We start from the raw sequence: 57,671 nt of genomic DNA on the forward strand, positions 1-57,671 counted from the left end.
AGCCGGATCCGGAACACAGCACCGAAGGTTTCCTTGACGCCTGGTTTTCACGCGAAAAGCACTGCCTGCCTGAAATCGTTACTCAGATCTGGCACGGGCGCGAAGAAGCAAAACGCCGCGGCAATAAGCCACTCTCGCAGGCGTTGAAAATCATCATGAACGCATTTTACGGCGTGCTGGGCACCACCGCCTGTCGCTTTTTCGACCCGAGACTGGCCTCGTCCATTACCATGCGCGGCCATGCGATCATGCGCCAGACCAAAGCGTTAATTGAGGCTCAGGGTTACGATGTCATTTATGGCGATACCGATTCCACCTTTGTCTGGCTGAAAAAGGCGCACTCAGAAGACGATGCAGCCCGAATTGGTCGGGAACTGGTGAGCTATGTCAACACCTGGTGGGCGCAATCGCTGAAGCAACAAAATCTGACCAGCGCGCTGGAGCTGGAATTTGAAACCCATTTTTGTCGCTTTCTGATGCCGACCATTCGCGGTGCAGATACCGGCAGTAAAAAACGCTATGCAGGGATGATTCAGGACGGTGCTGAGCAACGTATGGTGTTTAAGGGACTGGAAACGGTACGAACCGACTGGACGCCGCTGGCCCAACAATTTCAGCAGGAGCTATACCTGCGAATTTTTCGTAACGAACCTTATCAGGAGTTTGTTCGCGAGACTATTGCCCGTCTGATGGCCGGTGAAATGGATGAACAACTTGTGTACCGCAAGCGCCTGCGCCGCCCGTTAAGCGAATACCAGCGAAATGTTCCACCACACGTTCGTGCCGCGCGACTCGCCGATGAGCAGAATGTAAAGCTGGGGCGTCCACCGCAGTATCAGAATCGCGGAACCATAAAATATGTCTGGACGGTCAATGGCCCAGAACCTGTTGATTATCAGCTATCTGCGCTCGATTACGAGCATTATCTGACCCGCCAGATCCAACCTGTTGCTGAGGGAATTCTTCCCTTTATTGACGATAATTTTGCTACACTACTCACAGGACAACTGGGGTTATTTTGACGCGTGACGAAACCGCCGCCATCCAGTACCATAGCGCCCTTTCCATTCCTGGACCCATTTAACACCACTACCACTGATTTATTAGCCTGGTAGCGGGGTCGTATGCTCTCAATAACGGGGATTAGCCCGGAAAATGACGAGTATTGCCTGCAATTAAAGATATAGAGCCGAACATATATGCCTTTTACACTTGGTCAACGCTGGATCAGCGATACAGAAAGCGAATTGGGACTTGGTACTGTTGTCGCCATGGATGCGCGAACCGTCACTTTACTTTTCTCATCGACGGGCGAAAACCGTCTGTATGCGCGCAGTGATTCCCCCGTGACCCGCGTGATGTTCAATCCTGGCGATACGATAACAAGCCATGAAGGCTGGCAACTGCATGTCGATGAAGTAAAAGAAGAAAACGGCCTGCTTGCCTATATCGGAACCCGCCTGGATACCGAAGAAACCGGTGTCATGCTGCGTGAAGTACTGCTCGACAGCAAACTGGTATTCAGCAAACCACAAGATCGCCTGTTTGCTGGCCAGATTGACCGCATGGATCGCTTTGCTCTGCGCTATCGCGCACGTAAATTTCAGAGCGAACAATACCGTATGCCGTGGAGTGGGTTGCGTGGTCAACGTACCAGCCTGATTCCTCACCAGCTGAACATTGCCCATGATGTTGGCCGTCGTCATGCCCCTCGCGTTTTACTGGCAGATGAAGTGGGTTTAGGTAAAACCATTGAAGCCGGGATGATCCTGCATCAACAACTGCTGTCCGGCGCCGCAGAGCGCGTGCTGATCATCGTCCCGGAGACATTACAGCACCAGTGGCTGGTCGAAATGCTGCGCCGCTTCAACCTGCGTTTTGCGCTGTTTGATGATGAGCGTTATGCAGAAGCGCAGCACGACGCCTACAACCCGTTTGAAACCGAACAACTGGTCATCTGCTCGCTGGACTTTGCCCGTCGTAATAAACAACGTCTGGAGCACCTGTGTGACGCCGAGTGGGATCTGCTGATTGTCGATGAAGCCCATCACCTTGTGTGGAGCGAAGACGCGCCCAGCCGCGAATATATGGCCATTGAACAACTGGCAGAACGTGTGCCGGGCATCCTGCTGCTAACCGCTACACCGGAGCAGCTGGGCATGGAAAGTCACTTTGCACGCCTGCGCCTGCTGGACCCGAGCCGTTTCCACGATTTCGCCCAGTTTGTTGAAGAGCAAAAAAATTATCGTCCGGTCGCCGACGCCGTCGCCATGCTACTGGCAGGCAACAAGCTGAGTAACAATGAGCTGAACATGTTAGGCGACATGATTGGCGAGCAGGACATTGAGCCGCTATTGCAGGCGGCAAACAGCGACAGCGAAGACGCCCAGAGCGCGCGTCAGGAACTGGTTTCGATGCTGATGGACCGCCATGGCACCAGCCGTGTGCTGTTCCGTAACACCCGTAACGGTGTGAAAGGCTTCCCGAAACGCGAGCTGCATACCATCAAGCTGCCGCTGCCGACCCAATACCAGACGGCGATTAAAGTCTCCGGCATTATGGGCGCGCGTAAAAGTGCAGAAGACCGGGCGCGCGACATGCTCTACCCGGAACAGATTTATCAGGAATTCGAAGGCGACACCGGCACCTGGTGGAACTTTGACCCGCGCGTGGAATGGCTGATGGGCTACCTGACCAGCCACCGCTCGCAAAAAGTATTAGTTATCTGTGCAAAAGCCACCACCGCGCTTCAGCTGGAGCAGGTTCTGCGCGAACGCGAAGGTATCCGCGCTGCCGTATTCCATGAAGGGATGTCGATCATTGAGCGTGACCGCGCCGCAGCATGGTTTAGCGAAGAAGATAGCGGCGCCCAGGTAATGCTGTGCTCTGAAATCGGCTCCGAAGGGCGTAACTTCCAGTTCGCCAGCAATCTGGTGATGTTTGACCTGCCGTTCAACCCGGATCTGCTGGAACAGCGTATTGGCCGTCTGGACCGTATTGGTCAGGCGCATGATATTCAGATTCACGTTCCGTACCTGGAAAAAACCGCGCAATCTGTGCTGGTGCGCTGGTACCACGAAGGTCTGGATGCGTTCGAACACACCTGTCCGACCGGCCGTACTATCTATGACACGGTCTATAACAATCTGATCGGCTACCTGGCTGAACCAGAAAATACCGAGGGCTTTGACGATCTGATCAAAACCTGCCGCGAACAGCATGACGCGCTGAAAGCACAGCTAGAGCAAGGTCGCGATCGCCTGCTGGAGATCCACTCTAACGGCGGCGAAAAAGCACTGGCGTTGGCTGAGAGTATTGAAGAACAGGACGACGATACCAGCCTGATCGCCTTCGCCATGAACCTGTTTGATATCGTCGGTATTAATCAGGATGACCGTGGCGACAATTTAATCGTGCTGACGCCGTCCGATCATATGCTGGTGCCGGATTTCCCTGGGCTGCCGGAAGATGGCTGCACCATTACGTTCGAGCGCGATGTCGCCCTGTCGCGTGAAGATGCCCAGTTTATTACCTGGGAGCATCCGCTGATCCGCAATGGTCTGGATCTGATCCTCTCCGGCGACACCGGAAGCAGCACTATTTCGTTGTTAAAAAACAAAGCATTACCTGTTGGTACACTGCTGGTTGAGCTGGTCTATGTTGTTGAAGCGCAAGCGCCGAAACAACTGCAGCTAAACCGCTTCCTGCCACCAACGCCGGTACGCATGCTGCTGGATAAAAACGGCAATAACCTTGCTGCACAGGTTGAGTTCGAAACCTTTAACCGTCAGCTCAGCGCCGTTAACCGCCACACCGGCAGCAAACTGGTCAACGCCGTGCAGCAGGATGTTCATGCCATTCTGCAACTCGGTGAAGCGCAGGTGGAAAAATCAGCCCGTGCGCTGATCGACGCAGCGCGTAAAGAAGCTGACGAGAAGCTGACGGCAGAACTTTCCCGTCTCGAAGCGCTGCGTGCCGTTAACCCGAACATCCGTGATGACGAACTTAGCGCAATTGAAAGCAACCGTCAGCAGGTGATGGAAAGCCTGGATCAGGCGGGCTGGCGTCTCGATGCCCTGCGCCTGATCGTCGTGACGCATCAGTAACGGAGCCATACATGGGGATGGAAAACTACAATCCGCCGCAGGAACCCTGGCTGGTCATCCTGTATCAGGATGAACACATTATGGTGGTCAACAAGCCGAGCGGCTTGTTGTCTGTGCCAGGTCGTCTGGATGAGCACAAAGACAGCGTGATGACGCGTATTCAGCGCGATTATCCGCAGGCTGAATCCGTGCATCGTCTGGATATGGCAACCAGCGGCGTGATTGTAGTCGCGCTAACCAAAGCGGCAGAGCGCGAGCTAAAACGCCAGTTTCGCGAGCGCGAACCGAAAAAACAGTATGTCGCACGCGTCTGGGGGCATCCTGCTCCGGCCGAGGGTCTGGTTGATTTACCGCTGATTTGCGACTGGCCAAACAGGCCAAAGCAAAAAGTATGTTATGAGACCGGGAAATCGGCGCAGACCGAGTATGAAGTTGTGGAGTTCGCGGCGGATAACACCGCCCGGGTCGTGCTCAAACCCATTACCGGACGCTCCCACCAGCTGCGTGTGCATATGCTGGCTTTAGGGCATCCTATCCTGGGCGACCGCTTCTATGCTCCGCCGGAAGCTCTGGCGTTAGCGCCGCGCCTGTTGCTGCATGCAGAGATGTTAACCATCACGCATCCCGAATACGGTAACAGTATGACGTTTAAAGTCCCGGCAGATTTTTAAATTCTGAGCCAATTTATGCCGGGGGCGCTTCGCTTGCCCGGCCTACATTCATTAACGTAGGCCGGATAAGGCGCTAGCCGCATCCGGCAATTCAATTACTTGAATCCTTTTTGATCCTTAATCAGCTCGTAAGCCTTTTGGATTTCCTGCGCTTTTTGTTTCGCCATTTCCATCATCTCTGGCGGCAGACCTTTCGCGACCAGTTTGTCCGGATGGTGCTCGCTCATCAGCTTACGGTAAGCCCGCTTGATGGTGGTCGCATCGTCGGTCGTTTTCACACCCAGCACATTACAGGCGTCTTCCAGCGTCGGGCCGCGTTGCGCCTGCTGCCAACCACCGCCGCCAGACTGCTGCTGATATCCGCCGCCAAACTGTGCGCCGCCCTGCATCATGCGCAGGAACTGATCAAATTGGGTGCGTGAGATCCCCAACTCTTCAGCAATCACATACAGCACTTCACGTTCGTTAGGATGCAACGACCCATCGGCAAATGCCGCCTGGATCTGAATCTCCAGAAACATGCGGATCAGATCGAATCGACCAAAACAGACGCTGCGAAACTGACGCATCTTTTCACGTAATGGGTAATTATCCGATTTTCCTACCCGGAAGGCATGTTGTGCAGCCGTTCGCGAGTCACCGTGCAAATTCATCCGATCCATCAACTGGCTGGCGATATGTATATCGGCTTCCGTGACGCGACCTTTGGATTTGGTCAGATGCCCCATCACCTCAAAAGTGGTGGCAAAAAACAGCGCCTGGCGTTCACGTTGGTTGGCAAACCACGCCATTTTGCGCATGCGGGCTTTGTCGAACATGTGGCCAACTAACAGCCCCAGAACCACACCCCAGAAGCCGCCGCCCATCATTAAGGCCACGGCTACACCAATTATCTTTCCCCAATACTGCATAGACTCCCCAAATCTTTCCGCTCTCAGCCAGGCTATGTCCCACAATATAAGGTGCTTTTACCGATTTACGGCTGCGGTCAATTGTGGGACATCGCCTATAATTTGCATTATCATACCTGTCATTCAATGCCGTGCCTAACACCACAAACGCTATACCCGTTGGATTTCGAGTTGCAGCAAGGCGGCAACGTAGTGAGTCCCCTGGAGCTTACCCATGTAAGTGACTGGGGTGAACGAGGAAGACAACGAAGATGCAGCTTGAAAGGTGGCGGGTATAAAATGGGCAGGATTAATACTAGCGAAGTGAAGATGAGATAAGTTAGGCTGTGACCGTTTGTCACGCGCGACGCTACTGATGATGGAACAATAAATACAACGTATGAAAAAACGTATTCCCACTCTTCTGGCCACCATGATTGCCAGCGCCCTCTATAGCCATCAGGGCCTGGCAGCCGATCTCGCCTCACAGTGTATGCTGGGCGTGCCGAGCTATGACCGTCCTCTGGTACAGGGCGAGACTAATGAGTTACCCGTCACCATCAATGCCGACAACGCAAAAGGGAATTATCCCGATGACGCGGTGTTTACCGGCAACGTGGATATCGCACAGGGTAACAGCCGCCTGCAGGCCGACGAAGTACAGCTTCATCAGAAGCAGGCTGAAGGCCAGCCGGAGCCAGTACGTACCGTCGATGCGTTGGGCAATGTCCATTATGACGACAATCAGGTTATTCTGAAGGGACCGAAGGGCTGGTCCAATCTGAATACCAAAGATACCAACATCTGGGAAGGTGATTACCAGATGGTGGGCCGTCAGGGGCGCGGGAAAGCCGACCTGATGAAACAGCGTGGGGAAAACCGTTATACCATTCTGGAAAACGGTAGCTTTACCTCCTGTCTGCCAGGTTCCGATACCTGGAGCGTCGTCGGTAGCGAAGTTATCCACGACCGTGAAGAACAGGTCGCGGAGATCTGGAACGCCCGTTTTAAACTGGGTCCGGTTCCGGTCTTTTATAGTCCTTATTTACAGTTACCCGTCGGCGATAAACGCCGTTCCGGTTTCCTGATCCCGAACGCAAAATATTCCACCAATAACTATTTTGAGTTCTACCTCCCGTATTACTGGAACATTGCGCCCAATATGGACGCCACCATCACGCCACATTATATGCACCGTCGTGGCGGGATCATGTGGGAGAACGAATTCCGCTACCTCACCCAGGCGGGTGCGGGCTTGATGGAGTTTGACTATCTGAATTCCGATAAAGTGTACGAGGACGAACATCCGAAGGATGACAATTCACGTCGCTGGCTGTTCTACTGGCAGCACGCCGGTGTACTGGACCAGGTGTGGCGTTTCAACGTCGACTACACCAAGGTCAGCGACACCAGCTACTTTAACGATTTCGATAATAAATACGGTTCCAGTACCGACGGCTACGCCACGCAGAAATTCAGCGTCGGCTACGCGGTACAAAACTTTGACGCTACGGTATCGACCAAGCAGTTCCAGGTCTTCGACGCACAAAACAGTAACAGTTACTCTGCCCAGCCGCAGTTAGACGTCAACTATTACCAGAATGACGTTGGTCCGTTTGATACCCGTATTTATGGCCAGGCGGTCCATTTCGTCAATACCAATGACAACATGCCGGAAGCAACGCGTGTTCACCTGGAACCGACGATCAATCTACCGTTGTCGAATAACTGGGGCAGTATCAATACCGAAGCGAAGCTGCTAGCGACACACTATCAGCAGACCAATCTGGATTGGTACAACAACAACCCGAGTAACGTTAACAAGCTCGACGAGTCAGCCAACCGCGTCATGCCGCAGTTTAAAGTTGACGGCAAAATGGTATTCGAGCGCGACATGCAAATGCTGGCACCGGGCTATACCCAGACGCTGGAGCCGCGCGCGCAGTACCTGTACGTACCGTATCGCGACCAAAGTCATATCTATAACTATGACTCATCCTTGCTGCAATCTGACTACAGCGGCCTGTTCCGTGACCGTACTTATGGCGGTCTGGACCGTATTGCTTCTGCCAACCAGGTGACGACCGGGGTCACATCTCGCGTTTATGATGGCGCTGCCGTTGAACGTTTTAATATTTCTGTGGGTCAAATCTACTATTTCACCGAGTCTCGCACCGGCGATGACAACATTAAATGGGAGAATGACGACAAAACGGGTTCACTGGTATGGGCGGGCGACACCTACTGGCGTATCTCCGATCGCTGGGGTTTACGCAGTGGGATCCAGTACGACACGCGTCTGGATAGTATCGCCAACAGCAGCAGCAGTATCGAATACCGTCGCGATGAAAACCGGATGCTGCAGTTGAATTACCGTTACGCCAGCCCGGAATATATCCAGGCGACTCTACCGTCTTACTACTCTACGGCAGATCAGTATAAAAACGGGATTTCGCAGGTGGGCGCGGTGGCAAGCTTCCCAATTGCTGAGCGTTGGTCGATTGTTGGTGCTTACTACTTCGATACCAACGTGAACAAAGAAGCAGATTCAATGCTGGGCTTACAGTACAACTCCTGCTGTTACGCCATTCGCTTTGGCTACGAACGTAAGCTGAACGGTTGGGATAATACCCAGCAACACGCGATTTATGACAACACGATCGGCTTTAATATCGAACTGCGCGGTCTGAGCTCCAACTACGGTCTCGGCACCAACCAAATGCTGCGTTCGAACATTTTGCCGTATCAAAGCTCTTTATGATCTGATTGATTTACAACGTAATCCGCATTGCGGTTAATTGAAATGGAAAAAGTATGAAGAACTGGAAAACGCTGCTTCTCGGTATCGCCATGATCGCGAATACCAGTTTCGCTGCCCCACAGGTAGTCGATAAAGTTGCAGCCGTCGTCAATAACGGCGTCGTTCTGGAAAGCGACGTCGATGGCTTAATGCAGTCAGTAAAACTGAATGCAGGTCAGGCAGGTCAGCAATTACCGGATGACGCTACGCTGCGTCATCAGATCCTGGAACGTTTGATCATGGATCAAATCCTCCTGCAAATGGGTCAGAAGATGGGGGTGAAAATCTCTGACGAGCAGTTGGATCAGGCTATTGCCAACATCGCCAAGCAGAACAACATGACGCTGGATCAGATGCGCAGCCGCCTGGCACAGGATGGCTTAAGCTATTCAACCTATCGTAGCCAGATCCGCAAAGAGATGACCATCTCTGAAGTGCGTAACAACGAAGTTCGCCGTCGCATCACCATCCTGCCTCAGGAAGTAGATGCCCTGGCGCAACAGGTGGGCAACCAAAACGATGCCAGCACCGAGCTGAACCTGAGCCACATTCTGATCCCATTACCGGAAAACCCAACGTCCGACCAGGTTAACGCGGCTGAAAGCCAGGCGCGCTCTGTTGTTGATGAAGCGCGTAACGGTAGTGATTTCGGCAAACTGGCTATTACTTATTCCGCTGACCAGCAGGCGCTGAAAGGCGGCCAGATGGGGTGGGGACGTATTCAGGAGCTGCCGGGTATCTTTGCCCAGGCGTTAAGCACTGCGAAAAAAGGCGATATCATTGGCCCAATTCGTTCCGGTGTCGGCTTCCACATCCTGAAAGTCAACGATATGCGTGGCCAAAGCCAGAGCATCTCCGTGACTGAAGTTCATGCTCGCCACATTCTGCTTAAGCCGTCGCCGATCATGACCGATCAGCAGGCGCGTCTGAAGCTGGAACAAATCGCGGCAGATATTAAGAGCGGTAAAACTACCTTCGCGGCAGCCGCTAAAGAGTTTTCTCAGGATCCAGGCTCTGCCAACCAGGGCGGCGATCTGGGCTGGGCTGCAGCGGATATTTTCGACCCTGCTTTCCGCGATGCACTGACCAAACTTAACAAAGGCCAGATGAGCGCCCCGGTGCACTCCTCTTTCGGTTGGCATCTGATCGAACTGCTGGATACGCGTAACGTTGATAAAACTGACGCAGCGCAGAAAGACAGAGCTTACCGTATGCTGATGAACCGTAAATTCTCGGAAGAAGCAGCAACCTGGATGCAGGAACAGCGCGCCAGCGCTTACGTTAAAGTTCTGAGCAACTAATGACTCGTGCTCAACGCGTTGTTATCACTCCCGGCGAACCCGCCGGGATTGGCCCGGACCTGGTGGTTCAGCTCGCCCAGCGCGATTGGCCTGTAGAACTTGTTGTCTGTGCGGATGCAGCACTCCTCATTGACCGGGCAGCGATGCTCGGTTTACCGCTTTCACTCCTCCCCTACTCTCCAGATACCCCAGCCAGACCGCAATCAGCAGGCACATTGACGCTGTTACCGATTGCGCTGCGGGCACCTGTTGTCGCGGGTCAGTTGGCGGTAGAAAACGGGCAATATGTGGTGGATACGCTGGCTCGCGCCTGCGATGGCTGTCTGCAAGGTGAGTTTGCGGCGCTGATCACCGGTCCGGTTCACAAGGGCGTTATCAATGACGCTGGCGTCCCGTTTACCGGACATACCGAGTTTTTTGAAGAGCGCTCACAGGCAAAGAAAGTTGTTATGATGCTGGCGACCGAAGAGCTGCGCGTTGCCCTGGCAACCACGCATTTGCCGCTCAGAGCCGTTGCCGACGCCATTACGCCCGCCCTGCTTCAGGAAGTGATCGGCATTTTGCATCATGATTTACGCACCAAATTCGGCATTGCCGATCCGCATATTCTGGTGTGCGGTCTAAACCCGCATGCTGGTGAAGGCGGACATATGGGAACGGAAGAGATAGACACCATCATTCCGGTACTCGATGAACTGCGTGCGCAGGGAATGAAATTAAACGGTCCGCTGCCCGCAGATACGCTGTTTCAGCCCAAATATCTCGACCACGCGGATGCCGTGCTGGCAATGTACCACGATCAGGGTCTCCCCGTGCTAAAATACCAGGGATTTGGTCGCGGTGTGAATATCACGCTGGGCCTGCCCTTTATTCGCACATCCGTCGATCACGGCACCGCACTTGAACTCGCGGGCCGTGGACAAGCAGATGTCGGCAGTTTTATTACGGCGCTTAATCTCGCCATCAAAATGATTGTTAATACCAATGAATAATCGAGTCCATCAGGGCCATTTAGCCCGTAAACGTTTCGGGCAGAACTTCCTCAACGATCAGTTTGTGATCGAAAGTATTGTCTCTGCTATCAACCCGCAGAAAGGTCAGGCTATGGTCGAAATCGGCCCGGGCCTGGCGGCATTGACCGAACCAGTAGGCGAACGTCTGGACAAGCTCACGGTCATTGAACTCGACCGCGATCTGGCAGCACGCCTACAGACACACCCGTTTTTAGGGCCTAAGCTGACGATTTATCAGCAAGATGCCATGACCATGAACTTCGGCGAACTGGCGCAAACGATGGGACAGCCGCTGCGCGTATTCGGCAACCTGCCGTACAACATCTCCACGCCGCTCATGTTCCATCTTTTTTCCTATACTGATGCCATTGCCGACATGCATTTCATGTTGCAAAAAGAGGTGGTGAATCGTCTGGTTGCAGGGCCAAACAGTAAAGCGTATGGTCGATTAAGCGTCATGGCGCAGTATTACTGCAATGTGATCCCGGTACTTGAAGTACCGCCTTCCGCATTTACGCCAGCGCCTAAAGTTGATTCAGCCGTTGTGCGTCTGGTCCCTCATACGACGATGCCGTACCCGGTTAAAGATGTTCGTGTGCTGAGCCGTATTACCACCGAAGCGTTTAATCAGCGCCGTAAAACGGTACGTAACAGTCTCGGCAACCTGTTTAGCGTTGAAGTACTGACAGAGCTGGGCATTGATCCGGCGATGCGAGCGGAAAATATCTCTGTTGCGCAATACTGCCGGATGGCTAACTATCTGTCAGAAAACGCGCCATCGAAGGAGAGTTAAACATGATCAATTCGCCCCGAGTGTGCATTCAGGTACAAAGCGTCTACATTGAGGCGCAATCCTCACCTGATGATGAACGTTACGTTTTTGCTTACACCGTAACTATCCGCAATTTGGGGCGAGCGCCTGTGCAGCTGTTGGGGCGTTATTGGTTGATCACTAATGGTCATGGCCGCGAAACCGAAGTTCAGGGTGAAGGCGTGGTTGGCGTCCAGCCCCACATCGAACCCGGCGAAGAGTACCAGTACACCAGCGGTGCGGTGATTGAAACACCGCTGGGCACCATGCAGGGTCATTACGAAATGATCGATGAACAAGGCATCGCCTTTACCATCGATATTCCCGTATTCCGACTCGCCGTTCCAACACTCATTCATTAAAACAATAACTATGGCGACATACCTTATTGGCGACGTTCACGGTTGTTACGATGAACTGGTAGCCTTGCTGCATCAGGTAGACTTTAATTCCGAAAAAGACACCCTATGGCTCACCGGCGATCTGGTCGCTCGTGGACCGGGCTCGCTGGACGTTTTGCGCTACGTGAAATCACTGGGCGACAGCGTGCGGTTAGTATTGGGTAATCACGATTTACACCTGCTGGCCGTATTTGCTGGTATCAGTCGTAATAAACCTAAAGACAGGGTCACATCGCTGCTCGAAGCACCGGATGCCGACGAATTACTTAACTGGCTCCGCCGTCAACCGCTGTTGCAGGTAGACGAAGAGAAGAAGCTGGTGATGGCGCATGCCGGTATCACCCCACAGTGGGACCTGCAGACAGCAAAAGACTGTGCTCGCGATGTTGAAGCCGTGTTGTCGAGCGACTCGTATCCCTTCTTCCTTGATGCGATGTACGGCGACATGCCCAATAACTGGACCCCGGAACTGACCGGGCTGGCGCGCCTGCGTTTTATTACCAACGCCTTTACCCGCATGCGTTACTGCTTCCCTAACGGTCAGTTGGATATGTACAGCAAAGAGTCACCAGAAGACGCACCTGCCCCGCTGAAGCCGTGGTTTGCCATTCCTGGACCTGTCAGTGAAGCATACAGCATTGCATTCGGGCACTGGGCATCGCTGGAGGGTAAAGGCACGCCAGAAGGCATTTACGCGCTGGATACGGGGTGTTGCTGGGGAGGCGATCTCACCTGTCTGCGCTGGGAAGACAAACAGTACTTCGTGCAGCCGTCAAATCGCCATCTGAATCTGGATCCTGGCGAAGCGGTCAACGCCTGATAGTCGTTTGCCGGATGCGGTGCTCGCACCTTATCCGGCCTACATTAGCTGGATGATAAGGCGTTTCGCCGCCATCCGGCACTTACAGTATTAACGACGTTCCAGAATCTCGAAGCAGTAGCTGTGAGAGTTTTGCGCGTCGGCATCGTGGAATTCACTGAACACCGACTCCCAGTCATCCGGTTCGTAGTCCGGGAAATGCGTATCCCCTTCCACTTCCGCATCAATGTGCGTCAGATACAGTTTCTGTGCTTTTGGCAGGAACTGCTCATACACACGCCCACCGCCAATTACCATAATTTCAGGTTCATCGCCGCAGGCCGCAATTGCTTCATCCACAGACTTCACCCACTGCACGCGATCGTCGGTGCCAGGCTTACTGCTGATGACGATATTTTTACGCCCAGGTAACGGTCGCCCGATGGATTCCCAGGTGTGGCGTCCCATGACAACCGGCTTGTTTAAGGTATTACGTTTAAACCAGGCGAGATCGGCAGGGAGGTTCCACGGCATGGCGTTCTCCATACCGATGACGCGATCTACCGCTAACGCCGCAATCAGACTGATCATTGAATATTTCCCGGATACAAAAAAATTGTCGCCACTATACGGAAAGCGCAATCTTTCGTCGACTGGCGGAAAGAGGATGAACAGGAAAATTTTCCGTTCTGCTGGCGAACCGACCTATTTAAGGTGGTACGCCAGCATTACAGTAGTTCAAAAACAGCCAATTAGCAGTAAAGTTTGCAGAACATCACATTTTTTACCCTATGCTGACGGTTTCACTTCCGGCTCATTGGCGACGTCGCCCGTATGCTTACCTTCATCCGTGCCTTGCCAGCCATGGCGTTGAATTAACGATAAGTGCTGACGATCTTCCGCAATAATTTCACTCAGCATTGCGCTGGTGCGTTTATAAACGGCCGCGCGGGAAGTCGCGTCATTTTCCCCTTTCACCATCTCCTCTACCATCATGGTATTGAATCGGCGGAATACGTCAGCCCGCTCACGTGCCTCATAGCGCCCAAGCCCGAGACCTTCCAGCGCCAGACGTCCGGTCTTCAGTGCACCTTCAAAGGTTTCACGTTCCGGCATATCCACGCCCGCCTGGCGCAGGCGGATGTAATGATCCACGTCGCGCGCACGAGCAATAATTTGCAGATGCGGGAAATGCTCTTTCACCATTTCGGTTAACTGCAGGCTGGTTTGCGGATCGTCAATGGCATTAATAATAACTTCAGCTTTCGCCGCCCCGGCAGACTCCAGCAGATCCATCCGGGTCGCGTCGCCATAGAAAACCTTCATCCCGAATTTACGCAGCGTTTCGATATGATCCGGATCATGATCAAGAACCACCATTTTGACCCCGCTCGACAACAGCAAACGACCGGTTATCTGGCCAAATCGCCCAAACCCGGCGATGATCACCCGCGGTTGCTCCTCATCGATTTCATCGGCTTCGCGCTCTTCCTCAGTCGCCGATTTTTCCAGACGCGTCAAAATCACCAGCAAAATCGGTGTAGCCGCCATCGACAACGCCACCGCCAGCGTCAGCGATTTCGCCCAGTCAGGATCGAGCACATTTGCCATTTGCGCCGCGCCAAACACCACAAAGGCAAACTCACTGCCCTGCCCTAATAATACGGCAAACCAGCGACGCTGCTTGTTCGGCACCTGCAACGGTTTCGCTATCAACCACAACATGACGGTTTTGATAACCAGGAAACCGACCAGTAGAATGATAATGCGCAAGGGATTATCAATCAGCGTACCAAAGTCGATAGACATCCCTACACCGATGAAAAACAGCCCCAGCAGCAGTCCTTTAAATGGTTCAATGTCGCTTTCCAACGCGTGACGATACTCAGAGCTTGCCAGCAGCACCCCGGCCAGGAATGCCCCCATCGCCATCGACAATCCAACCTCTTCCAACAGCAGACCGAAGCCAAACACGAGGAACAGCGCAACGGCACTGAACACTTCCCGCAGGCCCGAACGGGCGACAAAACGCAAGGCAGGACGTGTGACATAACGACCTAACAGCACCACCAGCACCAGTGCGCCCGCTACCTTAAGGGCAGACAATGCAAACGCCCCAAGCGTTGTTGATGCGCCACTCGCTGCCAGTAATGGGATCATCGCCACCAGTGGAATAGCAGCGATATCCTGGAACAGCAGCACGGCAAACGCGCTGCGGCCCATTTGCGAAACCATCAGGTTGCGTTCATTCATTGCCTGCATAGCGATAGCCGTAGAGGAAAGCGCCAGCGTCATGCCGATCAGCTCCGCTACCTGCCAGCGCAGGCCGAGGAACATACAGAACACACCAATCAGGCCTCCGCAGACTACCATTTGCAATGCGCCGCCGCCGAACACCGAGGCTCGCAGTTTCCACAAACGTTGCGGATCCAGCTCCAGACCAATGACAAACAGCATCAGCACCACACCGATCTCCGCAAAATGCAGGATGGATTCGGCGTCCGTCACCAGCCTCAGGCCCCATGGGCCGATAATGCACCCGGCGATGAGATACCCCAGTACCGACCCGAGTCCCAGCCGTACGGCGATGGGGACAATCAGTGCCGCCGATCCGAGATAAATCAGCGCCTGTATCAGCGTATGGCTATCCATGGTGTGCCTCCTGCCATTCCATCAGACGCTGTTTGTAGTGACGAGCCTGCGCTTGCAGGGTTTCATCATCACAGATAAACGTACAGTGCATCGCAAACGGCGGTAGCCATTTGAGGCCACAATAAAGTGCCGTCGCCTGTAAGGGTTGAGAAAGCACATCAAATCCGGGATGGGAGCCAATATCGAAGTGGTTTTCACCGCCGCCGGTCGTCACCGCCCACAGCAGATGTTTACCGTGCAGCGCAGTACCGCCATGACCATACGCCCAGCCGTGCGAAAGGACTTTATCCATCCACAGCTTGAGTAATGGAGGTGTGCTGTACCACTGCATCGGATGCTGCCAGATGATCAAATCAGCGCGTGCCAGCGCATCCTGTTCAGCGGCAATATCGATATTGAAGTCGGGGTAGAGCTGGTAGAGCGAGCGGATCTCCACGCCCTCCAGCGTCCTTGCCTGTTCAAGCATCCGCTTATTCGCATGCGAGTGCTGCGGATAGGGGTGCGCATAAATGATGAGGATCATGATTAGCCTGTTTCACTGCATTATTGTAATAACAGTGAGTTTAGTCACTTAATCCACAGGCTAACAGTCAATATTATTGAGTGGCTGAATGGAGAAAACTGAACTAGTTATCCAGCTCACTCATATCTTTAACCTGATCGCGGTTAATCTGTTCCGTCTTACCCGTTTGCGCATTTTTATACGACACCAGGCCAGTATCATCATCGACTTGCGGTTTGCCGTCAGTGACGATTGTTTTGCCATCGGTGGTTTTAACCGCCTGGTTTGAGGAACAACCGGCCACGGTAAACAGTGCTGCTGCGGTAAAAATTGAGGTGATCAGGATATGTTTTTGCATGGTGTTCTCCCTGCTTTTCAGTTGTTTTTAGTGATATACCCAGTTAACTGTAGGCTAACTGACTGAGTTGCAGGGAAAATACAGAACACTCCTAATAACTCGCCCTGGTCACGGGCTTACTGCGAATCGTCATTTGACTGGTTTGCGCCAGCGTCAGACCTCGCGTTTCCGGGGCGAAAGCGATGGACACCAGCAGGCCAATCAGCGAAATTCCTGCGCCCATCAGCATGACATTGCTGATCCCGTATTTGGTAATGAACACCGGCAGCGCCCATGTTGAAACAATGGTGCCGATGCGGCTTAAGGACATAATCACCCCGACAGCAGATGCGCGAATGTCGGTAGGGAACAGTTCATTTGGGTACAGCCACTGAAGATTTCCCGGTCCCCCCGAGAAAAAGGCGTACACGGCAAACGCCAGCACCACCAGCCACGCTCCCATATCAGGAATTAACCCCAGCACGGCCAGCGCCAGCGTCATCATAATAAAGCTGCCAATTAACAATGGCCGACGGCCCGCGCTATTGAGCCAGAACATGGGTGGAATGCACCCCAGCATAAAGCACAGGCTTATCACCACATTGCCCAACGCCGCGCTTTTCCCGGCACCAAGCCCCAACAGTCCAACAATCTGCGGACCAAAGGTATAAATGGCGAACATCGGGATCACCTGACAGGTCCAGATAGCGGCGACAAACAGGACAAACGGGAAATGACGGCGGTTAAACAGCTGTAGGAAGCGCGTCTCCTGCGGCGCCTCTTCGTCGAACACCACCGGTTCGCCGAACAGTTTGATCATCATCGCTTCACACTCTTTCACCCGACCTTTACGCAGCAGCCAGCGCGGCGATTCAGGAAGATCGAAGCGCCCAATCAGGATCAAAATACAAGGGATCACCGCGCTGCCCAGCATCCAGCGCCATCCTCCTTCAACATCATACAGCCAGTAACCGACCAGATCGGCACAGGTGGCGCCGACATACCACATCGCGGCGATAAAACCGATGGAGAAAGCGCGCTGGCGGGTATTGGAGAACTCGGTAATCATCGAGGTAGCAATCGGATAATCGGCACCAATCACAATGCCGATCAGCACACGCATTACCAACAGCTCAATGGGTGAGGAAACAAACATGGTTGCCGCCGATATCACACCAATGGCGATAATATCGATGATGAACATTTTGCGCCGCCCGACCTTATCGGAAATGTAGCCAAACAGCGACGTCCCCACAAACAGACCGGCGAGCGTGCCGGCCCCCAGCAGACCAATCCACTGTGCGTCCAGTTTCAATGCTGGCGTGAGCTGTTCCAGCGCCACGCCAATCATCACCAGCACATAACCATCCAGAAATGGCCCACCGCTTCCCCACAGCATTATCCGGCGGTGAATAGAGGTAAATTTGATGTCATCAAAGTTCCTGGGCTGCTGCATAGCGACTTCCTGTTTCAACACGGGCAAAGCGTCATCTGTAGGCCGGATAAGGCGTTTAGGCCGCCATCCGGCATTGGCGCCACATGATTGCCGGATGGCGACGCTACCACGTCTTATCCGACCTACGGGTGCACAACCTCGTACTTATTAGCCGTAGCGAAACTCCACGCCAAATGTCCCGCGCGGGTATTCCCATTTTTCCAACGCTGTATCAAGTCCGAGAATGCGGCACGTTCCGCACTCCAGGCATCCGGCGTAATCAAAACGGACGCTGCCGTCGTCCTGTTTTTTATACAGTCCGGCCGGACAGGCCTTAATCAGTACTTCCAGCGCCTGTTTATCAGGATCGGTTTTGAGAATGATGTGCGGGCTGTCTTCATCCACATTGAACTTATTGACGCCCAGTTTGACGTCCACATTGACGGGAGATGTCATAATACGGTCACTCCTTTCAGGCCATCTTTCATCAGGTTGATGAAGCCCACTTCCTTCGCATGACGCAGGATTTTTTTGCGCATTGGCACCGGAGCAGAGCCATCTACGGTGAACAGGTCGCGCGCGATGCTGACCGCCATTTCGGGATAGGCGGTAAACATGCGTGGGTTATCAAGGAAAGCGGGAAGCTTCTGATACATGCGCATATCGCGCATTGGACCATCATCGAGATGCTGACGGTATTCGCCCAGCGACTGCTTGCTGAAGTCGTCGCGCTTCATCGCGGAAAGCACCGTTTTCGCGGCCGCTTCGCCTGCGGATATGGCGAGATCCATACCGCGGATGGTAAAGCCGAGGTTCATACACATTCCGGCAGCATCACCGGCAATCAGCACACCGTCACCCACCAGTTCAGGCTGCATATTCATACCGGCCTCCGGTACGACGTGCGCGGCATATTCCACCAGCTTGCCACCGGCGATCAGTGGGGCAACCGCCGGATGCTGTTTGAAATCTTCCAGCATTTGTGGGACCGATTTTTTAGCATCTTTCAGATGATGAAGACCGCAGACCAGCCCCAGAGAAAGGGTCGTTTCATTAGTATAGAGGAAGCCCCCGCCCATCAACCCATCAGTTGGAGAACCGGCAAACAGGCAAGCTGCACCTTCGTTCCCCTGTAACTGGAAACGATCTTCAATCACCGATTTTGGCAATTCGATCAGCTCTTTTACGCCAACGGCAACATGCGATGCCTCAACGCGCTTTGCCATGCCCAGTTTTTCTGCCAACAAAGAATTCACCCCGTCAGCGAGGATCACCACTTTGGCTTCCAGAATATCGCCGTCGGCTTCCACGCCCACGACTTTGCCTTCGCGCTGCACAACGTTATCCACCCGAATACCGGTGATAAGCTGGGCTCCCGCCTCCTCGGCCTGCTCCATCAGCCAGGCGTCAAATTTGCTGCGTAAGACGGAATAAGAAACCTGCGACGATGCAGCCTCTTCACCATTGCAATAGTCGATGGTCATCGCCCCTTTATCGGTCATAAAGGCGAGTTTTTCGTGGGTGATTATGCGTTCAATGGGGGCCTGCTCAGCAAAGCCGGGAATGATGCGTTCCAGGCTATGGGCATACATGCGCCCACCGGTGACATTCTTCGCGCCAGCAGAATTGCCGCGCTCGATGACCAGCACCTGTGCACCTTCCCGAGCCAGCACCAGCGCCGCAACCGAACCGGCCAGACCTGCACCCACGATGATGGCATCAAAGATATCTTCGGACATACGTACTCCTGTCAGTGGCAGGATACTTTCGCACCCTGCCCGAATAGTTTAACGCGCCAGAGCAGCCGTCAGCGCAGGCAGGATCTTCAGCGCATCGCCAACGATGCCAAAATCTGCGTACTGGAAGATCGGCGCATTTTTATCTTTGTTGATGGCGAAAATCGTCTGCGCGCCGTTGGCGCCGACCATATGTTGGATCTGCCCGGAGATCCCCACGGCCAGGTACAGTTCTGGTTTGAGCATCAGGTTGGAAATGCCGACGTAGCGTTCGTGCTCCATCCACTTCTCGTTTTCCGCCACTGGACGGGAACAGGCCAGCTCAGCGCCAATCGCCTGGCACAGCGCTTCGGCCAGCGAGATATTTTCTTTGCTACCAATACCGCGTCCCACGCTGACCACCAGACGGGCTTTGTCGAGATCGACACTGTTGCTCTGACGCGCCTGCGTTGCCGTACGGGTCACGGCGATAGTCGGAGCCTGCCACTGGACGGTGTGCACCTCGCCGCTGCGGGCGGTATCCGGTTGCTGCGCGTCAAACGTTCCGCTGCTGAGAGTGATCACGGCAAACGGTGAAGCGATTGTTTCTGCTCCCATCGCCAGGCCGCCGTAGACCATATGTTTGACCGCCGCTTTTCCGTCCTGCACCGCGACTGCGCTGGCGTCGTTTGAGACTGCAGCCGACAAGCGAAAGCCCAGCTTTGCCGCTAACAGCTTGCCCCGACGCGTATTCGGCAGCAGCACCGCGCCGCCCTCGCTGTGCTGACGAATGGTTTCGGCCATCGCATCGGCGTAGTCTTCAACCATACGGTCTTCTGGTTTGCCGCTGAGCAGCCAGACATGATCCGCACCTAAATGGCATGCCGCCGCGCTGTCCTCATCGCTGAGCACAAACGTGTTAACGTTTTCACCTAAAGCCTGCGCACCATTCATCAGTTCCGGCAGACGAGAAGGGGTATCGCTGAATACCCAGACACTGGAAAATTTGTTCATAACATCCCCTGATAATTAAATGATTTTGCGAAGATTCTCGACAAACGCGGCAATCTGTTCTTCACCGTCACCTTCAATCACAACGCGCTGACGCTCGCGCTGCTTCGGTGCGGCAACCTGTTGTTCGGAATACGCTTGCGCGCCGTTCAGCCCAATGTCCGCAGACGACCAGACCTGGACCGGTTTTTTCGCTGCACCAAGAATGGCTTTCATGGAAGGGATTTGAGGGGTGTTGATGTCGGTAGAGACCGCGATCACCGCCGGAAGCGGGATACTCAGGGTTTCAACTTCATCTTCCAGTTCACGCTCTACCGTCAGCGTGCTGTCGGTAAGAGAGAGGATTTTACTCACGCCGTTAATCGCCGGCACGTTCAGCATTTCGCCCACCAGCAGACCAACCTGCTGTGCATAAAGATCGGAAGAACCGTCGCCGCAAATAAGCAGATCAAAACCTGATTTTTGTGCGGCGGCAGCCAGCGCAGTGGCGGTTTGTTGCGGCAGCGCCTGTTCAAATTGATCGTCAATGACAACAATCAGTTCATCAGGGCCACGGGAGAGCACATCTTTGCGCCCTTTTGCATTGGTCAGCGCTTTGCCGCCGACGCTCATGGCCACAACCTGAGCCTCTCCCACCTGCTGTTTAAACTGGCAAGCCGCTTCGATCGCATTCAGATCATATTGGCTGATTTTGCCATCCGCTTTGCTGAAATCGAGTGTTCCATCAGCATTATTAATCGCAATATCCTGCTCATCAGGTACGCATTTGTAGCAAGTAATTATCTTCATTGCATCTCCAGAAATCATGAAGGAAACGTATTTATATCGGCGGTGTTAAATACAGATATCACGCTCTTTAATTCGGAAATAAAACATTAATCACCAATATTGAAAATGTCACACATTGATATTCGTAACTTTCAATAGTGTTATGCACCTCACCAATATTGAAAGAAACATGTCAAATACGAAAATTTTCAATATTGTTTGCTGGTTCAACAATATTGAACGCCAGTCACTTAAAAAAGTTAAAAAAGCAACATCAACATTATGATTAATAAGAGAATTATTTGTATTTTCAGACAAAATAACCAGCATAAGAAAGTGTGACGCAGATAACAGAATAGCCGGAAATGAATACCCATTATGAGTTACTCACTGAGGCGCCCAGAGGTTAAAAGGTTATCAACAAATCATTAATAATAAATAAACAAACGATCACATACGGGCACGCTAAATAAATTTCGCTTTCACACTGGAATTCACTTATGAAAAATGAAAAGAGAAAGTCGGGAATTGAACCGAAGGTTTTTTTTCCACCATTAATAATTGTTGGGATACTTTGTTGGTTAACAGTAAGAGATCTTGATGCCGCTAACGTCGTTATTAATGCGGTATTCAGTTATGTCACCAACGTCTGGGGTTGGGCATTCGAATGGTATATGGTCGTCATGCTCTTCGGCTGGTTCTGGTTGGTCTTTGGCCCGTATTCGAAAAAGAAATTAGGCGACGAAAAACCTGAGTTTAGTACCGCCAGCTGGATTTTTATGATGTTCGCTTCCTGTACATCCGCCGCGGTGCTGTTCTGGGGTTCCATCGAGATCTACTACTATATCTCTACCCCGCCGTTTGCTCTCGCCCCCAACTCCGTTGGCGCAAAAGAGATAGCTCTGGCGTACAGCTTGTTCCACTGGGGACCGCTGCCGTGGGCGACCTACAGCTTCCTTTCAGTCGCGTTCGCCTACTTCTTCTTTGTACGCAAAATGGACGTTATCCGCCCCAGTTCCACGCTGGTACCGTTAGTTGGCGAGAAGCATGCTAAGGGCTTGTTCGGCACCATCGTCGATAACTTCTATCTGGTGGCGCTGATCTTCGCGATGGGCACCAGCCTCGGTCTCGCTACCCCGCTGGTAACCGAGTGTATGCAATGGCTGTTCGGTATTCCGCATACGCTGCAACTCGACGCCATCATCATTACCTGCTGGATCATATTGAACGCCATTTGCGTGGCCTGCGGCCTGCAAAAAGGGGTCAAGATCGCCAGCGACGTACGTAGTTATCTGAGCTTCCTGATGCTCGGCTGGGTGTTTATCGTCAGTGGCGCCAGCTTCATCATGAACTACTTCACCGACTCGGTCGGCATGCTGCTGATGCATCTGCCGCGCATGCTGTTCTATACCGATGCCATCGGCAAAGGCGGCTTCCCGCAGGGCTGGACTGTTTTCTACTGGGCGTGGTGGGTTATTTACGCTATCCAGATGAGTATCTTCCTGGCACGTATTTCTCGGGGTCGTACCGTACGTGAACTGTGTTTCGGGATGGTACTGGGCCTGACCGCTTCCACCTGGATCCTGTGGACCGTCCTTGGCAGCAACACGCTGCTGCTGATGGATAAAAACATTCTCAACATCCCACAACTGATTGAACAACACGGCGTGGCGCGCGCCATTATCGAAACCTGGGCTGCTTTACCGCTCAGCACCGCCACCATGTGGGGATTCTTTATCCTCTGCTTTATTGCCACCGTCACGCTGATTAACGCCTGCTCCTACACCCTGGCGATGTCCACCTGTCGCGAAGTTCGTGATGGTGAAGAACCGCCGCTGTTGGTGCGTATCGGTTGGTCCGTTCTGGTCGGCGTCATCGGCATCGTTCTGCTGGCGCTGGGTGGGCTGAAGCCTATTCAGACCGCAATTATCGCCGGGGGATGTCCGCTGTTCTTCGTCAACATCATGGTGACGCTGTCCTTTATTAAAGACGCCAAAGTGCACTGGAAAGACAAGTAATTCTTATTAACCCAATTGATCAAGAGGCTGAAAGATGGATTTCAACTTAAATGACGAGCAGGAACTGTTTGTCGCCGGTATTCGTGAACTGATGGCCAGTGAGAACTGGGAAGCTTATTTTGCCGAGTGCGATCGCGACAGCGTCTACCCTGAGCGTTTTGTAAAAGCGCTGGCGGATATGGGCATCGATAGCCTGTTGATCCCGGAAGAACACGGCGGGCTGGAAGCCGGTTTTGTCACCGTTGCCGCCGTCTGGATGGAACTCGGACGTCTTGGCGCACCGACTTACGTGTTGTACCAATTACCAGGCGGTTTTAACACTTTTCTGCGTGAAGGTACCCAAGAGCAAATTGATAAAATCATGGCGTTCCAGGGGACCGGTAAGCAGATGTGGAACTCGGCGATCACCGAACCGGGAGCGGGATCGGATGTTGGCAGTCTGAAAACCACTTATACACGCAAAAATGGTAAGGTTTATCTTAATGGCAGTAAGTGCTTTATCACCAGTAGCGCCTATACCCCGTACATCGTAGTGATGGCGAGAGATGGTGCATCACCGGATAAACCTGTTTATACCGAGTGGTTTGTTGACATGAGCAAAGCGGGTATCAAGGTCAACAAACTGGAGAAACTCGGTCTGCGCATGGATAGCTGCTGTGAAATCACCTTTGATGACGTTGAACTGGACGAGAAAGACATGTTCGGTCGGGAAGGTAATGGCTTCAACCGTGTGAAAGAAGAGTTTGACCATGAACGCTTCCTCGTCGCGCTGACCAACTACGGTACGGCAATGTGCGCTTTTGAAGACGCCGCGCGCTACGCCAACCAACGCGTACAGTTTGGCGAAACGATCGGCCGTTTCCAACTGATCCAGGAGAAGTTCGCGCACATGGCGATCAAACTGAACTCCATGAAAAACATGCTGTTGGAAGCCGCATGGAAAGCGGATAACGGCACCATTACTTCTGGTGACGCGGCAATGTGTAAATACTTCTGCGCCAACGCCGCGTTTGAAGTGGTAGACACCGCCATGCAGGTACTGGGAGGTGTTGGTATCGCGGGCAACCACCGCATCACGCGTTTCTGGCGTGACCTGCGCGTTGACCGTGTTTCTGGTGGTTCTGACGAAATGCAGATCCTGACGTTGGGTCGTGCGGTACTCAAGCAATACCGATAGAACGACGCAACCTGTAGGCCTGATAAGACGCCTTAACGTCGCCATCAGGCAATCAATGCCGGATGGCGGCGCGAGCGCCTTATCCGGCCTACATGGACACCCATAAATGCCAGGAGAAAAATGATGAATCATTTACCAATGCCAGCCTTCGGCCCGCTTTCCGGGGTACGCGTTGTCTTTTCAGGGATCGAAATTGCCGGTCCGTTCGCCGGACAGATGTTCGCCGAATGGGGCGCCGAGGTTATCTGGATTGAAAACGTCGCATGGGCTGATACCATCCGCGTACAGCCTAACTATCCGCAGCTCTCACGCCGTAACCTGCACGCCCTGTCGCTGAATATTTTCAAAGATGAAGGCCGGGAAGCGTTTCTGAAGCTGATGGAAACCACCGATATTTTCATTGAAGCCAGTAAAGGCCCGGCCTTTGCCCGCCGCGGTATTACCGATGAAGTGCTGTGGGAACATAACCCGAAGCTGGTTATCGCCCACCTTTCCGGCTTCGGCCAGTTTGGTACCGAGGAGTACACCAATCTTCCGGCGTATAACACCATCGCACAGGCGTTCAGCGGCTATCTGATCCAAAACGGCGACGTGGATCAGCCAATGCCCGCCTTCCCGTACACCGCCGATTACTTCTCCGGGATGACCGCAACGACAGCAGCGCTGGCGGCCCTGCACAAAGTGCGCGAAACGGGTAAAGGTGAAAGCATCGATATCGCTATGTACGAAGTGATGCTGCGCATGGGTCAGTATTTCATGATGGATTACTTCAACGGCGGCGAAATTTGCCCACGCATGACCAAAGGCAAAGACCCGTATTACGCTGGCTGCGGCCTGTATAAATGCGCCGATGGCTATATCGTTATGGAGCTGGTCGGCATCACGCAAATCAACGAATGCTTCAAGGATATTGGCCTCGCCCACATTCTTGGCACACCGGAAGTCCCGGAAGGCACCCAGCTTATCCATCGTGTGGAATGCCCTTACGGCCCGCTTGTGGAAGAGAAACTGGACGCCTGGCTGGCAACGCACACCATCGCCGAAGTCCAGGCGCGCTTTGCTGAGCTGAACATCGCCTGCGCGAAGGTGCTGACTATTCCTGAACTGGAAGGCAACCCGCAGTACGTTGCCCGTGAATCTATTACGCAGTGGCAAACAATGGATGGCCGCACCTGCAAAGGGCCAAACATCATGCCGAAATTTAAAAACAACCCGGGGAAAATCTGGCGTGGCATGCCGTCACATGGCATGGATACTGCCGCCATTCTGAAAAATATTGGTTATAGCGAAGCAGACATAAATGAGCTGGTCGGCAAAGGCCTGGCCAGAGTTGAGGAATAAACGCGACGCGCTGACCCCTCGATGGTTAGCGCTCACGCCTGATTTCAGTGGATAAAGCAATATGGATATCGTTGGCGGACAAAACTTACGTCAGATGTGGGACGACCTGGCCGGGGTGTACGGAGATAAAACGGCATTAATTTTCGAATCCTGCGAAGGAGTCGTTCGGCAGTTTAGCTATGCCTCGCTCAATGAAGAGATTAACCGCACGGCAAACCTGTTCCATTCCTTAGGGATCCGCAAGGGCGATAAGGTCGCATTGCATCTGGATAACTGTCCGGAATTCATTTTTTGCTGGTTTGGGCTGGCAAAAATTGGCGCCATCATGGTACCGATTAATGCCCGCTTGCTGGGTGAAGAAAGTGCCTGGATCCTGCAAAACAGCCAGGTAAGTCTGCTGGTCACCAGCGCCCAGTTTTATCCTATGTACCGCCAGATACGGCTGGAAAATAGTACCCCGCTTAATCATATCTGTCTGATTGGCGAACAGCTTCCGGCTGACGACGGCGTGAGTCACTTTACCCAACTGCAATCCCGCCAGTCCGCCACGCTGTGCTATACGCCCGCGTTATCCACTGACGATACGGCGGAAATTCTGTTTACCTCAGGCACCACCTCGCGGCCTAAAGGGGTGGTAATTACCCACTACAACCTGCGGTTTGCAGGCTACTACTCTGCCTGGCAAATCGCCCTGCGCGATGATGACGTCTACATGACGGTGATGCCCGCGTTTCATATCGATTGTCAGTGTACCGCCGCAATGCCCGCATTCTCCGCTGGCAGCACCTTTGTGCTGCTAGAGAAGTACAGTGCCAGGGCGTTCTGGAATCAGGTGCATAGATATAAGGCGACGGTTACCGAATGCATTCCGATGATGATCAGAACGCTAATGGTGCAGCCCGCTGCACCAACCGACAGACAGCATCACCTGCGCGAAGTGATGTTCTACCTCAATTTATCCGAGCAGGAAAAAGACGATTTTACCGAACGCTTTGGCGTCAGGCTGCTGACCTCCTACGGTATGACTGAAACCATCGTCGGTATTATCGGCGACCGTCCCGGTGACAAACGACGCTGGCCCTCCATTGGCCGCGTGGGATTTAGCTATGAAGCCGAAATCCGTGACGATCACAACCGTCCCCTGCCCGCCGGAGAAATTGGCGAAATCTGTATTAAAGGCGTGCCGGGCAAAACAATCTTCAAAGAGTACTACGCGCAGCCGGAGGCTACCGCCAAAGCGCTGGAACCTGAGGGCTGGTTACATACCGGTGATTCGGGCTATCAGGATGAGGATGGCTATTTTTATTTCGTCGACAGGCGCTGCAACATGATTAAACGCGGCGGGGAAAATGTCTCCTGCGTCGAGCTGGAAAATATTATTTCTGCGCATCCCAAAATTCAGGACATTGTGGTTGTCGGTATTAAAGATTCGATCCGTGATGAAGCCATTAAAGCGTTTATCGTCCTTAATGAAGGTGAAACATTAAGCGAAACCGAGTTCTTCAGCTTCTGCGAAAACAATATGGCGAAATTCAAGGTTCCCTCTTTTATGGAGATAAGAACCGACCTGCCGCGCAATTGTTCAGGAAAAATAATCAAAAAAAATCTGAAATAACCCTTCCGACAGGAACTCCTCCTGCCGGGAAATCTATTTATCTGGAGATGAACTATGAGTGATTCATTACATCTGACCCGTAACGGCCCGATCCTGGAAATTACCCTCGACCGGCCTAAAGCCAATGCCATTGACGCCAAAACCAGCTTTGCCATGGGTGAAGCGTTTCTTAATTTTCGTGACGACCCGGAATTACGCGTAGCGATTATCACCGGCGGTGGTGAGAAATTCTTTTCTGCGGGCTGGGACTTAAAAGCAGCAGCTGAAGGTGAAGCGCCAGATGCCGATTTTGGCCCAGGCGGCTTCGCCGGTTTAACCGAAATTTTCGATCTCGATAAGCCGGTCATCGCTGCGGTAAACGGCTATGCGTTTGGCGGTGGTTTTGAGCTGGCGCTGGCGGCGGATTTTATCGTCTGCGCGGAAAACGCCAGCTTCGCACTGCCGGAAGCCAAGCTCGGGATCGTACCTGACAGCGGCGGCGTACTGCGTCTGCCTAAACTGTTGCCACCGGCTATTGTCAACGAAATGGTGATGATCGGCAGACGAATGAGCGCCGAAGAAGCGCTGCGTTGGGGCATCGTCAACCGCGTTGTCAGTCAGGGCGAACTGATGGATAGCGCGCGCGAACTAGCGCAGCAGTTGGTCAATAGCGCCCCGCTGGCTATCGCCGCACTGAAAGAGATCTATCGCACCACCAGCGAAATGCCGGTGGAAGAAGGCTACCGCTACATCCGCAGCGGCGTGCTGAAGCACTATCCATCTGTACTGCATTCGGAAGATGCGCTTGAAGGACCGCAGGCGTTTGCCGAAAAACGCGACCCGGTGTGGAAAGGTCGTTAATAAGCCGATGCCGGATAGCGATTCGCTTATCCGGCAATAAAACCGAGATAAAACGATGAGCTACTACGCCTTTGAGGGCCTGATTCCGGTGGTGCATCCGGATGCCTTTGTCCATCCCAGCGCCGTGCTGATTGGCGATGTCATAGTGGGTGCCGGAGTTTATATTGGCCCGCACGCGTCATTGCGCGGTGACTATGGTCGCTTGATCCTGGAGGCAGGTTCTAATTTGCAGGATGGCTGCATCATGCACGGCTACTGCGACACCGACACCATCGTGCATGAGAACGGACACATCGGCCATGGCGCAATCCTGCACGGTTGCGTGGTGGGCAGAGATGCGCTGATCGGTATGAACAGCGTCATTATGGACGGCGCAGTAATTGGCGAAGAGAGCATTGTCGCCGCCATGAGCTTTGTCAAAGCCGGATTTCAGGGAGAGGCAAGGCAGATGCTGGTTGGCTCACCCGCTCGCGTATTGCGTGAAGTCACGGACCAGGAACTGCACTGGAAACGGCTAAACACCAAAGAGTATCAGGATCTTGCAACTCGCTGCCACACAGGTCTACACGAAACACTGCCCTTAACGCGGGTCGAAGAAAACCGGCCACGCCTGAAAGGCACAACGGACGTAAAACCCAAATCAGCACAGTAATTGATGCCGGATGCGCTCACGCTTATCCGGCCTACGCGTCAATCACCGTTTATGCCGCCATCAGGCAAACTGATTATTAGCGACGCATACTCTTGGAGAGCATCATCTGCCATTTCTGCTCACGGTTGAGCTCTGTTGGAGGAACGGCAGACAGGCGTGGCGTTTTCGCCATGCTCACCTTTTTCTCCTGCAAATTGTGATTCAGTCGGCTGTAGAGATGAGAGTCAATACTCACGACTTTCACCAGACGCTGGCACTGACAACCCCGACCGGCAATCTGATTAGGGATCATCTTAACTTCACAAACAATTTCTCCCACTTCCGACAGAATATAAGAGAGCGTATTAATTGCTTTGCAGTGCTCGATATCAAAATGGCGGGAAATTTCCTTTGCGGTGATCCAACGATCCTCGGCCATCATCCAGTCAGCAATTAACAAATAAAGCGGTCTTTCAACATATTTTTCACACATAAGCACACCATTTTCACAAATTAAAAATCTGGCTACGGCCTGTCCAAATTAATAAAAACTAAGCCATATTAAAATTGTGGATATAAAGGATAGTATGCGACTTGAATGTTGATTAGTGTGAGCAATATCGTGCTTATTACATTGAAAATGTGGTTACGGAAACGGACTTGTCCAGGAATGACCTTACGCAAGACAAAAAAAGGGTTTCTTTACAGAAACCCTTTCAAAATTATATTACAGATCCGGTTAGAGCAATATTCACCGGACCTTTTGTTTATTACTTTTTGATCTGCGCGTGCATTTCCTGCACCGAGGTTACCTTCTCGGTGGCATCGGCATTCAACGCCATCGCTGTGGCGAAACCGCCGTTCAGCGTAGTGTCATAATGCACTTTGTACTGCAGCGCGCTGCGGCGAATAAGCTTGGAGTCTTCAATCGCCTGACGACCTTCGGTGGTGTTGATGATATAGGTGTACTCGCCATTCTTGATACGGTCCTGAATGTGCGGACGACCTTCATGCACCTTGTTCACCAGACGTGGATTGATACCCGCTTCACCCAGCACAATCGCGGTCCCGTGCGTCGCATCCAGCTCGAAGCCAAACTTCAGCAGTTTCGCTGCCAGGTCAACCACGCGCTCTTTATCGCCTTCGCGAACGGAGAGCAGTGCACGACCCTGTTTTTTCATGGTGGAGCTACTGCCCAGCTGTGCCTTGGCGAACGCTTCCGCGAAGGTACGGCCCACGCCCATCACTTCCCCGGTAGAGCGCATTTCTGGCCCTAACAGCGGGTCAACGCCCGGGAACTTGTTGAACGGCAGCACCACTTCTTTTACCGAGTAGTACGGCGGGATAACTTCTTTGGTTACGCCCTGCTGTGCCAGCGTTTTCCCGGCCATCACGCGCGCCGCGACTTTCGCCAGCGGTACACCAGTTGCCTTGGAGACGAACGGAACGGTACGTGCCGCACGCGGGTTCACTTCAATCAGGTAAACTTCGTTATTCTTCACTGCAAACTGGACGTTCATCAGACCGCGAACCTGCAGTTCAAAGGCCAGTTTCTGCACCTGTTGGCGCATCACATCCTGAATTTCCTGACTCAGGGTGTAAGCAGGCAGAGAACATGCGGAGTCACCGGAGTGCACGCCCGCCTGTTCGATATGCTCCATGATGCCGCCAATCAGCACCATTTCACCGTCGCAGATAGCGTCCACGTCCACTTCAACCGCGTCATCAAGGAAACGGTCCAGCAGTACCGGCGCATCGTTAGAAACGCTGACTGCGGTCTGGAAGTAGCGACGCAGGTCGGCTTCGTCGTAGACGATTTCCATCGCGCGACCACCGAGAACATACGACGGACGCACTACCAGCGGGTAGCCAATCTCTTTCGCCTTCTCAACAGCCTGTTCGATAGCCGTTACGGTAGCATTCGCCGGTTGTTTCAGCTTCAGACGGTCAACCGCCTGCTGGAAACGCTCGCGGTCTTCCGCGCGGTCGATGGCATCCGGGCTGGTACCGATAACCGGTACACCTGCCGCTTCCAGCGCACGCGCCAGCTTCAGCGGGGTCTGTCCACCGTACTGTACGATGACGCCTTTCGGCTTCTCGATACGAACGATTTCCAGTACGTCTTCCAGCGTGACCGGTTCGAAGTACAGGCGGTCAGAGGTGTCGTAATCAGTTGAAACGGTTTCCGGGTTACAGTTGACCATGATGGTCTCGTAACCGTCTTCGCGCAGCGCCAGCGAGGCGTGTACGCAGCAGTAGTCAAATTCAATACCCTGACCGATACGGTTTGGACCACCGCCCAGCACCATGATTTTATCGCGGTCAACGGACGGGTTCGCTTCGCACTCATCTTCATAGGTGGAGTACATGTAAGCGGTGTCGGTGGCAAATTCTGCCGCACAGGTATCCACGCGTTTGTAGACCGGGTGCAGATTGTACTGGTCGCGCAGTTTGCGGATTTCCGCTTCGCGAACGCCGGCCAGTTTCGCCAGACGCGCATCGGCGAAGCCTTTGCGCTTCAGTACGCGCAGGAAGTCAGCGTCGAGGCCGTTGATGCCAAGGTCGGTGACTTTTTCTTCCAGACGTACCAGCTCTTCAATCTGCACCAGGAACCAGCGGTCGATGTTAGTCAGGTTGAACACGCCATCGACGGACAGGCCAGCACGGAAGGCATCGGCGATGTACCAGATACGCTCAGCGCCAGCGTCTTTCAGCTCGCGACGGATTTTAGTCAGTGCTTCCGGGTCGTCCAGGCTTACTTTCGGGTCGAAGCCGGTCGCGCCCACTTCCAGACCGCGCAGCGCTTTCTGCAACGATTCCTGCTGGGTACGACCAATCGCCATCACTTCACCGACAGATTTCATCTGCGTGGTCAGGCGGTCGTTAGCACCAACGAATTTCTCGAAGTTGAAGCGTGGTATTTTCGTCACAACATAGTCGATGGACGGTTCAAACGAAGCCGGAGTACGGCCACCGGTGATGTCGTTCATCAGTTCGTCGAGGGTGTAACCTACGGCCAGCTTGGCGGCAACTTTTGCAATCGGGAAGCCAGTAGCTTTGGACGCCAGCGCCGAGGAGCGGGATACGCGCGGGTTCATCTCGATGACAATCAGGCGACCGTTTTTCGGGTTTACCGCAAACTGGACGTTAGAGCCGCCGGTTTCTACGCCGATTTCACGCAGTACCGCCATCGAGGCGTTACGCATGATTTGATATTCTTTGTCGGTCAGCGTCTGGGCAGGTGCTACGGTGATGGAGTCACCGGTATGGATGCCCATCGCGTCGAAGTTTTCGATGGAGCAGACGATGATGCAGTTGTCGTTTTTATCACGCACCACTTCCATCTCGTACTCTTTCCAGCCAATCAGTGATTCATCAATCAGCAGCTCGTTGGTTGGGGAAAGATCCAGACCGCGTTCGCAGATTTCTTCGAACTCTTCGCGGTTATAGGCGATACCGCCACCGGTGCCGCCCATGGTGAAGCTAGGGCGGATAATGCACGGGAAGCCAACGTCAGCGGCAACCGCCAGCGCTTCTTCCATGGTGTGAGCGATGCCTGAACGTGCGGTGTCGAGACCAATCTTTTTCATCGCGATATCGAAGCGACGACGGTCTTCCGCTTTATCAATGGCATCCGCCGTTGCGCCAATCATAGTCACGCCGAACTCAGCCAGTACGCCCTGGCGTTCCAGTTCCAGCGCACAGTTCAGCGCTGTCTGACCGCCCATGGTTGGCAGCACTGCATCCGGGCGTTCTTTCTCAATAATTTTGCGTACCACTTCCCAGTGAATCGGCTCGATGTAAGTGGCATCGGCCATTTCCGGGTCGGTCATGATGGTTGCCGGGTTGGAGTTCACCAGAATAACGCGGTAACCCTCTTCACGCAGGGCTTTACACGCCTGCGCGCCGGAATAGTCAAACTCACACGCCTGACCGATAACAATCGGACCCGCGCCCAGAATCAGGATACTTTTTATGTCTGTACGTTTTGGCATGGCTCTTTTACTCCTGATTATTTCGCGGACTGACGGTATTGCTCAATTAACTCGATAAAGTGGTCGAACAACGGTGCAGCGTCGTGCGGACCCGGACTCGCTTCAGGGTGCCCCTGGAAGCTAAACGCCGGTTTATCGGTACGATGAATCCCCTGCAAGGTGCCGTCGAACAGTGACTTGTGGGTCACGCGCAGGTTGGCAGGCATGGAGGCTTCATCTACAGCAAAACCGTGGTTCTGTGCGGTGATCATCACGGTATTGTTATCAATATCTTTTACCGGATGGTTACCGCCGTGGTGGCCAAACTTCATCTTAATGGTCTTCGCACCGCTCGCCAGCGCCAGCAGCTGATGGCCGAGGCAGATGCCAAATACCGGAATATCGGTTTCGAGGAATTTCTGAATCGCGGTAATTGCGTAGTCGCACGGTGCCGGGTCGCCAGGGCCGTTGGACAGGAAAATACCGTCCGGATTCATCTTCAGAACGTCTTCTGCTGAGGTTTTCGCCGGTACAACCGTCAGGCGGCAGCCGCGGTCCGCTAACATACGCAGAATGTTACGTTTGGCGCCGAAATCGTAAGCCACAACGTGGAACGGCATTTCATCGGCAGATTTCGCTTCCGGCAGGTCACCGGCTAGCGTCCAGCTCCCCTGCGTCCAACTATAAGGCTCCGCGGTGGTCACTTCTTTCGCCAGATCCATACCGTTCAGGCCTGGGAAAGCTTTTGCTTTTTCCAGTGCCAGCGCCGCATCCGGGTTATCGCCCGCGATGATGCAGCCGTTCTGTGCGCCCTTTTCACGCAGCAAACGCGTCAGCTTACGGGTATCGATATCAGCAATCGCCACAATGTTATGGCGCTTGAGGTAAGAAGAGAGGTCTTCAGTATCGCGGAAGTTGCTGGCAATCAGCGGCAGGTCGCGGATGACCAGGCCTTGCGCATGTACCTGAGAAGATTCTGCATCGGCTTCATTGGTGCCGACATTACCGATATGAGGATAAGTAAGAGTGACGATTTGGCGGGAATAGGAAGGATCAGTGAGGATTTCTTGATAACCGGTCATTGAAGTATTGAAAACGACTTCCCCAACCGCCGAACCTGTTGCCCCTATGGCCCGACCGTGAAACTGGGTTCCGTCTTCCAGAACCAATAGCGCTGACTTAATCAAAACACCCTCCAGAGAATATTCACTCACTTTATTTGCATATTAATTCATTAACACCTCATGAATCAATGCAAATTTGCTTACCTATGGATTTCTGGCAAACGGCGGCATTCTAGAGATAGCTCACACAAAAGTCTACCCAAAAGGGCTTTTTTTATTATTATTTTGCGCCACTGGGATAAAACACACGATTTAACAGGCAAAAAGATCAGCTAACTCAGGGTAGAAAACGCTTGCGGTAGGCAAAGAGTGTAAAAACAGAATGCGGGAGAGAAAAAAGTGGACCACTTGGTCAAAATTTACATTGAGATAACAGAATTACCCAATAAAACATAGACAAATAACCAATTAAAAGAAAAAACACATTCATAAGCCAAAAATAAAAGGGCAATAAAATATTGCCCTATGTAATCAAATAATTATGATTACAATAACCACATCACGAAGGGTAATGAAAGCTATAAACTGCGTAAATCAAGCACATCTTTCATGTCAAAAAGACCATTTGACTTTGATTTCAGCCAAATCGCCGATCGCACTGCGCCATTGGCAAAGGTCATACGGCTGGACGCTTTATGCGTGATCTCTATACGCTCGCCAATATCGGCAAACATCGCGGTATGCTCACCGACGATATCCCCCGCCCGCACCGTGGCAAAACCGATCGTGCCCGGTACGCGCTCGCCGGTGTAACCTTCACGCGAATAGACCGCGCATTCTTTTAAATCTTTATCCAGCGCCCCGGCAATCGCCTCGCCCATCGCCAGCGCAGTGCCTGACGGCGCATCAACTTTATGGCGGTGGTGAGCTTCAATAATCTCAATATCGGTGTAATCACCCATCACTTTCGCCGCCTTCTCCAGCAGCTTAAGCATGACATTGACGCCAACGCTAAAGTTCGCGGCGAAAACAATCGCAATCTCCTGCGCGGCATCACGAATAGCCTGTTTGCCGGCATCGTCAAAGCCGGTGGTGCCAATCACCATCCCTTTACCGTGCTGGCGGCAAAACGCCAGATGCGCCAGCGTGCCTTCCGGGCGGGTAAAATCGATGAAAACATCGAAATCATCTTTCACCGCGTCAAGGCTGCTTTGCACGGTAACGCCCGTTTTTCCGGCCCCCGCTAATTCTCCGGCATCGCTTCCCAGTAAGGACGAGCCTTCGCGCTCTAACGCGGCACCCAATTGAACACCTTCCATCGCCATGGCGGCCTGGATTAACTGCCGTCCCATGCGGCCACCGGCGCCGGCAATGGCGACACGGATTTGTGCTTCATGCATAGCTATTCTCTTTTATAAAAATTGCGTAAACCGTTTTCAGAGTAACCAGCGCGCCCGGAGGCCGCTAGCTGAAAACACCCATAATTAGAATTTAATGATAAACAGAGGGGAATATCAGTAAAAGACATGATTCATCCCGCAGGATGAATCATTGCTGGAGTACAGGAAAGAAGTCAAACTTACTCAGTATGGCGCAAAATGATGGGAAAACGACGGAAATACGAGCAGAAACCAGCCAGTCTGCGTAGATATTTTCGCGAGTGTGGTTTTATGGCACGAGTGTATAGTTGACGATCATTTGCCCTTTTTTCATCTTCACCTGAGTAATCGTCACCGGTCCAATCTCAGAGAGATGGGCAACATGCGTCCCTCCGCAGGGATAAGCGAGGAGATGACCAAATCCAACCTGCCGCAACCCGTCGGTGAACGTCACTTGTCTGGAGAGATTGTCTGCCTGCCAGGCGTTGATTTTCTCCTGCAGCGATAGCGTATCCGGTAACGTACCGTTTTCACCGGCGGCGAAAGTAATGCGCCCCTCATTGGGCCAATGGTGTGCTTTCACCGGGAGCCAGCCGAACGCTGTACCCGCCAGGCCGATAAGATGTCCTGCCGAGTGCAGGCGGGCGTGCAGTTGACGCAGCGCGGCATCCACACGCAGGTTCACGATGCCGGGGAGGAGCGGTTTTGCCAGGATGTGCACCACATCGTCACCGCGCGCGAGGACTGTTTCAACCCGCTCACCATCAATCCAGCCCGCATCCGCAGGCTGCCCGCCTCCCTGCGGGTGAAAAAGGGTTCTATCCAGTACCACCGCGTACCGTCCATCCGGCTCAGCCGAGCAACTCAGTAAGTTAGCCTGGCCTTCAGTGTTATCGCTGGTGTAATAAAGACGTTCAGTCATGATTGCTCTCCTATTGATGGGAAGAGTATATTCACTTTACTGACGGCGATAATCCTGCGCTGGTTCAATGCTTCTTTGCCTGGTACGCACAAATGAACCCTAATCTTCTTCCCGACCTTGCCACCTTTGTGTTGATTATCGACCAGGGGAGCTTCTCCGCCGCCGCCAAAGCCTCGGGTGCTACGCCTTCCGCTATTAGCCGCAGCGCTTCACGCCTCGAGAAGGCGTTGGGCAGTAAGCTGCTGCACCGTACGACGCGCAAGCTGGCGCTCAGCGAAACGGGCAAAATTGTGTATGCACACGCGCAGGAAATGCTGCATGCGGCACAAATGGCCGTCGACTCAGGCAGCAGTCGACAAACCATCGCGCAAGGGCAACTGACCCTCAGCGTGCCGAAAGCGGTGGGGCGATTTGTCATTCATCCACTGATGGCCGAATTCTTTACGCGCTACCCGCAAGTGGACGTCTGCCTTCGGCTGGAAGACCGGTATATGGATTTAATCGACGACGGCGTCGACCTTGCACTGCGCATCAGTCAGTCGCCCTCCCCGGGCCTGTACGGGAAACCGCTGATGCCGGTCAGCCATGTGATATGCGCAACCCCCGAATACTTACGCAAGCACGGTACGCCCGAGCACCCGCAGGCACTGCGCGAGCATAGCTGTATCAGTCTTGGCGAGACACCTGCGGATTCACGTTGGAAGTTTCGACGCGGTGAGCGCATGGAGACTATTCAGACTCATGGCCGCTACGCCGCCAACCACACCGGTGTACGCCTGGACGCGGTAAAAAAGGATCTGGGAATCGGCAGCCTGCCACTGTTCACCGCCAGCGAGGCACTCGCCAATGGCGAGATTGTCCAGGTACTGCCAGAATGGGAATTCATCAGCGACTACAGCGGGGAACTGTGGCTGCTATGGACGCGCAATCAACATATGCCCGCCAGAATGCGGGCGATGATTGATTATCTCAGCGAGAAGGTGCCGTTGCACAACACCTGATTACAGCGCGCGGGCAAATACCTCTGCCACCCACTGCTGGAAACCTTCAACGTTCAGGCCCAGCGCAACCTGCGCATTTGCCGGATGCCCCAAGCGTCCTTCAATGTCCACTACCGTCGTACCCGAGGTATATTCGCCCTGGGTTTCAACCGCCACGAAACACGGCTGCAGGGTAAACAGTTCCGGGCGCACCAGCCAGGCAATGGCGCACAGATCGTGCATTCGCAGCCCCGTATTCATACTGCCGCTACGGTAATGGCTAAACAGCGCATGCAGCATTTTCCCCGTCTGGTTAAGCTGGGGGAGCGTTGCCAGATAGTCCGGGGCAAGCATAGCCTGATTAGTGACATCCAGCCCACACATCACAATCTCCAGCCCACTCTGGAAGACTTTCGCTGCGGCCTCGGGATCGATAGCAATATTAAACTCGGCGTTGGGTGTGAAGTTCCCGCGCCCGGCAGAGCCGCCCATAATCACCAGACGCTGAATGTTGAATACGCATTCAGGATAATGGGTCAGCAGCAGCGCAATGTTGGTCAGCGGGCCAATCGCCACCAGCGTCACGGGCTGCGGGGCATGCATCAGCGCATCGCGAATCGCCTGGAAGGCGGGTTTTGCCATCGCCTGGCGGTCGTGTTCGACAAATTCATACCCTTCCATACCGGACTCGCCGTGCACGGAAGCGGCATCACGCAGCGGCCGCACCAGCGGCATTGATGCTCCCTGCGCTAGCGGAACATCCGCATTCCAGAAGTGCAGCAGTTGCAACGCATTGCGAGTGGTTTTTTCCACCGACACATTGCCTGCTACCGTGGTCATCAGTTGCAGATCCAGCTCAGGGGCAAACAGCGCAGCAGCAATGGCGGCGGCATCATCAATGCCGGGATCGGTATCAAGAATGATCGGTAAGCGCATGGTTTCTCCATAAAAAAATGCCAGACGTTAAGTCTGGCATCTTCTCATAATCGTAACCGGAATGACTTACTCTACTTCACGAACATCCACACGCAGCTCTTTCGGCACTTCGAAAACGATGTTCTCTTCGCGGCCTTCCAGCGGAATAGCTTCCCCACCGCCAAGCTCCTGCAGGCGAGCAATCACGTTTTGCACCAGGATATCCGGCGCCGAGGCTCCGGCCGTCACGCCTACGCACTTCGCCTCTTTCACCCACGCTTCCTGGATGTCGGTCGCATCGTCAATCAAATACGCCGCTTTCCCCATTCGCTGGGCCAGTTCAGCCAGACGGTTTGAGTTAGAGGAGTTCTTCGAGCCAACCACCAGCACAACATCAGCCTGTTCCGCCAGCGCGCGAACCGCTTCCTGACGGTTGGTGGTGGCATAACAGATATCGTCTTTGCGCGGCCCGACAATTTTCGGGAAGCGTTGGCGCAGAGCATCAATAACGTCAGAAGTGTCGTCAACGGAAAGCGTTGTCTGCGTCATGAAGGATAATTTGCCTTCATTTTTCACATTCAGTTTCAGCACATCATCCGGTGATTCAACCAGATACATTCCCCCTTGCGGGTTGCTGTACTGGCCCATCGTGCCTTCGACCTCCGGGTGCCCGGCGTGACCAATCAGAATGGATTCTTCGCCACGACGACTGGCGCGGGCAACTTCCATATGCACTTTCGTTACCAGCGGGCAGGTCGCATCAAAAACCGTGAGGTCACGGCCTTTGGCTTCGTTACGCACCGCCTGAGATACGCCATGAGCGGAGAAAATCAGGATCGCGCCATCCGGCACTTCGCTGATTTGCTCGATAAAAATAGCGCCGCGCTCGCGCAGGCTATCCACCACATAGCGGTTATGCACCACCTCGTGACGGACATAAATCGGCGCGCCATAAATAGCCAGCGCGTTTTCCACAATGCTGATAGCGCGGTCTACGCCAGCGCAAAAACCGCGCGGGTTGGCCAACAGGATCTGCATTTTACGCCTCCAGTGCCGGTTCGACTTCCAGCACTTCAATATCAAAATGAACGGTATGCCCGGCCAGCGGATGGTTGAAATCAACCGTGATCGAATCACCGTTGATTTCGCGGATCACGCCAGGCATCTCACTGCCGTCCATTGCGGTAAAGAGCATGATAGCGCCAATTTCTGGCTCGCCCGCGTCCATAAACTCCCGACGCGAGAAATACTGAATTAAGTCCGGACTTGACACGCCAAAGGCGGCATCCGGTTCCAGAGCAAAAGTGGTTTTATCACCTTCTTTTAGCCCCAGCAGGTGTTGTTCCAGTCCTTCAGACAGAGAACCGTCGCCCAGGCGAAACAGCGCAGGCTTGCCGTTATTGCGGGTTGACTCTGCGGTTGAGCCATCGTCGAGCTTAAGGGTGAAGTGCACCAGCACCGCACTGTTACTCTGTACTGATTTAGACATGCAGGTTGCTCTTTAAAATTGCTGCCGCCTGTTTGCCCGGTGGCGATACGCTTACCGGGCCAACAAGGATCGCAGTATATTGTAGGCCGGATTAGCATAGCGCCATCCGGCATTTTTTTATGCGGCTTTTTTCTCTTTCGACGGCAGGAAGCCTTCGAGAACAATCAATGCCGCGCCGATACAGATAGCAGTATCGGCCAGATTGAAGGTCGCGAAATGCCAGTCGCCGACGTAAAAGTCAATCATATCAACCACGAATCCGTGCCACAGGCGGTCGAACAAGTTGCCCAGTGCACCGCCAATGATTAACGCATACGCGATGTTGTTCAGCTTCTGGGTCGCCTTCGAGCGATACATCATCACCATCAGGATGACGCAAATACCGATGGCGATGCCGGCAAAGAACCAACGTTGCCAGCCGCCGCTGTCGGCTAAGAAGCTAAACGCCGCACCATAGTTACGCGCGTAGTGCAGATTAAGCGACGGAAACAGCGACACCGTATCCCCCAGAGCAAAGTTCTGGAGGATCAGGTATTTGCTGCCTAAATCGATAATCAGCACGACTACCACCAGCCACAGCCAGCGTAGTCCTGTTGAACAAAGAGGCTTACTCATCAGGCAAACTTACGTTGTTCGCCATCACCGGCGATGTTGCTGACACAGCGTCCGCAGATATCTGCATGTTCCGCCACCTGGCCGACGTCGGTAGTGTAATGCCAGCAGCGCGGGCATTTCTCACCTTCGGCTTTGCTCAGTACGATTTTCAGACCTTTGAGCAGTTCGCTCTGCTGAGCATCAGCAGGAGCAGCCGCATAATCCGCAACCGTCGCACCAGAGGTCAGCAGTACAAAACGCAACTCTTCGCCCAGCGCGGTCAGTTTCGCCGCCAGCTCAGGTTCAGCGTACAGGGTCACTGCAGCCTCCAGAGAACCACCGACTTTCTTATCCGCACGCGCCTGTTCGATGACTTTGTTCACTTCACCACGCACTTTCAGCAGCTCGTCCCAGAAGGCATCGTTCATCGCTTCGGTTTCGCCTAAGCCAAACAGACCTTCGTACCATTCACCGGTAAAGACATACTTCTCACGATCGCCCGGCAGGTAGCCCCAGATTTCATCGGCGGTGAAGGACATGATCGGCGCCATCCAACGAACCAGCGCTTCAGCGATATGGAACAGCGCTGTCTGGCAGCTACGACGCGCCACGCTATCCGCTTTCGCGGTGTACTGACGGTCTTTGATGATGTCGAGGTAGAACGAACCCATTTCGACGGAGCAGAAGCGCATCAGGCGCTGTACCACTTCGTGGAAGTCATAGGCTTCATAGGCTTTCAGGATTTCGTCCTGCGCCGCTTGCGCACAACCTACCGCCCACCTGTCCAGCACCACCATCTCTTCCGGTTTCACCATGTCTTTAACCGGATCGAACCCATTCAGGTTCGCCAGCAGGAAGCGCGCGGTGTTACGGATACGACGATAGCTGTCGGCAGCACGTTTCAGAATTTCGTCAGAAACGGCCATTTCACCGGTATAGTCGGTTGAAGCCACCCACAGACGCAGAATATCCGCGCCCAGTTTGTTCATCACATCCTGCGGAGAAACGGTGTTACCGATAGACTTGGACATCTTACGGCCCTGACCATCAACGGTGAAACCGTGAGTCAGTACCTGGCGATAAGGTGCTTTGCCTTTCATGGCGGTGGAGATCATCAGAGATGACATGAACCAGCCACGGTGCTGGTCAGAGCCTTCCAGATACATATCTGCCGCATGGCCTGCAAACTCAGGACGTACGTCCACGACGGAGGAGTGGGTTGAACCAGAGTCGAACCACACGTCCAGCGTATCCGGGACTTTGACATACTGGTCAGCTTCGTCACCGAGGATATCTTTCGGATCGAGATCCCACCACGCCTGGATGCCGTCAACTTCAACGCGTTTAGCCACTTCTTCCATCAGTTCGATAGCGCGCGGATGCAGCTCTTCGGTGTCTTTGTGAACAAACAGAGACATCGGCACACCCCACGTACGCTGACGGGAGATACACCAGTCAGGACGGTTAGCAACCATCGATTCAATACGCGCCTGGCCCCAGTCCGGGATCCACTGCACGCCTTTGATCTCTTTCAGCGACTGTGCGCGCAGGCCTTTTTGATCCATGCTGACGAACCACTGTGGGGTTGCGCGGAAGATGATCGGTGACTTGTGACGCCAGCAGCATGGGTAGCTGTGCTGCATCTTCTCAACGTGCAGCAGCGCACCTTTTTCGCTCAGCAGCGCAACGATTTTGTCGTTGGCTTTAAAGACGTTCACGCCGTCCAGATCCGGATAGGTACCCGCCAGGTATGCGCCGTCCGGGCCAACCGGGTTAGCGATTTCCAGACCGTATTTCTGGCTGATGACGTAGTCATCCGGACCGTGACCGCCAGCGGTATGAACCGCACCGGTACCCGCATCCAGCGTAACGTGATCGCCAAGGATAGCCGGCACATCAAAGCCCATAAACGGATGGGTAAAGCGCAGCAGTTCCAGCTCAGCGCCTTTAACGGTGCCGAGAATGGTGTATTCAGCCGCGCCAATACGCTGCATAACACTTTCAACCAGATCTTTCGCCAGAATCACAGCCTGGCCGTCAATCTGCACCAGCGCATAGTCAAAATCAGGTGCCAGAGAGATTGCGCGGTTCGCCGGTAACGTCCACGGGGTAGTGGTCCAGATAACCAGAGAGATCGGGCCGTTGACGTCAGAAACGCCAAATTTCGCTTTCACCGCATCCTGATCGGCGGCGTGGAACGCCACGTCGATGGACGGGGAGGTTTTGTCATAATACTCAACTTCCGCTTCCGCCAGCGCGGAACGGCAGTCAACGCACCAGTGCACCGGCTTCGCACCTTTGTGCAGGTGACCGTTACCGATGATTTTACCCAGCGCACGAATGATGTTGGCTTCGGTTTTGAAGTCCATGGTCAGGTACGGATGCGACCAGTCGCCCAGTACGCCAAGACGGATAAAGTCTTTACGCTGACCGTCAACCTGGGTCGCTGCGTATTCGCGACACTTGGCACGGAACTCAGCGGCGGTAAACTTCTCGCCCGGTTTGCCGTATTCCTGCTCTACTTTCAGCTCGATCGGCAGACCGTGGCAGTCCCAGCCCGGAACGTAAGGCGAGTCATAACCCGTGAGTCCTTTGGACTTCACGATAATGTCTTTCAGAATCTTGTTAACCGAGTGACCAATATGAATGCTGCCATTCGCATAAGGAGGGCCATCATGCAGAATGAAGGTTTTTTTGCCTTTTTTGGCCGCACGAATGATGCCGTACAGGTCATCATCAGTCCAACGCGCCAGCATTCCCGGTTCGCGCTTGGCGAGATCGCCGCGCATCGGGAACCCTGTTTCCGGCAAATTCAGGGTTGATTTATAGTCACTCATCAGATTCTCGGTTCCGTATTTAAAACTCGTATAGGCATTAAGCCGGTTTTGTTAGCCCAAAAAATTCACGGGCAGTCAACTCATCACGCGCAATCTGCGCTTTTAGCTCATCCAGCGAGGCAAATCGCTGTTCGCTGCGTATTTTTTTACGCAGTACTACATCTATATGGCGACCATACAGGTCCATTACAACGTCCAATAGATGCACTTCCAACTGTTGGCGTACGCCTGCTACCGTCGGGCGGGTGCCGATATTGGCGACGCCGGGCAACGGTTTATCGCCCAGTCCCATCACTTCAACCGCATAAACCCCTTTCACCGGAGAAACCTGGCGACGCAGCGGTAAGTTTGCCGTCGGAAAACCGATGGTGCGCCCTAATTCATCACCGTGAACGACACGTCCTGAGATAGTAAAAGGATGCCCAAGCAGGCTTTCGGCCAGTTGCAGGTTATCTTCTGCCAGTGCCTGACGTACCGCGGTGCTGCTAATGCGCACACCGCCTTCGCAGAAGGTTTGGGTGCTGGTGATATCAAAACCATACTCAGCGCCCGCTTCCTGTAATAACAAGAAATCGCCCGCACGGCTAGCGCCAAAGCGGAAATCATCACCAACGGCAAGAAATTGTACACCAAGGCGCTTAACCAGCAGATCGCTGATGAAGGTCTGCGCCGTTAATGCCGCAAAGCGCCTGTCAAAACGCACGCACAGCACGTAGTCCACGCCGCATTCCGCCAGATAACGCAGTTTTTCGCGCAGGCGAGTGAGGCGCGCAGGTGACTTGTCGGTCGCAAACAGCTCCAGCGGCTGCGGCTCGAAAATCATCACCATCACCGGTAAATTGCGTTTGCGCCCTTCTTCCCGTAAACCCTGCAGCAACGCACGGTGGCCACGGTGCACGCCGTCGAAATTACCAATAGTCAGCACACACCCATGCGGGGCCTGACTGAGATTATGTATGCCTCGTATCAGCTTCATGTCTGGCTCAAAACAGTGAAAATCGTGAAAGTATACCCTGTACCGCGGTCAACGTTAACCGGCGATTGTTTCTACGAAACAGAAAGAGGATTGTTTTCATTGTTATGAAACAAATTGCAGACCTTCACGGGCACGCCAATGCAATTTTTCTCGTGGAAAAGCTGTATTCACGCCACGCAAGCTGGTAGAATCCTGCGCCATCACTACGCAACGAGTGCTGCAATTTAAACGGCGCTTATTTGCACAAATCCATTGACAAAAGAAGGCTAAAAGGGCATATTCCTCGGCCTTTGAATTGTCCATATAGAACACATTTGGGAGTTGGACCTTGGCTAATATCAAATCAGCTAAGAAGCGCGCCGTTCAGTCTGAAAAGGCCCGCAAGCACAACGCTAGCCGTCGCTCTATGATGCGTACTTTCATCAAGAAAGTATACGCAGCTATCGAAGCTGGCGACAAAGCTACTGCACTGAAAGCATTTAACGAAATGCAACCAATCGTGGACCGTCAGGCTGCTAAAGGTCTGATCCACAAAAACAAAGCTGCACGTCATAAAGCAAACCTGACTGCACAGATCAACAAACTGGCTTAATCGCCTGCTTGTTGTCGCTTTGTGAAAAACCCGCGCAAGCGGGTTTTTTTATGCCTGCTATCTGACGTTTTTCTCTTTAGCCACTGATGTTGTTCTCGCCCGTTCACACTCTTCCTGACCAGCCTGTTTTTTCAGCTATCCCTTCCTCAGTCGAGTCGCGTAATACGTGAAAGTTATTTTCTTTCACTGTTTTCCTTTTTTTATTTCATTATTAAAAAAACTGTGACCACCTTAGCAAATAGAAACATCGTTCATTCAAAAACGAATAAACGCAATCCTGATGTAAGATTTGATAATTGATTGCTGCGGTAGGGTTAACTACTTTTCATGTACACCTTACTCACTCATTTTAATCTGAGGTTAAATTCAGTAACGACATAAAAAATAATATTTAAAACTTGCTTGGAAAGTAGAAGCTGTTTTTCTGGGCGTATCGTTCCAGTATCGGAGTTATTATTATGAGTTCTGTTATTGAGGATACCCAGTCATGCGGGTCAACATCATTATCTTTACTACAGCGTATTAGCTACGGCTCTTTGGATGTGGCGGGTAATCTGCTGTATTGTTTCGGTTCAACTTACATTTTATATTTCTACACAGACGTTGCAGGTATTAGCCTCGCCGTAGCAGGCGTCATCCTGCTGCTGGCGCGTATTGTCGATGGCATAGACGCCCCCATATGGGGGATCATCATCGATAAAACGCGTTCGCGTTACGGTAAATGCCGCCCCTGGTTTTTATGGTTGCCATTACCTTTTGCCGTATTCAGCGCCCTGTCATTTTGGTCTCCTGATATCAGTATGACCGGAAAAGCTATCTATGCAGCAATATCTTATATGATTGCCAGCATTCTATTTACCGGACTTAATACACCGCTCAGTGCAATATTACCCCTGATGACCTTATCTCCTAAGGAAAGACTGGTTTTAAATTCCTGGCGAATGACCGGTGGGCAAATTGGGGTTTTATTAATGAATGCGACCGCACTGCCGTTAGTTGCTTTTTTAGGTAACGGAAATGATCATGCGGGTTTTATTTATACGGCGATTATATTTGCCGTAATATCCTGTTCGTTAACGCTTTTCGCCTTTAAAAATATCCGAGAAATGAATACGGATAAAATTCAACAAGAACCTAAATTGCCGATGAAAAAGAGTTTTGCGGCAATGAAAGGCAACTGGCCATGGATCCTGATGGTGCTGGCAAACCTGATCTTCTGGATTGCCCTACAACAACGCTCCACAACGATTGTCTACTATCTTACCTACAACCTCGACCGCAAAGATCTGGTTCCGCTGATTAACAGCCTGGCGACAATTCAGATCCTGTTTATCATCGCTATCCCCTTCTTTAGCAAATACCTGGCTAAAACGTGGATATGGGTAGGCGGTCTGCTGGTCGCCACGCTTGGCGGCATCATGATGTGGCTGGCAGCGGACAACATTCCTTTTCTCATCGCCGCCTGGGTACTCGGCAATATCGGCAGCGGTATCGCCTGCTCAATGCCGTTTGCCATGCTGGGCTTCGCAGTCGACTTCGGCGCATGGAAGACGGGTATTAAGGCTACCGGCATTCTTATCGCCTTCGGCAGCACCTTCTGCATCAAGATGGGTAGTGGCCTCGGTACCGCTTTCGCTGCCTGGATCATGAACAGTTTTGGCTATGTCCCCAACCATGCCCAGAGTGCTGCGGGTCTGGAGGGAATTACCTGGGCCTTTATCTGGGCACCCGCCCTACTCTTCGCGCTCGCAGCGATCCCACTACTTTTCTTTCGTAAATACGAAGCGATGGAAGAGAAGATTCGCCACGATCTGGAAACCATCAACTAAAAACGATCTTTACCTTCACCCTCGAAATATGGGAGGCACCACCATGCCATTTATGCAACATGACCCGCGTCGCCTGGTCTGGCAGCAAAACGATCGCTATTTATGGATTGAACCCTGGGGCGAGAACAGCCTGCGCGTACGCAGTGGCCGTCATCTGCCGGTAATGAGAAATGAAGACTGGGCATTGACTGAGCCGGTCGCAGAAAGCCACTGCCACATTGATTATGAGCAACACCAGGCGACGCTGACCAACGGCAAAATTATCGCTATCGTCAATCAAAAAGGACAAGTGACCTTTTACCGTCATCCACACAAACCTCTGTTGCAGGAGTTCTGGCGCTTGCGGGGCGAAATTGGCGAGGATGAATCTTCTCACGGCCAGTACGTCAGCGCACTCAACCTTGAAGGGCGCGAATTCCGACCTATTCAGGGTGGGAAATATTCACTTAAAGCCCGCTTCGAAGCCAGCGAAGGGGAAAAAATTTATGGTATGGGGCAGTATCAACAGGCTAACCTGGATCTCAAAGGATGCGTTCTTGAGCTGGCGCAACGTAACTCCCAGGCCTCAGTACCGTTTATGCTCTCCAGTCTGGGCTACGGATTTTTATGGAACAACCCGGCAGTCGGGCGCGTAACCTTTGCCCACAACGTTACCGAATGGGAAGCACAGGTCAGCGAACAGCTGGACTACTGGATCACGGCTGGCGATACCCCGGCAGAAATTAGCCGGGCTTACGCGCTGGCTACCGGCACACCGCCGATGATGCCGGACTACGCCATGGGCTTCTGGCAGTGCAAACTCCGCTATCGGACGCAGGAAGAGCTGCTGGAGGTTGCCCGCGAATATAAGCGCCGCAATCTGCCTATCTCGGTGATCGTTATCGACTTCTTTCACTGGCCGAATCAGGGTGACTGGATGTTCGATGCGCGCGACTGGCCCGACCCTGATGCCATGATTGCCGAGCTGAAATCGCTGGGAATTGAGTTGATGGTCTCCGTCTGGCCGACGGTGGATAACCGCACTGAAAGCTATCGGGAGATGCGCGAAAACGGCTGGCTGGTACAGACGGAACGTGGCTTGCCGATCAATATGGATTTCCTCGGCAACACCACTTTCTTTGATGCTACCCATCCGGGTGCGCGGGACTACGTCTGGGGCAAAGCCAAACGCAACTATTATGATAAGGGCGTGAAGCTATTCTGGTTAGACGAAGCCGAACCTGAGTTCAGCGTTTATGACTATGACAACTATCGCTACCATGCCGGGCCGGTACTGGAAGTGGGCAATATCTACCCGCGAATGTACGCCAAAACCTTTTTTGATGGTATGAAAGCCGATGGTGAAGACAAGGTTATCAACCTGCTACGCTGCGCCTGGGCCGGCAGTCAAAAGTACGGCGCACTGGTCTGGTCAGGTGATATTCACTCCTCGTTTAGATCGCTACGCAACCAGTTTGCCGCCGGACTCAATATGGGAATCGCGGGGATACCGTGGTGGACGACGGATATCGGTGGTTTTCATGGCGGTAATATTCACGACCCACATTTCCATGAACTGCTGATCCGCTGGTTCCAGTGGGGCGTATTTAGCCCGGTGATGCGTCTGCACGGCAACCGCGATCCGCAGATTTTACCGGAACAACCGTACCGGGATGGTATCGCCCAGTGTCCTACCGGTGCACCGAACGAAGTCTGGAGCTACGGTGAGGACGTGTGCGACGTACTGACGGGTTGCCTGGCGTTGCGAGAGAAACTGAAGCCCTATATCAAAGCGCTGATGGAGGAAACCCATAAGCACAATACGCCAGTGATGCGCCCCCTGTTTTTTGATTTCCCCGAACAGGAAACAAGTTGGGCAATCACCGACCAGTACTGTTTTGGTCCTGACCTGCTGATCGCCCCCGTAATGCATGAAGGTATGCGCGAACGTGATATCTGGCTACCGGAAGGGGAAACATGGACGGATCTTACGACCGGCGAGAGTTATTCGGGAGGGCAAACGTTGCACTATGCCGCGCCATTGAACAGAATTCCGGTATTTATCCGCGAAGGTGGGCAGTATCGTAGCTTATTGAGGCTATAGCATGAAACCGGCTGCGGGTGAGTACCGCAGCCGGAAGTAATACGGTAAGTATGTCTACTGTGGCTTGAACAATGCCGAGTAGTCCGCATTGCAAATACGCTGCACCGCCGGATGCTGGATCATTCTTTCCGCAAATATGGCGTGATACTCTTCCATCACATTTTCTACGCGTCCAATTTCAACAATAGAATCATCAGCATAGAAATTGTGCGAATACAGAGTTGGTGCAACAAAAATAGCATTATGCGTTGCCCCAAACGCTTTCATCAGCGCAGCGTCATCAAACTCACCGAGGATTTCGACATTCAATCCTTGTGAGTTGATCCAGTTCAGCAGCTTACGTCCGAGCATCGAACGACGTCCAGGGATCAGCAACCGACGCTCCTCAAGGCAGGCCGGGAATGGCTTTTCAGGCAGCGGTTTGGTGCACCAAAAACTTACGCTGCATTCGCCTATCCGCACTGAGAACAACCCTTCCTGCTGCGTAGAATCGATTGGGCAGTCGGAGATGATCATATCCAGCTTATGTTGGCTGAGTTGATCCAACAGCATCTCGTGCGTTGACTCAAAACAACGCAGATGGATTTGTTCATCTTCAACCACAGCGGCATCCAGTACGCTGCTGACCAACTGCTTCGATAGCGCATCCGCCACGCCGACATCGAACAGCAAATTAGACTCTTTGCGGTAGTTCACGATATCCAGCATTTCCTGGCTTAAGGTGAACATCTTATCCGCGTAACGAAAAACCAATTCGCCTAACTCACTGGGCTCCAGCCCACGTCCCTTCCGCTTAAACAATTTTCCCTGTAAGCGTTCCTCAAGCGCTTTAATCTGCCCGGTAATGGTCTGCGGTGTCAGATAAAGCGCTTCTGCTGCCCCAACCACTGACCCTTCTTTATAGACATGCCAAAAGTAGTACAGATGGTTGTAATTTATATGAGACATACTCTCTCCCTGAAAATTGTCACGAAAGGGTTATCCCGTCAGGCTGATGCGTTCAACCGGGCACGTAACCAGCAGTAACCTATCACTGCCGACAACAAGGAGCCGATCAGGATCCCCAGTTTTGCCCAGTTAATCAGCTCAGGATCGACGTTGCCAAACGCCAGGCTGGCAATAAAAATCGACATCGTAAAGCCAATGCCGCAAAGAATACCGACCGCCATAATCTGCTGGAAATTCGTTCCTTCCGGCAATTGCGCCACCTTGAGGCGTAACGCCAGCCAGCAAAACAGACTGATACCCAACGGTTTGCCGATCAACAGGCCGGCAATGATCCCCAGCGGTAATATCGAGGTCAGTCCATCAATAGTGACGCCCTGCAGTGAAACGCCTGCGTTGGCGAAGGCAAACAGTGGCAGGATCAGGTATGCCACCCATGGATGCAGAACATGCTCCAGTCGCTTCGCCGGTGAACGCCCGTGTTTTTCCTTCAATGGAATGAAGAAGCCCACGATCACGCCCGCCAGCGTTGCATGCACGCCAGACTTCAGTACGGCAGTCCACAGCACCACGCCGACCAGAATATAAATACCGGTGCGTCTCACTCCGCACAGATTCAATCCTGCCAAAACAAGGATTGCGCACGCGGCAACGCCCAGCGACAGCAGCGAGAGGTCGCTGGTATAGAACAGTGCGATGATTACGATAGCGCCGAGGTCATCAATAATCGCCAGCGCCATCAGGAAGATTTTCAACGCCAGTGGTACACGACTGCCCAACAACGCCAGCACACCTAACGCAAAAGCGATATCCGTTGCCGCCGGGATCGCCCACCCTTCACGGGTGATGGGATCGGCATAGTTGAATGCCAGGTACAGCAGCGCCGGGACAATCATGCCCCCGATAGCAGCAATGATCGGGAACGCCGCCTGACGCAGACTGGCCAGCGAACCTTGCATTAACTCGCGCTTTACTTCCAGACCAATCAACAGGAAGAACACCGCCATCAACGCGTCGTTGATCCACAGCAGCATATTTTTGTTGATCTCAAGCGCGCCAACCCGCAGTTGAACGGGCGTTTCCAAAAAGGCGTGGTACCATCCACTGGTAACCCCGATATTTGCCATCAGCATAGCGACCACGGCTGCGATGATCAGAATGATGCCCCCCGAGGCGTCACTACTAAAAAAACGATGCAGATGTTTCACTTTTATTCTCTCTATTGGGTGAATACTTCGTAAATACTATCTTACACCCTCAAAAAGCTCGTTAAAATTAGATTATTCATGATGGATAAATCGGTTTTTACGATCTATACAGAGTAAGTCGATAAAGATTTTCCGAGCGGAAAACAGAAATAAAAAAGCCTGAGACTTTTCAGTCCCAGGCTTTTTATTCGAGATAAAACTGCGAATTAGCGAGTCAGATCGTCAAAGAACTTCTTCACACCGTCGAAGAAACTTTTGGAGCGCGGACTGTTTTGTTCGCCGGTCGGGCCGCCAAAGCTGTCCTGCAGATCTTTGAGCAGTTGCTTCTGCTTGTCGTTCAGGCCCACTGGGGTTTCAACCACCACGCGGCACAGCAGGTCGCCCTGAGCGCCACCGCGTACAGACTTGACGCCCTTTCCACGCATGCGGAAAAGTTTGCCAGTTTGCGTTTCGCCCGGAATTTTTAGCTTCACGCGACCGTCCAGCGTTGGGACTTCAATCTCGCCGCCCAGCGCAGCCATCGCAAAGTTAATCGGTACTTCGCAGTACAGGTTATTGCCTTCACGTTCGAAAATTGGGTGCTGTTTTACCTGCACCTGAACGTACAAATCACCTGCTGGCGCACCATGTTCACCGGCTTCACCTTCGCCCGCTAAACGAATGCGGTCGCCGGTATCAACCCCTGCTGGGATCTTAACGGACAGCGTTTTGCTTTTCTCAACGCGACCATGACCGTGGCATTTGTTGCACGGATCTTTGATCAGCGTACCGCGGCCCTGACAGTGTGGACAGGTCTGCTGTACGGCAAAAAAGCCCTGACGCATCTGTACCTGACCAGAACCGTGACAGGTTGGACAGGTCTGTGGCTGAGTACCTGCCTTCGCACCGCTACCGTGGCAGACGTCACACTCTTCCAGAGTCGGAATACGGATCTCTTTGGTGACGCCACGCACGGCTTCTTCCAGAGTGAGATCCATGTTGTAACGTAAATCAGCACCACGTGAGGCGCGCTGACGACCACGACCGCCGCCAAAGATATCGCCAAACACGTCACCAAAGATATCGCTGAAGTCAGCCCCGCCGCCAAAACCGCCGCCGCCGCCCATGCCGCCTTGCTCAAACGCAGCATGACCGTACTGATCGTAAGCCGCACGTTTTTGCGCATCGGTCAGGATCTCGTACGCTTCTTTGATCTCTTTAAACTTGGCTTCGGCCTCTTTATCACCCTGGTTGCGGTCCGGGTGAAATTTCATGGCCAGGCGCTTGTAGGCCTTTTTGATTTCACGCTCTTCCGCTGACTTGGAAACGCCTAAAATCTCGTAATAGTCTTGCTTAGCCATCTCTTTTTATCTGCCCCTAACATGCGTGCACGGGCGGAGAGGAAACCTCTTCGCCCGTGCCAGTAATTACCCGTTCAAAGGGCGATTATTTTTTGTCTTTCACTTCTTCAAACTCGGCATCGACAACGTCGTCATCTTTCGCGTTGTTTGCAGAAGCATCAGCGCCTGCTGCACCAGCCTGCTGCTGTGCGTGCTGCTGCTGAGCGATTTCCATCAGTTTCTGGGAAACCTGTGCCAGCGCCTGCATTTTCGCTTCGATATCCGCTTTGTCTTCGCCTTTCAGAGAAGTTTCCAGCGCTGTCAGTGCAGACTCGATGGCAGTTTTGTCGTCAGCTGGCAGTTTGTCGCCTGCTTCTTCAACCTGCTTACGAGTGCTGTGCAGCAGATGGTCACCCTGGTTACGAGTCTGAACCAGCTCTTCAAACTTACGGTCAGATTCTGCGTTCGCTTCTGCTTCGCGAACCATTTTCTGAATTTCTTCTTCGTTCAGACCAGAAGAAGCCTTGATGGTGATCTTCTGCTCTTTACCGCTGTTTTTGTCTTTCGCGGAAACGTGCAGGATACCGTCGGCATCGATGTCAAAAGTAACTTCGATCTGCGGCATACCGCGCGGAGCCGGGCTGATACCATCCAGGTTAAATTGACCCAGATCTTTGTTATCAGCGGCGCGTTTACGTTCACCCTGCAGCACGTGGATGGTTACCGCAGACTGGTTGTCTTCAGCGGTAGAGAACACCTGGCTGTGCTTGGTCGGGATAGTGGTGTTTTTCGCGATCAGTGGAGTCATCACGCCACCCATGGTTTCGATACCCAGAGACAGCGGGGTAACGTCCAGCAGCAGCACGTCTTTCACATCACCGGTCAATACACCACCCTGAACGGCAGCACCGATTGCCACTGCTTCGTCCGGGTTAACGTCTTTACGCGGCTCTTTACCGAAGAACTCAGCAACTTTCTTCTGTACCATCGGCATACGAGTCTGACCACCGACCAGGATAACGTCCTGAACGTCGGAAACAGACAGACCAGCATCCTGCAGAGCAACTTTCAGCGGCTCGATAGAACGGTTAACCAGGTCTTCAACCAGGCTTTCCAGTTTCGCACGGGTCACTTTGATGTTCATGTGTTTCGGACCAGTCGCGTCTGCAGTAATGTACGGCAGGTTCACGTCGGTCTGCTGAGCGGAAGACAGTTCGATCTTCGCTTTCTCAGCGGCTTCTTTAAGACGCTGCATCGCCAGCGGGTCATTACGCAGATCGATACCCTGATCTTTCTTAAATTCGTCAACCAGGTAGTTGATCATACGGCTGTCGAAGTCTTCACCACCCAGGTGAGTATCACCGTTGGTTGCCAGAACTTCGAAGGTTTTTTCGCCGTCAACTTCGTCGATTTCGATAATAGAGATATCGAAAGTACCACCACCGAGGTCATAAACCGCGATAGTACGGTTGCCGACTTCTTTATCCAGACCGTAAGCCAGTGCCGCTGCGGTCGGTTCGTTGATGATACGTTTTACTTCCAGACCTGCGATACGGCCAGCATCTTTGGTTGCCTGACGCTGAGCATCGTTGAAGTATGCAGGTACGGTGATAACCGCTTCAGTTACCGGTTCGCCCAGGTAATCTTCAGCCGTTTTCTTCATTTTTTTCAGCACTTCAGCAGAAATCTGCGGCGGTGCCATTTTCTGACCTTTTACGTCAATCCATGCATCACCGTTGTCAGCACCGATGATTTTGTACGGCATGATGGCTTCATCACGCTGTACTTCTTCGTCCTGGAAGCGGCGGCCAATCAGGCGTTTAATCGCAAACAGGGTGTTTTGCGGGTTTGTCACTGCCTGACGTTTAGCCGGCTGACCAACCAGAGTTTCACCATCCTGGGTATAAGCAATGATAGAAGGCGTGGTGCGATCGCCCTCGGCGTTCTCCAGCACACGTGCAGTAGTGCCATCCATAATCGCTACACAAGAGTTGGTAGTACCCAGGTCGATACCAATAATTTTACCCATCTAAACGTCTCCACTAAAAATTCGGTCATCATGTGGTTGTGAATCTGTAATAAGGGCGAAACGTGCGGTTTCAACTACCCTGAATCGTTTTTTTTCAGACTCACCACTGCGGTTGTCTACAAGATGGGGTCGTAACCCACGTCATCAAGGGGGGCATGAAAATTTTTTTTAGCACAGTGGCGATAAAATTAAGGTAAAAAGGCAGAAAGGTAAAAAAACGAATAGTTTCCAATCAAAATCAATTCACAAAACAAATCAAAACCAGCACGGTCATTCATGTGAAAATTGTAATAAAAAGAAAAGATTACGACCATGAAACGGTTTCCCGTCGGCGGTAAGATGGTCTGATGTCACACACTTTTACAGCCGTCAAAGAGAAATTCCATGAAATCCGTGTTAACCCTTTCCACCAGCCTGCTTATGGGCCTGCTGCTGAGCAGCGCCGCGCACGCTAACGATCATAAAGTTCTGGGTATGATTGCGATGCCCCGCAACGCAACCAACGATCTCACGCTGAGAATTCCCGTTTGCCGGGTAGTGAAGCGCATTCAGCTCACCGCCGATCGCGGCGATATTAAACTTAACGGCGCATCCGTCTACTTCAAAGCAGTACGCACTTCCAGCCAAAGCCTGAACGTCCCGTCATCCATTAAAGAGGGACAAACGACCAACTGGATCACTATTAATAGCGACAACGACAATAAACGCTGCGTGTCTAAAATCACCTTCTCAGGCCAGTCAGTAAACTCCTCTGACATGGCAACGCTGAAAGTTATTGGCGACGATTAATTCCGCACATTTTGATTCAGAAGTCATAGAAAACATGCGGGGCAGACACGCGGTTGATGTGAAAGCCTTTGATCTGGAATAACCACTGCCGCGCCCATGAAGCAGCGCCATCTAGCGATGGGTATTTCTCACCAGATCGTCCACTAAATCCCTCAGCTCCCGGCGGTACTTCAAATCGTCTGTCTTAGCAAAATGATCAACCATGCGTAAGCGTGATGCCCATCACAGGGAAAATAATTCATTTTCCCTTCGTTAGATCATAGACAGTGCCCTCTCCCCTGATTATCATGCCGCGCCCCGAAGACAGTGATCGTTATTTGGGGAAACTATTTCACCATTCAATCAATGATGATTTTGAGGAATTATGGGCAACACTAAGTTGGCTAATCCGGCACCGCTGGGCCTGATGGGCTTTGGCATGACCACCATTCTGCTTAACCTGCACAACGCGGGTTTCTTCGCCTTTGACGTTATTATTCTGGCGATGGGCATTTTCTACGGCGGTATCGCGCAAATATTTGCCGGTCTGCTGGAATATAAAAAAGGCAACACCTTCGGTTTAACCGCCTTTACCTCCTACGGTTCGTTCTGGCTGACGCTGGTTGCAATCCTGATCATGCCGAAAATGGGCCTGGCGGATGCAACCAATGGTCAGTTCCTGGGCGTATACCTGGGTCTGTGGGGCGTGTTCACACTGTTCATGTTCTTCGGCACGCTGAAAGCTAACCGCGCGTTGCAGTTTGTCTTCCTGAGCCTGACAGTGCTGTTCGCACTGCTGGCGGTCGGCAACATTGCAGGTAACGAAGCGATCATTCACGTTGCTGGCTGGATTGGCTTAGTGTGTGGCGCAAGCGCCATTTACCTGGCGATGGGTGAAGTGCTGAACGAACAGTTTGGCCGTACCATCCTGCCGATTGGTGAAGCGCACTAATCTGACGCTATCCCCCCGAACGGGGGGATATTCCTTACAAGCGCTGTAACTCTCCCTGCACGCTCGTATCGCGATGATAAATATCCTGTCGCAGCCAAATCCCCAGACCTAACCCCACCAGCGATAACGCCAGCACATACCAGGCCGGAGCCATTGGCGACACGCTCATTAACATCGTCACGGCGATTGGCGTCAGACCACCAAAAATGGCGTACGACACGTTGTAAGAAAAGGAGATTCCGGTAAAGCGGACCTCCGCCGGAAACGCCCGCACCATCACATAAGGCACAGCCCCCACCACACCAACGCACAACCCTACCAGCCCGTATAACAAGAACAAGTGCTGAGGATGGCTGCCGGTCAGATGGTAGAAAAACCAGCTTGAACAGGCCAGCAGCAGGCTGCCGACAATAAAGGTTTTGCTGGCGCCGACCCGGTCGACAATAAACCCGGCCAGCAGACACCCGACGCACAGCATAATGGTGGCGACACTGTTGGCCTGTAACGTTAGCGCGGGTGCAAAACCATACTGCTTCTGCAACCAGACTGGTGACATCAGGATCACCACCACTATCCCGGCCGATAACAGCCAGGTCAGCAGCATGGAAATGACCACCGCTTTTTTATGTTTGCTCACCACCGACTTCACCGGTAGCTCTTGCGCCAGCGCTTTACGCTGCTGCATTTCGAGGAAGATGGGCGTTTCCTGCAACCAGCGACGCAGGTACATCGCCACCAGCCCAAACACGCCCCCCAACAGGAACGGGATACGCCAGCCGTAGTCATGCACCGCCTGCTGCGTCAGGCTGGTATTCACCAGAGTTGCGACCACCGATCCCAGCAGAATCCCCACCGTCAGCCCGGCGGTCAGCGTGCCACAGGCAATGCCGATGCGGCGCTCCGGTACGTGCTCTGCCACGAACACCCACGCGCCCAGCACTTCTCCGCCGATGGCAGCGCCTTGCAAAATGCGCATCAGGAGTAACAGCAGCGGCGCGAGGATCCCCATTGAGGCGTAGGTAGGCAAAAGACCAATCGCCAGCGTCGGTATCGCCATCAGCAAAATGCTCAGGGTGAACATTTTCTTACGCCCGACCAGATCGCCAAAGTGCGCCATGATGATGCCCCCCAGTGGACGCGCCAGATATCCGGCGGCAAAAATGCCGAAGGTTTGCACCTGACGTAGCCATTCAGGAATGTCTGCCGGGAAGAAGAGTTCGCCAACAACAGCGGCAAAGAAGACGAAGATAATGAAATCATAAAACTCAAGCGCACCGCCGAGGGCAGCAAGCGTAAGAGTTTTATAATCCTGGCGATTCAGCGGTCGAGTGTGTTGTGACATAGCAAACCATGAGTCAGTGGAGTTATTGAATCTGTCTGTCGATATATGTAAAGCAAAAATTACTATATCGTAAACAATTCAATACTCCACTGTCATTGGCACTTATGTCACGATCGGGCTACTTTCAGGCGTTTGTATCGCGGATTGCGCTTTTAGGACGAAAAGATGCTACAACAGCCGGTGCGGTTTCCACATACGGCCCATCCAGTAACTGTATACAATACGGTACACTTGCAAAAATACCCGGCACGATAACCTTACCGTCGGCATCTTTCACGCCTTCCAGCGTTTCTTTGATCGATTTCGGCTGCCCTGGCAGATTCAGAATCAACGCCTGTTTGCGAATCACACCAACCTGGCGGGAGAGAATAGCCGTTGGCACAAAGTGCAGGCTTATCTGGCGCATCTGCTCGCCAAAGCCCGGCATCTGGCGGTCGGCTACGGCCAGCGTGGCATCAGGCGTTACATCGCGGCGGGCCGGACCCGTTCCGCCGGTAGTCAGCACCAGATGACAGCTCATTTCATCCACCAGCTCACATAAGGTCTGTTCGATGATCGCCTGTTCATCCGGGATCAGTCGCGTTTGCAGCTCAAAAGGGGTGGTAAGGGCAGATGCCAGCCACTCTTCAAGGGCCGGGAT

General features: G+C 52.9%; 48 protein-coding genes and 1 pseudogene (2 of these 49 only partly in view). 21 read left to right on the plus strand and 28 right to left on the minus strand.

The window, feature by feature from the left end; translation table 11 throughout:
* From polB to rluA, 3 genes are all read left to right on the plus strand, one after another.
* Positions 1 to 1,022: the end of a DNA polymerase II gene (gene polB, locus C2U43_RS21800; protein ID WP_103285776.1), read on the plus strand. 1,330 nt of this gene lie to the left of the window's left edge; only the last 1,022 of its 2,352 coding nucleotides appear in the window; its start codon lies off the left edge, out of view; the stop codon is at positions 1,020 to 1,022.
* 177 nt (positions 1,023 to 1,199) lie between these two features.
* On the plus strand, positions 1,200 to 4,106 hold the full coding sequence (gene rapA / locus C2U43_RS21805; protein WP_048236149.1) for an RNA polymerase-associated protein RapA: 2,907 nt from the start codon (positions 1,200 to 1,202) through the stop codon (positions 4,104 to 4,106).
* 11 nt (positions 4,107 to 4,117) lie between these two features.
* Positions 4,118 to 4,777, plus strand: a complete 660-nt coding sequence (gene rluA, locus C2U43_RS21810; RefSeq protein WP_003018849.1) for a bifunctional tRNA pseudouridine(32) synthase/23S rRNA pseudouridine(746) synthase RluA — start codon at positions 4,118 to 4,120, stop codon at positions 4,775 to 4,777.
* Positions 4,778 to 4,872: 95 nt separating this feature from the next.
* On the opposite strand, the gene djlA is transcribed toward rluA, so the two are convergent.
* Entirely contained in the window at positions 4,873 to 5,688 is an 816-nt protein-coding gene (gene djlA, locus C2U43_RS21815) for a co-chaperone DjlA (protein ID WP_008786173.1), read from the minus strand.
* Between the two features lie 379 nt (positions 5,689 to 6,067).
* Between djlA and lptD the strand changes: the two genes are divergently transcribed.
* Genes lptD through apaH form a run of 6 tightly spaced genes read left to right on the plus strand, consistent with a single transcriptional unit; the run spans position 6,068 to position 12,813 of the window.
* Positions 6,068 to 8,428 (plus strand): LPS assembly protein LptD, encoded by a 2,361-nt coding sequence (gene lptD / locus C2U43_RS21820; RefSeq protein ID WP_103285777.1) that lies wholly within the window; start codon positions 6,068 to 6,070, stop codon positions 8,426 to 8,428.
* Positions 8,429 to 8,481: 53 nt separating this feature from the next.
* Entirely contained in the window at positions 8,482 to 9,768 is a 1,287-nt protein-coding gene (surA, locus tag C2U43_RS21825) for a peptidylprolyl isomerase SurA (RefSeq protein WP_032942346.1), read from the plus strand.
* Positions 9,768 to 10,760, plus strand: a complete 993-nt coding sequence (gene pdxA, locus C2U43_RS21830) for a 4-hydroxythreonine-4-phosphate dehydrogenase PdxA (RefSeq protein ID WP_103285778.1) — start codon at positions 9,768 to 9,770, stop codon at positions 10,758 to 10,760. Before surA ends, pdxA begins: the two co-directional genes overlap by 1 nt.
* The gene (gene rsmA, locus C2U43_RS21835) at positions 10,753 to 11,574 is read left to right on the plus strand and encodes a 16S rRNA (adenine(1518)-N(6)/adenine(1519)-N(6))-dimethyltransferase RsmA (RefSeq protein ID WP_003829609.1); all 822 of its coding nucleotides are present in this window, start codon (positions 10,753 to 10,755) and stop codon (positions 11,572 to 11,574) included. Before pdxA ends, rsmA begins: the two co-directional genes overlap by 8 nt.
* A 2-nt stretch (positions 11,575 to 11,576) precedes the next feature.
* The gene (apaG, locus tag C2U43_RS21840; RefSeq protein ID WP_003018867.1) at positions 11,577 to 11,954 is read left to right on the plus strand and encodes a Co2+/Mg2+ efflux protein ApaG; all 378 of its coding nucleotides are present in this window, start codon (positions 11,577 to 11,579) and stop codon (positions 11,952 to 11,954) included.
* Between the two features lie 10 nt (positions 11,955 to 11,964).
* The gene (apaH, locus tag C2U43_RS21845; RefSeq protein WP_003829612.1) at positions 11,965 to 12,813 is read left to right on the plus strand and encodes a bis(5'-nucleosyl)-tetraphosphatase (symmetrical) ApaH; all 849 of its coding nucleotides are present in this window, start codon (positions 11,965 to 11,967) and stop codon (positions 12,811 to 12,813) included.
* A gap of 90 nt (positions 12,814 to 12,903) precedes the next feature.
* Here apaH and folA read toward each other — a convergent pair whose 3' ends face one another.
* The 9 genes from folA to C2U43_RS21895 all read right to left on the minus strand — a co-directional run bounded on the left by folA (position 12,904) and on the right by C2U43_RS21895 (position 21,233).
* Positions 12,904 to 13,383, minus strand: coding sequence for a type 3 dihydrofolate reductase (gene folA / locus C2U43_RS21850; RefSeq protein ID WP_003018873.1), 480 nt, complete (start codon positions 13,381 to 13,383; stop codon positions 12,904 to 12,906).
* A gap of 198 nt (positions 13,384 to 13,581) precedes the next feature.
* On the minus strand, positions 13,582 to 15,444 hold the full coding sequence (gene kefC, locus C2U43_RS21860; RefSeq protein ID WP_103285780.1) for a glutathione-regulated potassium-efflux system protein KefC: 1,863 nt from the start codon (positions 15,442 to 15,444) through the stop codon (positions 13,582 to 13,584).
* Complete coding sequence (kefF, locus tag C2U43_RS21865) at positions 15,437 to 15,967, minus strand: glutathione-regulated potassium-efflux system oxidoreductase KefF (RefSeq protein WP_003829618.1); 531 nt, start codon at positions 15,965 to 15,967, stop codon at positions 15,437 to 15,439. The genes kefC and kefF overlap by 8 nt, the downstream gene beginning before the upstream one ends.
* A gap of 103 nt (positions 15,968 to 16,070) precedes the next feature.
* Entirely contained in the window at positions 16,071 to 16,304 is a 234-nt protein-coding gene (locus C2U43_RS21870; protein ID WP_003018880.1) for a YgdI/YgdR family lipoprotein, read from the minus strand.
* A 91-nt stretch (positions 16,305 to 16,395) separates the two neighbouring features.
* On the minus strand, positions 16,396 to 17,739 hold the full coding sequence (locus C2U43_RS21875; RefSeq protein WP_020996234.1) for an MFS transporter: 1,344 nt from the start codon (positions 17,737 to 17,739) through the stop codon (positions 16,396 to 16,398).
* A gap of 147 nt (positions 17,740 to 17,886) precedes the next feature.
* Positions 17,887 to 18,174, minus strand: a complete 288-nt coding sequence (gene fixX / locus C2U43_RS21880; protein ID WP_000203736.1) for a ferredoxin-like protein FixX — start codon at positions 18,172 to 18,174, stop codon at positions 17,887 to 17,889.
* Entirely contained in the window at positions 18,171 to 19,457 is a 1,287-nt protein-coding gene (locus C2U43_RS21885) for an FAD-dependent oxidoreductase (RefSeq protein WP_103285781.1), read from the minus strand. Before C2U43_RS21885 ends, fixX begins: the two co-directional genes overlap by 4 nt.
* 48 nt (positions 19,458 to 19,505) lie before the next feature.
* Positions 19,506 to 20,447 carry an electron transfer flavoprotein subunit alpha/FixB family protein gene (locus C2U43_RS21890; protein WP_008786167.1) on the minus strand — a complete coding sequence of 314 codons (942 nt, stop codon included), beginning with the start codon at positions 20,445 to 20,447 and terminating at the stop codon, positions 19,506 to 19,508.
* A 15-nt stretch (positions 20,448 to 20,462) separates the two neighbouring features.
* A complete protein-coding gene (locus C2U43_RS21895; RefSeq protein ID WP_103285782.1) occupies positions 20,463 to 21,233 on the minus strand; it encodes an electron transfer flavoprotein FixA in 771 nt (256 codons plus the stop codon).
* 479 nt (positions 21,234 to 21,712) lie between these two features.
* On the opposite strand from C2U43_RS21895, the gene caiT reads away from it, so the two are divergent.
* The 6 genes from caiT (at position 21,713) to caiE (ending at position 28,855) form a co-directional block, all read left to right on the plus strand.
* Positions 21,713 to 23,230 carry an L-carnitine/gamma-butyrobetaine antiporter gene (gene caiT, locus C2U43_RS21900; RefSeq protein WP_003829695.1) on the plus strand — a complete coding sequence of 506 codons (1,518 nt, stop codon included), beginning with the start codon at positions 21,713 to 21,715 and terminating at the stop codon, positions 23,228 to 23,230.
* A gap of 34 nt (positions 23,231 to 23,264) precedes the next feature.
* On the plus strand, positions 23,265 to 24,407 hold the full coding sequence (gene caiA / locus C2U43_RS21905) for a crotonobetainyl-CoA dehydrogenase (protein WP_003018898.1): 1,143 nt from the start codon (positions 23,265 to 23,267) through the stop codon (positions 24,405 to 24,407).
* A gap of 123 nt (positions 24,408 to 24,530) precedes the next feature.
* Complete coding sequence (gene caiB, locus C2U43_RS21910; protein WP_003018901.1) at positions 24,531 to 25,748, plus strand: L-carnitine CoA-transferase; 1,218 nt, start codon at positions 24,531 to 24,533, stop codon at positions 25,746 to 25,748.
* A gap of 61 nt (positions 25,749 to 25,809) precedes the next feature.
* Positions 25,810 to 27,363, plus strand: coding sequence for a crotonobetaine/carnitine-CoA ligase (gene caiC / locus C2U43_RS21915; RefSeq protein ID WP_103285783.1), 1,554 nt, complete (start codon positions 25,810 to 25,812; stop codon positions 27,361 to 27,363).
* A 54-nt stretch (positions 27,364 to 27,417) separates the two neighbouring features.
* Positions 27,418 to 28,203, plus strand: a complete 786-nt coding sequence (caiD, locus tag C2U43_RS21920; protein WP_103285784.1) for a crotonobetainyl-CoA hydratase — start codon at positions 27,418 to 27,420, stop codon at positions 28,201 to 28,203.
* Positions 28,204 to 28,258: 55 nt separating this feature from the next.
* On the plus strand, positions 28,259 to 28,855 hold the full coding sequence (caiE, locus tag C2U43_RS21925) for a carnitine operon protein CaiE (protein ID WP_103285785.1): 597 nt from the start codon (positions 28,259 to 28,261) through the stop codon (positions 28,853 to 28,855).
* Positions 28,856 to 28,931: 76 nt separating this feature from the next.
* On the opposite strand, the gene caiF is transcribed toward caiE, so the two are convergent.
* The 5 genes from caiF to C2U43_RS21950 all read right to left on the minus strand — a co-directional run bounded on the left by caiF (position 28,932) and on the right by C2U43_RS21950 (position 36,173).
* Positions 28,932 to 29,327 (minus strand): carnitine metabolism transcriptional regulator CaiF, encoded by a 396-nt coding sequence (gene caiF, locus C2U43_RS21930; RefSeq protein ID WP_003829705.1) that lies wholly within the window; start codon positions 29,325 to 29,327, stop codon positions 28,932 to 28,934.
* A gap of 277 nt (positions 29,328 to 29,604) precedes the next feature.
* A complete protein-coding gene (gene carB / locus C2U43_RS21935) occupies positions 29,605 to 32,829 on the minus strand; it encodes a carbamoyl-phosphate synthase large subunit (RefSeq protein WP_003829707.1) in 3,225 nt (1,074 codons plus the stop codon).
* A 17-nt stretch (positions 32,830 to 32,846) separates the two neighbouring features.
* Positions 32,847 to 33,995 carry a glutamine-hydrolyzing carbamoyl-phosphate synthase small subunit gene (gene carA / locus C2U43_RS21940; protein ID WP_003829709.1) on the minus strand — a complete coding sequence of 383 codons (1,149 nt, stop codon included), beginning with the start codon at positions 33,993 to 33,995 and terminating at the stop codon, positions 32,847 to 32,849.
* Between the two features lie 455 nt (positions 33,996 to 34,450).
* Positions 34,451 to 35,272 carry a 4-hydroxy-tetrahydrodipicolinate reductase gene (dapB, locus tag C2U43_RS21945; protein WP_008786159.1) on the minus strand — a complete coding sequence of 274 codons (822 nt, stop codon included), beginning with the start codon at positions 35,270 to 35,272 and terminating at the stop codon, positions 34,451 to 34,453.
* Positions 35,273 to 35,540: 268 nt separating this feature from the next.
* A complete protein-coding gene (locus C2U43_RS21950; RefSeq protein ID WP_103285786.1) occupies positions 35,541 to 36,173 on the minus strand; it encodes a hypothetical protein in 633 nt (210 codons plus the stop codon).
* Positions 36,174 to 36,265: 92 nt separating this feature from the next.
* Between C2U43_RS21950 and C2U43_RS21955 the strand changes: the two genes are divergently transcribed.
* Positions 36,266 to 37,174: a LysR family transcriptional regulator gene (locus tag C2U43_RS21955; RefSeq protein WP_032942336.1), complete on the plus strand. Its 909-nt coding sequence runs from the start codon at positions 36,266 to 36,268 to the stop codon at positions 37,172 to 37,174.
* Here the strand turns inward: C2U43_RS21955 and rihC are convergent, their stop codons facing one another.
* The 7 genes and pseudogenes from rihC to C2U43_RS29850 all read right to left on the minus strand — a co-directional run bounded on the left by rihC (position 37,175) and on the right by C2U43_RS29850 (position 44,187).
* Complete coding sequence (gene rihC / locus C2U43_RS21960; protein ID WP_003829716.1) at positions 37,175 to 38,089, minus strand: ribonucleoside hydrolase RihC; 915 nt, start codon at positions 38,087 to 38,089, stop codon at positions 37,175 to 37,177. It abuts the gene before it with no gap.
* 66 nt (positions 38,090 to 38,155) lie between these two features.
* Complete coding sequence (gene ispH / locus C2U43_RS21965) at positions 38,156 to 39,106, minus strand: 4-hydroxy-3-methylbut-2-enyl diphosphate reductase (RefSeq protein ID WP_003018925.1); 951 nt, start codon at positions 39,104 to 39,106, stop codon at positions 38,156 to 38,158.
* A gap of 1 nt (position 39,107) precedes the next feature.
* On the minus strand, positions 39,108 to 39,557 hold the full coding sequence (fkpB, locus tag C2U43_RS21970) for an FKBP-type peptidyl-prolyl cis-trans isomerase (RefSeq protein ID WP_003018929.1): 450 nt from the start codon (positions 39,555 to 39,557) through the stop codon (positions 39,108 to 39,110).
* Positions 39,558 to 39,674: 117 nt separating this feature from the next.
* Positions 39,675 to 40,172: a signal peptidase II gene (gene lspA / locus C2U43_RS21975; protein ID WP_003018932.1), complete on the minus strand. Its 498-nt coding sequence runs from the start codon at positions 40,170 to 40,172 to the stop codon at positions 39,675 to 39,677.
* On the minus strand, positions 40,172 to 42,988 hold the full coding sequence (gene ileS, locus C2U43_RS21980) for an isoleucine--tRNA ligase (protein ID WP_003829724.1): 2,817 nt from the start codon (positions 42,986 to 42,988) through the stop codon (positions 40,172 to 40,174). The genes lspA and ileS overlap by 1 nt, the downstream gene beginning before the upstream one ends.
* Before the next feature lie 37 nt (positions 42,989 to 43,025).
* Entirely contained in the window at positions 43,026 to 43,964 is a 939-nt protein-coding gene (ribF, locus tag C2U43_RS21985; RefSeq protein WP_003829725.1) for a bifunctional riboflavin kinase/FAD synthetase, read from the minus strand.
* 7 nt (positions 43,965 to 43,971) lie between these two features.
* Positions 43,972 to 44,187, minus strand: a pseudogene (locus tag C2U43_RS29850) (DUF2575 domain-containing protein).
* A gap of 105 nt (positions 44,188 to 44,292) precedes the next feature.
* On the opposite strand from C2U43_RS29850, the gene rpsT reads away from it, so the two are divergent.
* From rpsT to C2U43_RS22000, 3 genes are all read left to right on the plus strand, one after another.
* Positions 44,293 to 44,556: a 30S ribosomal protein S20 gene (gene rpsT / locus C2U43_RS21990; protein WP_003018940.1), complete on the plus strand. Its 264-nt coding sequence runs from the start codon at positions 44,293 to 44,295 to the stop codon at positions 44,554 to 44,556.
* Positions 44,557 to 45,014: 458 nt separating this feature from the next.
* Positions 45,015 to 46,385 (plus strand): MFS transporter, encoded by a 1,371-nt coding sequence (locus tag C2U43_RS21995; protein WP_048236162.1) that lies wholly within the window; start codon positions 45,015 to 45,017, stop codon positions 46,383 to 46,385.
* A gap of 43 nt (positions 46,386 to 46,428) precedes the next feature.
* Entirely contained in the window at positions 46,429 to 48,468 is a 2,040-nt protein-coding gene (locus tag C2U43_RS22000; RefSeq protein WP_103285787.1) for a glycoside hydrolase family 31 protein, read from the plus strand.
* Between the two features lie 54 nt (positions 48,469 to 48,522).
* Here C2U43_RS22000 and nhaR read toward each other — a convergent pair whose 3' ends face one another.
* The 4 genes from nhaR to dnaK form a co-directional block, all read right to left on the minus strand.
* The gene (gene nhaR / locus C2U43_RS22005) at positions 48,523 to 49,416 is read right to left on the minus strand and encodes a transcriptional activator NhaR (RefSeq protein ID WP_032942332.1); all 894 of its coding nucleotides are present in this window, start codon (positions 49,414 to 49,416) and stop codon (positions 48,523 to 48,525) included.
* 38 nt (positions 49,417 to 49,454) lie between these two features.
* On the minus strand, positions 49,455 to 50,621 hold the full coding sequence (gene nhaA, locus C2U43_RS22010; RefSeq protein ID WP_008786152.1) for a Na+/H+ antiporter NhaA: 1,167 nt from the start codon (positions 50,619 to 50,621) through the stop codon (positions 49,455 to 49,457).
* 206 nt (positions 50,622 to 50,827) lie between these two features.
* Complete coding sequence (dnaJ, locus tag C2U43_RS22015; protein ID WP_003829737.1) at positions 50,828 to 51,961, minus strand: molecular chaperone DnaJ; 1,134 nt, start codon at positions 51,959 to 51,961, stop codon at positions 50,828 to 50,830.
* Between the two features lie 85 nt (positions 51,962 to 52,046).
* The gene (dnaK, locus tag C2U43_RS22020; protein WP_003829739.1) at positions 52,047 to 53,969 is read right to left on the minus strand and encodes a molecular chaperone DnaK; all 1,923 of its coding nucleotides are present in this window, start codon (positions 53,967 to 53,969) and stop codon (positions 52,047 to 52,049) included.
* Between the two features lie 384 nt (positions 53,970 to 54,353).
* On the opposite strand from dnaK, the gene C2U43_RS22030 reads away from it, so the two are divergent.
* The gene (locus C2U43_RS22030) at positions 54,354 to 54,758 is read left to right on the plus strand and encodes a DUF2541 family protein (protein WP_057066993.1); all 405 of its coding nucleotides are present in this window, start codon (positions 54,354 to 54,356) and stop codon (positions 54,756 to 54,758) included.
* A gap of 364 nt (positions 54,759 to 55,122) precedes the next feature.
* Entirely contained in the window at positions 55,123 to 55,689 is a 567-nt protein-coding gene (gene satP / locus C2U43_RS22035; RefSeq protein WP_003829744.1) for an acetate uptake transporter, read from the plus strand.
* A gap of 34 nt (positions 55,690 to 55,723) precedes the next feature.
* Here the strand turns inward: satP and C2U43_RS22040 are convergent, their stop codons facing one another.
* Both C2U43_RS22040 and mog read right to left on the minus strand, forming a co-directional pair.
* Positions 55,724 to 57,031: an MFS transporter gene (locus tag C2U43_RS22040; protein ID WP_103285788.1), complete on the minus strand. Its 1,308-nt coding sequence runs from the start codon at positions 57,029 to 57,031 to the stop codon at positions 55,724 to 55,726.
* 124 nt (positions 57,032 to 57,155) lie between these two features.
* Positions 57,156 to 57,671 carry the 3' portion of a molybdopterin adenylyltransferase gene (gene mog / locus C2U43_RS22045; protein WP_003018973.1) on the minus strand. The gene runs 72 nt beyond the window's last position, so the window shows 516 of its 588 coding nt (coding positions 73-588); the start codon falls outside the window, past its right edge — the gene reads right to left on this strand; the stop codon is at positions 57,156 to 57,158.

Origin of the sequence: Citrobacter freundii complex sp. CFNIH9 (assembly GCF_002903305.1) — a bacterium.
GTDB lineage: Bacteria > Pseudomonadota > Gammaproteobacteria > Enterobacterales > Enterobacteriaceae > Citrobacter > Citrobacter portucalensis.

Bases quoted from the DNA above. Each gene is read 5' to 3' on its own strand.
- C2U43_RS22040 (WP_103285788.1), bottom strand. From the start codon at position 57,031: ATGTCACAACACACTCGACCGCTGAATCGCCAGGATTATAAAACTCTT.
- C2U43_RS21875 (WP_020996234.1), bottom strand. From the start codon at position 17,739: ATGCAGCAGCCCAGGAACTTTGATGACATCAAATTTACCTCTATTCAC.
- lspA (WP_003018932.1), bottom strand. From the start codon at position 40,172: ATGAGTAAGCCTCTTTGTTCAACAGGACTACGCTGGCTGTGGCTGGTG.
- C2U43_RS21995 (WP_048236162.1), top strand. From the start codon at position 45,015: ATGAGTTCTGTTATTGAGGATACCCAGTCATGCGGGTCAACATCATTA.
- folA (WP_003018873.1), bottom strand. From the start codon at position 13,383: ATGATCAGTCTGATTGCGGCGTTAGCGGTAGATCGCGTCATCGGTATG.
- caiA (WP_003018898.1), top strand. From the start codon at position 23,265: ATGGATTTCAACTTAAATGACGAGCAGGAACTGTTTGTCGCCGGTATT.
- C2U43_RS21950 (WP_103285786.1), bottom strand. From the start codon at position 36,173: ATGACTGAACGTCTTTATTACACCAGCGATAACACTGAAGGCCAGGCT.
- fixX (WP_000203736.1), bottom strand. From the start codon at position 18,174: ATGACATCTCCCGTCAATGTGGACGTCAAACTGGGCGTCAATAAGTTC.
- surA (WP_032942346.1), top strand. From the start codon at position 8,482: ATGAAGAACTGGAAAACGCTGCTTCTCGGTATCGCCATGATCGCGAAT.
- kefF (WP_003829618.1), bottom strand. From the start codon at position 15,967: ATGATCCTCATCATTTATGCGCACCCCTATCCGCAGCACTCGCATGCG.
- apaH (WP_003829612.1), top strand. From the start codon at position 11,965: ATGGCGACATACCTTATTGGCGACGTTCACGGTTGTTACGATGAACTG.
- rsmA (WP_003829609.1), top strand. From the start codon at position 10,753: ATGAATAATCGAGTCCATCAGGGCCATTTAGCCCGTAAACGTTTCGGG.
- C2U43_RS21885 (WP_103285781.1), bottom strand. From the start codon at position 19,457: ATGTCCGAAGATATCTTTGATGCCATCATCGTGGGTGCAGGTCTGGCC.
- kefC (WP_103285780.1), bottom strand. From the start codon at position 15,444: ATGGATAGCCATACGCTGATACAGGCGCTGATTTATCTCGGATCGGCG.
- rihC (WP_003829716.1), bottom strand. From the start codon at position 38,089: ATGCGCTTACCGATCATTCTTGATACCGATCCCGGCATTGATGATGCC.
- caiF (WP_003829705.1), bottom strand. From the start codon at position 29,327: ATGTGTGAAAAATATGTTGAAAGACCGCTTTATTTGTTAATTGCTGAC.
- C2U43_RS21890 (WP_008786167.1), bottom strand. From the start codon at position 20,447: ATGAACAAATTTTCCAGTGTCTGGGTATTCAGCGATACCCCTTCTCGT.
- ispH (WP_003018925.1), bottom strand. From the start codon at position 39,106: ATGCAGATCCTGTTGGCCAACCCGCGCGGTTTTTGCGCTGGCGTAGAC.
- C2U43_RS22030 (WP_057066993.1), top strand. From the start codon at position 54,354: ATGAAATCCGTGTTAACCCTTTCCACCAGCCTGCTTATGGGCCTGCTG.
- caiB (WP_003018901.1), top strand. From the start codon at position 24,531: ATGAATCATTTACCAATGCCAGCCTTCGGCCCGCTTTCCGGGGTACGC.
- fkpB (WP_003018929.1), bottom strand. From the start codon at position 39,557: ATGTCTAAATCAGTACAGAGTAACAGTGCGGTGCTGGTGCACTTCACC.
- ribF (WP_003829725.1), bottom strand. From the start codon at position 43,964: ATGAAGCTGATACGAGGCATACATAATCTCAGTCAGGCCCCGCATGGG.
- dapB (WP_008786159.1), bottom strand. From the start codon at position 35,272: ATGCATGAAGCACAAATCCGTGTCGCCATTGCCGGCGCCGGTGGCCGC.
- nhaR (WP_032942332.1), bottom strand. From the start codon at position 49,416: ATGTCTCATATAAATTACAACCATCTGTACTACTTTTGGCATGTCTAT.
- C2U43_RS22000 (WP_103285787.1), top strand. From the start codon at position 46,429: ATGCCATTTATGCAACATGACCCGCGTCGCCTGGTCTGGCAGCAAAAC.
- pdxA (WP_103285778.1), top strand. From the start codon at position 9,768: ATGACTCGTGCTCAACGCGTTGTTATCACTCCCGGCGAACCCGCCGGG.
- rluA (WP_003018849.1), top strand. From the start codon at position 4,118: ATGGGGATGGAAAACTACAATCCGCCGCAGGAACCCTGGCTGGTCATC.
- lptD (WP_103285777.1), top strand. From the start codon at position 6,068: ATGAAAAAACGTATTCCCACTCTTCTGGCCACCATGATTGCCAGCGCC.
- carB (WP_003829707.1), bottom strand. From the start codon at position 32,829: ATGCCAAAACGTACAGACATAAAAAGTATCCTGATTCTGGGCGCGGGT.
- apaG (WP_003018867.1), top strand. From the start codon at position 11,577: ATGATCAATTCGCCCCGAGTGTGCATTCAGGTACAAAGCGTCTACATT.
- satP (WP_003829744.1), top strand. From the start codon at position 55,123: ATGGGCAACACTAAGTTGGCTAATCCGGCACCGCTGGGCCTGATGGGC.
- dnaJ (WP_003829737.1), bottom strand. From the start codon at position 51,961: ATGGCTAAGCAAGACTATTACGAGATTTTAGGCGTTTCCAAGTCAGCG.
- C2U43_RS21955 (WP_032942336.1), top strand. From the start codon at position 36,266: ATGAACCCTAATCTTCTTCCCGACCTTGCCACCTTTGTGTTGATTATC.
- caiT (WP_003829695.1), top strand. From the start codon at position 21,713: ATGAAAAATGAAAAGAGAAAGTCGGGAATTGAACCGAAGGTTTTTTTT.
- C2U43_RS21895 (WP_103285782.1), bottom strand. From the start codon at position 21,233: ATGAAGATAATTACTTGCTACAAATGCGTACCTGATGAGCAGGATATT.
- caiE (WP_103285785.1), top strand. From the start codon at position 28,259: ATGAGCTACTACGCCTTTGAGGGCCTGATTCCGGTGGTGCATCCGGAT.
- caiC (WP_103285783.1), top strand. From the start codon at position 25,810: ATGGATATCGTTGGCGGACAAAACTTACGTCAGATGTGGGACGACCTG.
- djlA (WP_008786173.1), bottom strand. From the start codon at position 5,688: ATGCAGTATTGGGGAAAGATAATTGGTGTAGCCGTGGCCTTAATGATG.
- ileS (WP_003829724.1), bottom strand. From the start codon at position 42,988: ATGAGTGACTATAAATCAACCCTGAATTTGCCGGAAACAGGGTTCCCG.
- caiD (WP_103285784.1), top strand. From the start codon at position 27,418: ATGAGTGATTCATTACATCTGACCCGTAACGGCCCGATCCTGGAAATT.
- C2U43_RS21870 (WP_003018880.1), bottom strand. From the start codon at position 16,304: ATGCAAAAACATATCCTGATCACCTCAATTTTTACCGCAGCAGCACTG.
- dnaK (WP_003829739.1), bottom strand. From the start codon at position 53,969: ATGGGTAAAATTATTGGTATCGACCTGGGTACTACCAACTCTTGTGTA.
- rapA (WP_048236149.1), top strand. From the start codon at position 1,200: ATGCCTTTTACACTTGGTCAACGCTGGATCAGCGATACAGAAAGCGAA.